The following is a 56,060-nucleotide window of genomic DNA, read 5'->3' as shown; positions in this document are numbered from 1 at the left end:
GGCTGCACGCAGCGAAACGTTCGAGCGCCTCCTCCATGGTTTTGGGCAGCGTGCTCTTGCTGCGATAGGCATTGCCCGATGCCTCGGGCGAACGCGACAGCTTTTCCTCGACGCCGAGATAGCCGCAGAGCAGCGAGCCGGCCATCGCCAGATAGGGATTGGCGTCGGCGCCGGGCAGCCGGTTTTCCACCCGCCGCGCAGCCCGCCCGCCGGCCGGCACGCGCAGGCCGCAGGAGCGATTGTCATGCGACCACTCGATGTTGGCGGGTGCGCTGTGGTTCGGCCGGATGCGGCGGAACGAATTCACGTTCGGCGCAAACAGTGGCATCACCTCGGGAATGTATTTCTGCAGGCCACCGATGAAATGCCCGAACATTTCGGTGTCGGCATCATCGCGCCCGGCGAACAGCGTATTTCCCGCCTCGTCGATGACAGACATGTGGAGATGCATGGAGCTGCCGGCCTGCGCGGCGATCGGCTTGGCCATGAAGGTCGCATGCATGCCACCTTCCTGCGCGGCCTGGCGCGTCATCCGCTTGAACAGCAGCACCTTGTCGGCCAACGGCAGCGCGTCGCCATGCAGGAAATTGATCTCGAGCTGCGCCGTGCCTGACTCGTGGATCAGCGTGTCGAGCGGCAGCCCGGCCGCCGCGGCATAGTCGTAGAGGCGCCGGATCACCGGCTCGAACTCCTCCAGCGCCGCCATGTCGTAGGGGTGCTGTACGGTTTCGGGGCGGCCATTGCGCCCGACCGGTGCGGTCAGCGGCCGATCGGGATCTGGATTGGGCGCGGTCAGGTAGAATTCGAGCTCCGGCGCGACTACCGCCCGCCAGCCACGCTGGCGATAGAGATCAAGCACGGCCCTCAAGACATGACGTGGCGAGGCCATCCACGGCCGGTCATCCATGTGAAACGCATCGGCGAAGACATAGGCTTTCCCTGCTCCGGCACCGGGTGCAAGGCAGAGCGTCGCGACATCCGGCACCATCCGCATGTCGGGGTCCTGATAGCCGAAGCCCTCGTCGTTGGAACCGGAATAGCGGCCGTCTATGCAGACCAGGAAGGCGCTGCTCGGCAGGTAGAGCGCACGGTCCTCGAGCGACTTCAGGAACCTGGCCGTCGGCAACGCCTTGCCGCGCAACACGCCATTCACATCCGGCACCAGGCACTCGACTTCCCTGATCCCCTGCTGCTCCAGCCATCCCTTCGGATCGTCCGTCGGGGTCATTTGCGGTGCATCCGTTGTCGTTGTGTTGAGCATCAGGTCACGTCCTTACGAGGGCGAGAATAGCTTCGGCGGCGGCGTCCGTTCCCGGCGCCCGTGCCATGGTGGCCGCATTCTCCTTGAGGCGAAAGCGCATTTCGCCGTCGGCCATTAGGCCAAGGATGACGTTTTTCAGTTCGTCGTCGCTCCAGCCGTCGCGGCTGATGTGGCGGCCAACGCCGGTTTCCTCGGCGCGTTGCGCGTTGTCGTGCCCGTCCCAGCAATAGGGCATGATCAGCGACGGCACGCCGAAACGCAGCGCTTCGCAAAAGCTGTTGTTGCCGCCGTGATGGATGAAGAGATCGGATTTCGCGACGACCGACGGCTGCGGAAACCAGGCGTCGAGATAGACATTGTCCGGAACCGCGCGATAGGTGTCGCGCAGACCGCCGGCATTGACGATGAAGCGGGCGGGAAGCCGGTCGAACACGGTGAGCATGCGCTCGATCAGGCCGACATCCATGGCTCCCAGGCTGCCGAAGCTGAGATAGACCAGCGGCCCGTCATTGCGCGGAAAGACCGGCACGTCGAACGGCCCTTCTGAACGGACGCAGCCTTCAAGATAGACGAAGCGGGCTGGGTCGAGCGGCTCTGCCCGCCGCCTGCGCACGATCGTCGGAGTCAGCAGCAAATTGAGGGCCGGCGAAGCTTCTAGAAAAAGACCCTTCGGCAAGGGCGCAAGACCGGCATCGGTCCGAAGCCGGTTGAAGCGGTCGTGGGCCGGGGCGACCGCTGCCATATAATGCGCCTCGAAGGCAGCACGGCTCGGGTCGTCGGCGGCGAGCCCGGACAGATAGGGCGGTACATCGGCGTCGGGCAGCTCGGTCTCGGCGCAGGAGACGACGCGCACCCACGGGCACCCGGCGGCAGCCAGCGCCGGAAACATGATGACGTTGTCGAGCACCACGGCATCCGGCTTCAGCCGCGCCAGCAATTGGCGCAGCGGCGCCTCGGCATTGACCGCCGTATCGACGATCGCTTCCCAGGTCGGCGCGACATAGGTTTCGAGCTGGTCGATCGGGCTCAGCCTGAAATGCGGCAGATGCCGGCGCACGAAAGCCTGCCAGTAGCTCTGGCGTTCGCTGTCGGTCAGCGGATCGTCGGTCGGCAACTGGTATTCCTGAAAACCATAGTCGGCAAACACGCCGGAAAAGCCGGCGTGGCAGATGAACACCGGCCGGGCGCCACGGGCGCGCAAGGCCTGTGCGATGCCGACGCAATTGAGCGCGGCGCCGAAGCTCGCCTCGGGAAACAGCGCGATGGTCGGGCTGGCTTTGCGCGTCACTGTTCTCGTGGTCCTCGTCAATCCGGCCGGCTGATCATGCCGAACAATGCGGGGGCCCCGCGACTGGCCGCCTGCGGCCGCTGACTGCGGGACAACCGCAGGTGGACGCGAAGCAGATCGGCTGCAACCTCATACTGCCGGCTTTCCAATTGGTCGAGTATGGTCAGGTGCTCGCGCAGCGATTGTTTCAGCCGGAAGACGTTGACGCCGGCATAAGTCCCCGGCAGCCGGCGCAGCCTGAGGTGATCGGACAGCGCGTCGGTGACGAACCGATTGGCGGCGCCGTCGGCGATCATGCCGTGAAAATCGATGTCCAGCCGCTGGAACTCTCTGATATCGAACGCGGCGTCGGGCAGCGCCAGCAGCGTTTCCATGCCCTGGCGCAAGGCTGCCGCGCGGGTCCCGTCCAGCCGAAAGCCAGACGCCAGAATGGCGGCGGGTTCGAGCAGCAGGCGGAACTCGTAGCTTTCCCCTTGTGCCTCTGGATCGTCAGGCGCCCGCCTGAACAGCCAGGCCTGGCCCGGTGCCCGGTCCAGAAGATTTTCATCTGTCAGTTTCTTTAGCGCTTTTAGTACCGTCTTTCGCTCGGCATCATACCGCCGCATCAGCGCGCCGATGGTCACCGTCTGATCCAGTCGGCGCGCCGACCGGTCGCGCAGGATCATTTCCGCGAGTTCGTCTTCTTCGGCGCTCGGCAGGTCGGCGGCAACGGTCGCCTGGTTGGTGAGGTCGACGGCCAGCCGATAGCCGGATTCAGCTTGCCAGCGCACCACGCCTTTTTCGGTGAGCAGGCGCAACGCGGCCCGCACCGGGGTCCGCGAGACGTTGCAGAGAGAAGCGATCTGCTGTTCCGGGAGATGAGCGCCGGCCTCGAAGCCGCGTTGCCGGGCCACATCGAGAATGCGCTGAGCGAGATCGAGATGGTTGGTACGTGGTCGTCTGGCAACGGCTTGCATGGTGATTCTCGTGAGCGGGCTTGACCGCTGCGGTTTGACCGATCGCCCTTGTAGACACAATCGGCGATTTCGCAGCGATCTGGCAAATTATGGATTGACGTACTTTTTTCTACAATAGTACTGTAACGTCAATCGGCAACAAAAAAAGACCGGGGAACAGGATCGAAGCGGCGGCATGATCGCAAGCGCTGGTCCGACGATTGATTGAATTCGACGATCAACCAGAATGGGAGTCTGTCATGACCGCCACCACCCTGCGGCACCGTTCGTTAAAAACATCCTCGATCGCGCTTGGCCTCGCCATGGCGCTGTCGGCGCCGGCGGCCGCCGCCGACCTCGTCATTTCCAACTGGGACGGCTACATGGCGCCGGATGCCATGGCCGCCTTCAAGGCGGCGACCGGCGTTTCCGGCGAGGTCGTCGTTCACGCCACCAATGAGGAGATCATGGGCAAGCTCGTCGCGTCGGGCGGCAAGGGCTATGACGTGGTTTTCGTCTCCTCGCCCTTCGCCGAAGTCCTGAACAAGCTCGGCCTGATCGAGACGATCGACCACGCCAAGGTCCCCAACCTCGCCAATCTCTATCCCGAGGCGGCGAAGCTGCCGCACGACGACGGCAACAATTTTTCCGTGCCTTACACCTGGGGCACCACCGGCCTCTGCTACCGCTCGGATCTGGTCAAGACTGAGCCGGCCAGCTGGAATGATCTTCTCGCCCCGTCCGATGCGCTCAAGGGCAAGACCACCATGCTGGCAACCGACCGCTGGCTACTTGCCGCCGGCCAGCTCGCCAAAGGCTATTCGGTCAACGAGACCGATCCGGCCAAGCTCGCCGAGGTCAAGGACCTGCTGATCTCGGCCAAGAAGACCTTGCTCGCCTATGACGACACCACCTTCTATTCGAAGCTGGTCTCGGGCGAGGCGCTAATGGTGCAGGCATGGGATGGCTGGTGCAATTACGGCATCGCCGAAAATCCTGAGATTAAATACACCATACCCAGGGAAGGCTCGGACCTGTGGGTCGACACGATGGTGGTGATGAAGGCATCGGCCAACAAGGACGCCGCCTTCCAGTTCATCAACTTCATGCTGGACGCCAAGAACCACGCCTGGGCGGCCCAGAACATCGACTACAAGGTGCCGAACAAGCCGGCTATGGAAAGCCTGCCAGCCGATTTCCTCGCCAAATTCCCCAATATGGCCATGCCGGTGGCCGAGCTGGTCAAGTTCGAGCAGTTGCGCGACGTCGGCGATGCCCAGCGCGACTATTCGAAGATCGTCAGCGAGATCAAGGCCGCGCAATAGTTTCGGCATCTGGAATCAGGCTTGCGTTCCTTCACGCCCCCCTCTGGCCTGCCGGCCATCTCCCCCTCAAGGGGGGAGATCGGCTGGATTGCGGCCTGTCGCCAATCTCCGGCGCAGCACCCCCTCATCCGGCCGCGGAGCCTGTCCTCGGGCTTGCCGGAGGCAAGACCCGTGGGCGGCCACTTTCTCTCCGCTGGGGAGAAGAGGCAGGCGCCAGCGCCGACGATCTCCTCTCCCCTCGGGGAGAGGTCGGATTGCCCCGAATTGCCCTTCGCAATCCGGGTGAGGGGGCGCCTGTCCAAACACAAATTCGATGCCTTTGAGATGGCCGGCAGGCCAGAGGGGGGTACTCCTCAATGAGATCTTTCGTCCCCTCTCGCTCCTCTTTGCTGATGGCGCCGGCGCTGGCCTGGCTCACCGCCTTGATGGTGGTGCCATGCGCGTTGGTGCTGGCGCTCGCCTTCTTCCGGCGCGGCATCTATGGTGGCATCGAATACACCTTCACGCTGGAGAATTTCGGGCTGGTCTTCGACCCGCTCTATGCCGGCATCTTCTTCAATTCGGCGCGCATCGCCGGCACGGCAACCCTGATCGCCGTGGTGATCGGCTATGCCGCCGCCTATGCGATCGCTGCGGCACCGCGCCGGCTGCAGCCGGTATTCCTGTTCTTCGCCGTATTGCCGTTCTGGTCCAACTACCTGATCCGCACCTATGCCTGGATCGTGCTGCTCAACCGTGAAGGCCTGATCACCCAACTCTTGCGCTGGTTCGGCTACACCGGCGAGCCGCCGTCGATGCTTTACACCGAAGGCGCCGTCATCGCCGGGCTGGTCTACAATTATCTGCCCTTCGTCATCCTGGCCTGCTACGCGCCGCTGTCGCGGCTCAACCCGGAGCTCGCCGAGGCATCGCGCGATCTTGGCGCTTCGGCCATGACCACATTTCGCCGGGTCATCCTGCCGCTGACAGTGCCGGGTATCGCCGCCGGGGCGGTCTTCGTCTTCGTGCTGTCGATCGGCAATTTCGTAACGCCCGCACTGCTCGGCGGCGGCCGTTTCCAGATGATCGGCAATCTCGTCTACGAGCAGTTCCTAACCGCCAATGACTGGCCGTTCGGCGCAGCACTGGCGATGGCGCTGATCGCCATCATGCTGCTGGTGCTGACGGCGCAGGCCGTGGCAGCCGATCACGCCGCCGGCCGTATCGCCGAAGCGAAAGGAGGCGCCGATGGCTGAGCGCTCCCCCGCCACACGGCGCACGCTCTGGCTCATGCTTTCGCTGGTCTTCGCCTTCCTCTACATTCCGATCGCCGTGCTGGTGGCGCTGTCTTTCAATCAAGGCGGGCTGCCGACCGTCTGGTCGGGCTTTTCGCTGAAATGGTATGCCTCGCTCGCCGGAAACGCCGCGATCCTTTCCGCCGCCCTCAACACGCTGATCGTGGCACTGGTCTCGACCGCCATCGCCACGCTGCTCGGCACGCTGCTGGCGATCGGCGTCGAAATGCGCCGGCAGTATGGGAGACGCCTCGAGGCGCTGATCTTTGCGCCGATGATCATTCCCGACATCGTGCTGGCGATCGCGCTGCTCAGCTTCTTCTCGTTGCTCGATTTCACCCTGGGCCTGCACACCATCATCCTTGCCCATGTCGTCTTCAACCTCGCCTTCGTCTGTTCGGTGGTGCGTGCGCGGCTGAAGAGCTTCGACTGGTCGATCGTCGAGGCCTCCGCCGATCTCGGCGCTTCCGCAATCACCACCTTCAGGCGGGTGACATTGCCGGTCATCCTGCCGGCGGTCGTCGCCGGTGCGCTGCTCGCCTTCACGCTTTCGGTCGACGAGTTCATCATCGCCTTCTTCACATCAGGCGCCGGCCGTGCCTCGACCACGCTGCCGATGCAGATCTATTCGATGATCCGCTTCGGCATCACCCCGGAGATAAACGCATTGGCGACCATCGTCATGGCGGTCTCAATCACCGCGCTGACCCTGTCGCAGCGGCTCAACCGCGGGGTGATCGGCCAATGAGCGCACCCCGCACGCTGCTGGCAATCGACAAGGTGTCGAAGAATTTCGGCCGGGTCACGGCCGTGGACGGCATCTCGCTCGATATCCGCGAGAACGAGTTCTTCGCCTTGCTTGGACCTTCGGGCTGCGGCAAGACCACGCTGCTGCGCATGCTGGCCGGCTTCGAGACGCCCAATCACGGGCGCATCCTGCTCGACGGCCGCGACATCGCCAAAACCCCGCCCAACAAGCGGCCGGTCAATCTGATGTTCCAGTCCTATGCGCTGTTTCCGCATATGAGCGTCAGGGCCAATGTCTCCTACGGCCTCGAAATGGAACGTTTGCCGGCAAATGAAATTCGCTCCCGCGTCGACGCCATCCTGGCGACGACCGAGCTCATTCCTTTCGCCGACCGCAAGCCGGAGCAATTGTCGGGCGGCCAGAAACAGCGCGTCGCGCTTGCCCGGGCGTTGGTCAAGCGGCCGCGGCTGCTGCTGCTCGACGAGCCGCTCGGCGCGCTCGACAAGAAGTTGCGCGGCGCCATGCAGCTGGAGCTGAAGCGCCTGCAGCACGAGGTCGGCATCACCTTCGTCATCGTCACCCATGATCAGGAGGAATCACTTGTCATGGCCGACCGCATGGCGGTGCTCAGGGACGGCAAGCTGCTGCAATGCGACACGCCGCATGCGGTCTACGAGCATCCGGCCGACCGTTTCGTCGCCGACTTCATCGGCGTCATGAATTTCGTGCCGGGCAAGGCCACCGCCGACGGGGTGATGGCAGCGGACGGCACACGGATCGCCGGCACGGTTCCCGCAATACTTTCACCCGGCGCTGCGGCGGTCTCTTCGGTGCGGCCCGAACGCATCCGGCTTTTCCCGTCGCCAGAGACAGCCAACCGGATCGCCGGCACCGTCGAGGCGCTCGCCTATCACGGGCTCGACCTGCAGCTGCATGTCCGCACCGCTCTGTCGCCAAAGCTATTCCTGGTGCGCGTCACCGCCGACGCCGCCGACCGGCGCCCGGTCTCGTCAGGCGATGCGGTCGAACTCGGCTGGGATGCCGCCGACGTCAGAATTTTCGCAGATTGATCGAAGGAGAACTTTCATGGCGCAGAAGACGATCGCGTTTTTTCCGGAAGCGGCCTATGGCCCGGCGCTCAATTCCGTCGGCATCGCCCAGGCGGTCGAGGCGCGCGGCCACAGAGCGGTATTCCTGTCGGACCCCGGCTTCGTCGACGTCTACAAGGGCTACGGCTTCGAGGCTCATCCGGTGAACCTGTCCGAGCCGATGCCGCCCGAGCAGATGGCCAAGTTCTGGGAAGACTTCATCAACGGCCATATCCCGAACTTCCGCAAGTCGCCCTACGACCAGATCGACAACTACGTGAAGGACTGCTGGACTGCGATCGTCGACAGCGCCAAATGGGCTGAGAAGGATCTGCCTGGCGTGCTTGCGACGATCAAGCCCGATGTCATCTGCGTCGACAACGTCATCCTGTTTCCGGCGATCAAGCAGTATGGCAAGCCGTGGGTGCGCGTCATCTCCTGCTCGGAAAACGAGATCGAGGACGAGGATATCCCGCCGCATCTGTCCGGCTGCGGCGAGAACGACCACGCCTGTCATGAGCGCTACCGCAACCATTTCAACGCCGTCATCAAGCCGATCCATGACGACTTCAATGCATTTTTGAAAGCGAACAACGAAGCGCCTTATCCGATCGGCCAGTTCTTCGAGGCCTCGCCCTACCTCAACCTGCTGCTCTATCCCGAGGCGGCAAAGTTCAAGCGCCGCCGTCCGCTCGACCCGGCAAAGTTCCAGTATCTGGAAGGCTGCGTGCGGCAGGAGAAGCCCTACACCGTGCCGACCTTCGCGAAAAACAATGACGGGCCGCTGCTCTATGTTTCCTTCGGCAGTCTTGGCGCCGGCGATGTCGACCTGCTGAAGCGCATCATCGCGACGCTGGGCAAGACGCGCTACCGGGCGCTGGTCAATGTAGGCGGCTACAAGGACCAGTACGCGCAAGTGCCCGAAAACGTCATCGTCGAGAGCTGGTTCCCGCAACCCTCGGTCATCCCGCAGGTCGACGCTGTAATCCACCATGGCGGCAACAATTCGTTCACCGAGTGTCTCTACTTCGGCAAGCCGGCGATCATCATGCCCTATGTCTGGGATGGCCACGACAACGCGACGCGGGTCGAGGAGACCGGCCACGGCTTCGGCATGCCGCGCTACGACTGGACCGACGCCGAGCTGATCGCCAGGATCGAAATCTGCCTGACCGACCCGGCAATCAAGGCCAAGCTGGCGAAGACGTCGGCGCAGATGCGGGCGCAGAACGGCCCGGAGAAGGCAGCGGGGCTGCTGGAACAACTTCTATGAGCGCGATGCTTGACGTGCCGAGCCAAGGCACCCACCTCTGGCCTGCCGGCCATCTCCCCCTCAAGGGGGGAGATTGGCAGTTTCGCCGACGGCTTCTCACAGTACCCGTTGGCAATTGGCGAAGGCCTAGCGGCAGTCCGATCTCCCCCCTGGAGGGGGAGATGTCCGGCAGGACAGAGGGGGGCGCCGTAGAGCGAGATCATCGCGAAGTCATGCGCCGCACCAGCGGAGCACCCGCATGACCTCCTCTGTGCCACATCTCCACCAAGCCTCGACCCGCACCGACCTCGTCGACTGGGGCGCACAGCCGGATGCGCTGGAAGGCGCTTCGCACTCCACCGGCAGGCTCGTCCACAAGGGGCCGAACAACCAGCCGGAATCCGGCATCTGGGTCTGCACGCCCGGCCGCTGGCGGCTGGCGATCCCGCGCGACGAATTGTGCCATTTCGTTGCCGGCCGCGCGACCTACCGATCGGACGACGGCGAGGTGATAGACGTCTCCGCCGCCACGGTGGTCATGTTCCCGGCCGGCTGGGCGGGCGAATGCACCGTCCACGAGACCATCCGCAACATTTACATGCTGGCCTGAAGCCAGCCACTGGAGCTCTACGACATGCCGACACAGATCATGAAATCGCCGCTCGCCCTCACCGACCTCGTCGACTGGGGCGTCATCCCTACCATGATCGAGGGAGAATCCCGCACCTCCGGCAAATTGCTGCACAAGGGACCTGAGGGCCGCTCCGAATGTGGGCTGTGGGTCTGCACGCCGGGCAAATGGCACTGCCACGTCACCCGCGACGAGTTCTGCCATTTCCTCGAGGGCCGCTGCACCTATGTCCACGAATCCGGCGAGGTGATCGACATCGAACCGGACACCGCAGCGTTCTTTCCGCAGGACTGGAAGGGCGTCTGCACCGTCCACGAGACCGTCAAGAAGGTCTACATGATCCGCTGAGCCTTCTCGATAATTCTACCTCTGCCGGACACCTGACGTGGTTTTCTCCGCTTCCGATGCTCACGGACTCCAACGTCCGCTCCGCTTCGGTTCTCGAAAACCACGTCATCTGTCTCGGCAGGGCGAATTCTCAAAAAGGCTCCGTGCACACGGGAGGACAGAATGGATTTTTCACCTGACCGGCCGACCTTCTTCGTCAATCCCGATTATCGACCGATGACCGGTGCGGCAAAGCCGGTGATCGATCCGGCGACGCTGGAAACCGTCGGCGCGGTTACCGCAGCCAGCGATGCCGAGGTCGACGCCGTGCTGACCGCGGCGACCAAGGCGCAGGCGGCGTGGAAAAAACTCGACGCCAAGAGCCATGCCAGGCATCTGCACGCAGTCGCCAACGCCATCGAGGCGGCCGACTTCACGCGCTGCGCCGAGCTGATGGTGCGCGAGATGGGCAAGCCCTATCCGGAAGCGATCGGCGAGATCGCCAACTGCGCGCCGATCTTCCGCTACTACGCCGAAATCGCGCGTGACGACGCCGGCAAGATTGCCGGCACCACGCAGGCCGGTTCGTTTCAATATGCGCGCTACGAGCCTTACGGCACGTCCGTGCACATCATGCCCTACAATTTCCCGATCCTGTTGATGTGCTGGACCGTTGCCGCCTCGCTTGCCGCCGGCAATGCCTGCGTGATCAAGCCGGCCGAAGCGACGACACTGTCGACGCTGGAGTACATGACGGTGTTCCGCTCACTGCCGGAGGGCCTGGTTTCCTGCCTGCCGGGTGGTGCGGCTACCGCGCAGGCGCTGATCGCTTCGGACCGCACGCATGCGGTCGCCTTCACCGGCTCGGTCGCCGCCGGCAAGGCTGTAGCCGTCGCTTGCGCCGAACGCATGAAGCCTTGCGTTATCGAGGCCGGCGGCAGCGATCCGCTGATCATCAGCCAACACGCCCCGCTCGAGGTGGCGGCGGCCGGCAGCGTCACCGCCGCGTTCCATCTCACCGGCCAGGTCTGCACCTCGGCCGAACGCTTTTTCGTCGTCGATGCCGTTCACGACCGTTTTGTCGAGCTGTTTGCGCAGAAGACACGGGCGCTGCGCATCGGCAACGGGCTGGACAAGACCGAGATCGGACCGCTGGTCAGCGAGGCGGCGCGGGCGAAAGTCATGCGGCTGGTCGATGATGCGATCCGCAGCGGCGCCAAGGCCGTCACCGGCGGGCGCATTCCGCCGGCGCATAATGTCGGCTGGTTCTACGAGCCGACGATCCTGACCGGCGTGACCCCCGACATGGCGATCGTGCGCGAAGAGTGTTTCGGACCGGTCGCCGCGATCTGCCGGGTCAAGGATTTCGACGAGGCAATAGCGCTTGCCAATGACAGCCCGTTCGGACTCGGCGCCTCGGTCTTCACCACCGATCTCGCTGAAGCGCATGAGGCTGCGGAGCGGCTCGAAGCCGGCATAGTCTGGGTCAACAATCCGCTGATCGACAATGACGCGCTGCCGTTCGGTGGCTGGAAGGCGTCGGGCCTTGGCCGCGAACTGGGACGCCAGGGGCTCGATGCCTTCCGCCGCTCGAAGATGGTGATCATCGACCACAAGCCAGCGATCCAGGGCTGGTGGTATCCCTATCCCGACAGCTGGTTCCGCGAAGCCGGCGGCCGCAAGCATGTATGAGATATGAACGGCTACGTCAGCCGATGCTCTCGCCGCCGTCGATCACCAGCGCTTGGCCGGTCATGAAGGACGAGCGATCGGAGACGAGGAACAGGATCGCCTCGGCTATTTCTTCCGCGCTGGCCCAGCGCTGCATGGGAATCTTGGTGCGAACGTAGCGTTCGATCGCGTCCCGCCCGCCCATCTGGGCGATGAACGGCTCGTTGAAGGGCGTGTCGACCCAGCCCGGGCAGAGCGCGTTGACGCGGACATTGTGCTTGGCATAGTCGAGCGACATCTGCCGGGTCATCGCCACCACGGCATGTTTTGAGGTTGCGTAGGCGATCATCTCGCGGTCGTAGAACACACCCGAATTCGAGGCGGTGTTCAAGATGACACCGCCGCCCTGTTCGATCATCGATGGCATGACGAGCCTGGCCGCGAGGAACTGCGCCCGTACGTTGATCCGCCAGGAGGCATCCATGCCGTCGATGCCGACTTCGGTCAGCGTGCCGCCGACCTGGACCCCGGCATGGTTGTGCAGGATATCGATCCGGCCATGTTTGCCCAGTGTGTCCGCAATGAGTTGCTCGACCGCCGCGTCCTGGCCAACATCGGTCGCGACCGCTTCGGCCCGGCCGCCGGCTGCTCGGATGCCGGAAGCCGTGGCTTCGCCCGCAGGCTGATCCCTGTCGGCGACCACCACCACCGCGCCTTCCCTGGCCATGACCATGGCACCGGCGCGCCCGATGCCCGAGCCGGCGCCCGTCACCACGGCAATGCGATCTTTCAGAATCATGATGCGACTTTCAGTTTGATGGGTTGCGTCGGCGCAATTGCCATTGGGCAAGCACCACAAGCAGAACGGAGGCGACGAGGACGATCGTCGCGATGGCATTGATTTCCGGCGTGACCCCGCGCCGGATCGAGGCAAAGACATAGATCGGCAACGTCGTCTGTGCGCCGGCGACGAAGAAGGCGACGATGAAATCGTCGAAGGAGAAGGTGAAGGCGAGCAGGAAGCCGGCGATCACCGCCGGCATGATCTGCGGCAACACGATGCTGCGGAAGGTCGTCAGCGGGGTGGCGTAAAGATCACTCGAGGCCTCGACCAGATTGCGGTCGAGGCTGCCGAGGCGTGTGCCGACGATCATCGCCACCAGCGCCATCGAAAACAGGCCGTGCGCGGCGATGATCGAGCCGTAGCCGAGCGCCAGGCGTGGCGGCTGGTCGTTCGGCCACAGCGACGCGAGAAACGGATTGACGACCCCAAATAGCTGGACGAGCGCGACCAGCGTCGAGATGCCGATGACGACGCCCGGGACGACGATCGCAGCACCCAAAAGCGCATCGAATACGGCCCGTGTCCGCGCGCCGACACGCGCCAGGCCAAGCGCCGCCGCCGTGCCGCACAGCGCCGCGAGCAAGGCGCTGGTGGTGGCGATGAACAGGCTATTCTTCAGCGCTTCGACCAGGAACGGGTTCGACAGCGCCTTGCCGTACCACTGCACCGAAAAGCCGGTGAATTCGCTGGCGTGGCGACCGGCATTGAAGGAGAACAGCACCACAAGCGCGATCGGCAGGTACAGGAAGGCAAAGACCGCAACGACGAAGGCGCGCATCAGATCAGGTCCACCCGGCGCGCGCCGGAAAGCCGGGTCGAAATGCGGTTGGCGACAATCAGCACCACCACCGAGACCAGAACCAGCGTGATCGCGATTGCCGATCCGAACGGCCAGTTGCGTGATTGCAGGAACAGATCGACCAGCGCGTTGCCGATGAAGAACACCTTGCCGCCGCCGAGCAGTGTCGGGATCAGATATTCGCCGAGCAGTAGGATCATCACCAGTGAGAAGCCGGTCATCACACCCGGCAGCGACAGCCGCAGCGTCACGCCAAGGAATGTCGAGATCGGCATTGCGCCGAGATCGGCGGAGGCTTCCAGCAGTCGGCGATCGAGCCGCTCGAGGCTGACATAGATCGGCAGGATCATCAGCGGCAGATAGCCATAGACGATGCCGAGCAGGACCGCGCCCGGCGTGTTGATCAGCCGCACATCTTCGAACCCGACATAGGTCAGCAACGCCGGGATGCCGCGCCCACCCAGAACGTACATCCAGGCGTAGGTACGCATCAGCAGGCTAGTCCAGAACGGGATGACGACGAGCGCAAGCAGGATCAACCGCCACCGCTCCGGCGCGCGCAAAGCGAGGTAATAGGCGACCGGATAGGCGACGAAAAGACAGGCCAATGCGCCCGCCGGCGCCAACACCATCGTGTTCCAGAAGGCGGTCGCCCGCGCCGGAAGATTGGCATATTGCGCCAAGGTGAAAGCGGCCTGATAGCCGCCTTCCGGCGCCCGCTCGCCGACGCTGAAGACAGCGATCGCGACGAACGGCAAGACCAGAAACACCACCAGCCACGCCGCTGCTGGACCGAGCAACAGCGCAGTCAGGAGATTGTGATGAAGGACATTGCTGCGCATTGAAACCCGCCCGGGTGCCGGCGGACATCTGCCCGCCGGGTGAGTTGCCTGCATCGGACCTATGGCCCGCCCGGTTCAAGCCGACTTGAAGCGTGCCATCAGTTCGGCCCGGCCCGGATCGGTCAGCGTCGCAGCCGCACCGAATTCCAGCGGCTTCAGCAGATCGGCCGCCGGGTAGAGGATCGGATTGTCCAGCACTTCCTTGGGCAGCAGCGCATTGACCCGCGCATCGGTGGAGGGTGCACCGTTGGCCAGATGCTCCTTGACCGCGACTTTCGGGTCCATCAGGTAGTTGAGAAGGGCATAGCCGGCGGGCTTGTTGGGCGCATCCTTCGGAATGGCGTAGAAGTCGGTCCAGATCTCGCCGCCCTCCTTGCCAAGCACATAGGCGATCTCGGGAATGTCGCGGTGAAGCTGAGCCCCGTCATTGGTCCAGCACATCGTCATCCAGGCGTCGCCGGCACGCATCGACGGCTGATAGTCGCTGGAAACCGCAAGCAGATGCGGCTTGACCTTCAGCAGCAATTCCTCCGCCTTGGCGAGCTCGTCCTGCTTCAGCGAGTTGAACGAGAAGCCGAAATATTTCAGCGCATTGCCGATCGTAGTGAGCTGGTAGTCGTGAACCATGGTCCGGCCGTCGCCCTCCGCCATGGCCGTGTCCCAGAATTCCTTCCAGCTCGTCATCGGCTTGGTGAGCTTCTCGGTATTGACGGCAAATCCGGTGGTGCCCCAATTCTTCGGCACCGCGTAGGTTACGCCGTCGATCGTGCCTTCCGAGGTGAAGCGCAGGTCCTGTTGCGAGCCGTCGAAATTGGCAAGCTTGGCCATGTCGAGCGCTTCGATGATGTCGAGCTTCTTGTAGGTGGAGATGGTGTAGTTCGTCGGAACGAAGAGGCTCCAGCCCGAGGCGCCAGCCTGCAGCTTGGCCAGCATCTCCTCGTTTGACCCGAACACATTGACCTCGACGGCGACGCCCGTCTCGGCCTTGAAATTCTCGAATGTTGCCGGGTCGTGATAATTGGGCCAGGTGGCGATCGACATGCGGTCGCCAAGACCCTCCTGGGCGAAGGCCGGCGACGGTATGATGCCTAGCTCGCGGGCCATCACCGCCGTTGCGATGCCAAGACCGGTGAGGCCGAGAAACTCGCGGCGGCCGATGGAACCGCGCTTGAGGCGCATCAATTGATCGACGAATTTTTCGGGGCTTATCGGCAGTCCGTCACGATATGATTTCGACATGTCTGTTTTCCCTCTGGTTGGTCCCGTTGTTCTTGGGTTCCGGAAACGCGAGCGGCGTTCCGGCTGTAAAGCCGATGGCGACGGGTTCACCCGGCTTGAAGAGATTTCCACTGCCGATCAGGTGATCGGCCTTGGCGAGCAGCGTTCCGATACCCCCAACCTCGATCGCGTATTCCGCGGTCGAGCCCAGAAAGATCCGGTTGCGGACAATGCCGTTGAGCCGGCCGCTTCCCGGCGCGCCGAGGCTTAAAGATTCAGGACGCAGGCTGACCGAAACGGCTTCGTCCTGCCGCAGCGAAGTCCGCTTGCGCGCGGCAATGACGGTACCGTCGGCGAGCGCCACCTCGACGAGGTTGCCCGAATGCCCGGCGACCTTGCCGCTCAACAGGTTGGTCTTGCCGACGAAGTCGGCGACGAACAGGTCGGCGGGCTCGTCATAGATCTCGTTCGGCTGTCCGAGCTGGACGATGCGCCCGCCATTCATGACGCAGACGAAATCGCTCATCGACAGGGCTTCTTCCTGGTCGTGCGTAACAAGGACGAAGGTGATGCCGATCTCGCGCTGCAGGTTCTGCAATTCTATCTGCATGTCTGTGCGCAGCTTCTTGTCGAGCGCCGCCAGGGGCTCGTCGAGCAGCAGCACCGCCGGCTTGTTGACCAGCGCGCGCGCCAGGGCGACACGCTGCTGCTGGCCGCCGGAAAGCTCGTGGATCTTGCGGCGGCCGTAGCTGGCAAGCCGCACCATGGCGAGCGCCTCGCCTGCTCTCAGGCTGATCTCCCGCGACGCCAGCCGCGGCCGCGCCTGGCGCAGCCCGTAGGCGATGTTGTCCTCGACATCCAGATGCGGAAACAGCGCATATTGCTGGAACACCATGTTGACCGGCCGCCGATAGGGCGGCGTGCCGGCCATATCGCGGCCGCGGATGAAGACTCCGCCTTCGCTCGGCCGTTCGAAGCCCCCGATCATGCGCAGGCAGGTTGTCTTGCCGCAGCCGGATGGCCCGAGCAAGGCGACAAAGGCAGACGGCGGGATGGCAAGATCGATGCCGCTGACCGCGGTCACGCTGCCGTAGCGTTTGGTGACCCCGCGAAACTCGATATCGGGTACTGCGGTCAAAGCTGCGGCTCCAGCAACAAGACAATCTCGAAACGCTATCAGAGCCAATGCCGGCTAGTATATACCTCGCGGGTGGTATATTTGGTCTATTTTATCGTTTAAAGGGGTATGGATTGAGCGTATCGCGCAGCGACGAATACAACCAGCTCGCTACGCTCATCGCTGCGACACGGGAGACGAGCGGCGAGCTTTTCGGCAAGGCGATGGTCGCCTGGCTCCGGCAGCATGTCAGCTTCGATCACTGTGTGATCTTCGGCTATCGCGGTGCGTCGCGCCCGCCGCTGCTGTTCGAGACGTTCTCCCCAACCGAAAGCCACGTCTTCGTCGCGCTCTATCAGGAAGGGCCTTATCTGCTCGACCCGTTCCACCACGCGGCGGTCGAGCGCAAGGAAGGTTTTTGGCGCATGCGCGAACTGGCGCCGGATCGCTTCTATGCCAGCGAATATTACCGCTCCTACTATAGCCAGACCAAGCTGGCCGAGGAGGTCGGTTTCTTCGTGCCGCTGTCGGGAAAGGACGCGCTGGTGGTCTCGCTGATGCGACTGCACGCTTCGGGACCCTTCGGAACCGCCGATACCAGGCTACTGCGCGACATGGCGCCGGCGGTGATCAGCTTCGTCAGGCTGCGCTGGCCTGGTCTTCCGGCCGACAAACCGGCAGAGACGAAGCATGACGAGGCGATGGCTACAGTCAACGAATTCGAACGTGCTCATATCTGGAAGAGCCTTTCGCTCACGCCGCGCGAAAAGCATGTTGTCGATCTGGTGCTTCAGGGGCATTCCACGGAATCGATAGCCAGGGCGATGCGCATCGTACCGGGAACCGTAAAGGTTCATCGCCGCAACATCTATCGCAAGCTCAAGATCAAGTCGCAGGCGGGTCTCTTCGCGCGTTTCGTCGAGATCATGGACGCTCGGATTCGGTAATCCACGATTTCGAAAATGGCCTCGCTCAGGCAATTTAGCTGACAACGCCTTCCCAGGAGCCGGATGCTGCCATTTGCCGGAGCAGGGGCGCCGGCTTGAAAACATCCTTGCCGGTCCGTTTGTGCCAGCAGCGCGTTGAGCGGCGGGTTGTCGATGTTCACGACCGCGACGTCGGCCATCCCTGGTAACGCTGACGAAATTGCTACACGCAATTCTCTCGCAATGATATCGGCCGAACGATTTACAGGGCCGATGCCGGATGGGAACCGGATGTTTTCGCGGAAGACCTCGCCGCCGCAGCGATCGTCATCCTGGGCGGAGCAAGGAGCGACGCGACGCGGCGCAGACCCGAGGATGACGAAGGTGTGATCAGCGCAACGCCTTCTGGCCGCCCGCGGCGGTGATGACGCCGACGATGATCAGTCCGGTCAGCAGCAGCCGGACGCCGGCGCTGACGCCGAACGTGTTGAGCATGGTCAAGAGCAGCACCAGGAACAGCGCCGCGCCCCAGACGCCCGGCACATTGGCCTTGCCGCCGGCCACCGACGTGCCGCCGATGACGACCACGGCGATAGAGGCCAGTAGGTACTCATTGCCGATATCGACATTGGCGCCGCGGAAATAGCCGGCGAGCAGCGCCCCGTCGAGGCCGCCGAGCGCGCCCGACAGCGTGTAGGTGAGGAAGCGGATGCGGCTGACATTGATGCCGGCAAGCCACGCGGCGCGAATGTTCTGGCCGATCGCCAGCACCGAACGGCCATAGATCATGCGCTGCAGCGCGATTGCAGCGCCGATAGTGAACAGCACGGTGAGGATCGCCAGCACCGGAACGCCAAGAATCTGCCAGTTGGTGAAATTGGCAAAGCCCGGAGGCGGCTTGATCTGCAAACCGCGGCCATAGCTGATGTCGATCGACTGGATGATGAAGCTCGCCGACAGCGTGGCGATGATCGGCGGAATGCGCAGCGCCCAGATCAAGAGATAGTTGGCGGCGCCGATCGCCATGCCGCAGGCCAGCGCCGCCAGCAGCCCGACGGCGATCATCTGGTCATTGCCGTCCATCACCTTCATGGCGACGGCACTGGCGAGGCCGATATTGGCGGGCAGCGACAGGTCGACATTGCCCGGCCCGAGCGTGATGACGAACATCTGGCCGACACCGACGATGACGGTAAAGACGGCAAGCGAAAGTGCCGCCGTGATCATGCCGCCGCCGCCATATCCGCCGGTGAAGGTGATCGTCGCCAGCCAAACCAGCAGCGCGCCGATGAAGGACCAGATCCAGGGTTTGGCGAGCAGCAACCGCAACGAGGCCATCGCTCACCTCTCCCTGCGGCTGATCAGTACCCGGGCCGCCAGCACGATGATGAGGATGGCGCCATTGGCGGCCACCTGCCAATCGGGCGGAATGTGCATGAAGGTCAGCAGCGGCGAGGCGGCGAGCGCCAGCGTCAGCGCGCCGATCACCGCGCCGATTGGCGATACCCGGCCGCCGACAAATTCGCCGCCGCCGAGGATGACGCCGGCTATCGAAAGCAGCGTATAGCCGTTGCCGATATTGGCATCAGCCGAGGTGGTGATGCCGATCAGGGCCATGCCGGACAAAACGCCGAACAGGCCGGTCAATGCGAACAGCACGATCTTGGTCTTGAGCAACGACCAGCCGGCGCGGCTGAGAGCCGCGGCATTGCCGCCGGAGCCGCGCAGGATCACGCCGTAGGAGGTGCGCATCAGCCCGAAATGGACGATCGCGGCGATCAGCAGCGCCGCTATGATCGGAAAGGGAATGAAAGGCGGCTTGAAGGCCATGAGCGATAGCAGCCAGTCCGGCGCCTTGCCGCCGGGCTTCGGCAGGATGAGGATGGCCAGACCCTGCCAGACAAAACTCATGCCGAGCGTCACGACGATTGAAGGCAGATTGCGCAGATGGATCAGCGCGCCGAGCAGCGCATAGACGCCGATCGACCCGAGCAGGATCAAGACGCCGACCAGCGGCGCGTCCTTCAGCCACGTCGCCGTGACGCAGCCGACGAAACCGACGAAAGTGCCGATCGACAGGTCCAGCTCGTTGCCGGCGATGACGAACATCTGCGCGATCGTCGCCAGGGCAATCGGGATCGCCAGGTTGAGCATTAGGCTGAAGCCGAAATAGCTGATGGCGCGCGGGTTGAGCCAGGCGATCGCCAGCAGCACCAGCACCAGTGACAATGCCGGCAGCAGGCCGCGCAACAGACGCGCCCGCGCCAGCGCGCTGCGCTCGGAAGCACTCTTGAGACCGGTCTCGACGGGCGCTGCCGTCATCTCAGGCCGCGTCGCCGAACGAGGACTGGATGATCTTTTCCTCGGTCAGCTCGTCGCGACCAAGGTTGGCGACGATCCGGCCATTCTTGAAGACATAGATGTTGTGGCAATTGTCGAGCTCTTCGGTTTCCGTGGTGTACCAGAGGAAGGTGCGGCCGCGGCCAGCCTCTTCGCGCACGAGGTCGTAGACTTCGAGCTTGGTGCCGATATCGACGCCGCGCATCGGGTCGTCCATCAGCACGATCTTCGCGTCGGAACCGAGCGCCCGGGCAAACAAGGCCTTCTGCTGGTTGCCGCCGGACAGCGAGAAGATGTTGTTGTTGATGTCGGGCGTGCGGATGCCGATTTTCCTTTGCCAAAAGGTTGCGAGTTCGGCTTCGCGTTGCGGCGAGATCAAGAGGCCGTTGCGCAATCGCGCCAGCGAGCGGATGCCGATGTTTTGCGCAATCGACCATTGTGGAAAAATCCCGTCAGACTGGCGGTCGCCGGCCACCAGCGCCACCGGCGCGGTGACCTCGATGCCGGTTTTAGAGCGCGCCGCGGCGGCGAAGATCGCCAGCAGCAGATCGGTCTGTCCATGGCCGGCAAGCCCGGCAAGGCCGATGATCTCGCCCGCATGCGCCACAAGTTCGTTGCCGTCCTCTTGCCGCGCCGGGCGGGCTCGGACCCGCAACGGGCCGGTCTCCGGCTTTTGGGTCGCGATTTCGGCGGCGATCTTCTCACGCGCTTCCGCTCCACCCATGGTCGTCACCAGCCTGTTGCGATCGAAAGCCTTCGCCGCATCCGACGCAACGACCTTGCCGTCGCGCATTACCACGATGCGGTCGGCATTTCCGAGCACCTCGCCCAGAAGATGCGAGATCAGGATGCAGCTCTTACCCCCGGCGACAAAGCGCCTGACGAAGGCCAGCAACTGGCCGGCCGTGTGCGCGTCGAGCGAGGATGTCGGCTCGTCGAGGATGACCAGTTCGAGCGGATCCTGCGTCACCGTGAAGGCACGCGCCACCTCGACCATCTGCCGTCTGCCAATGGAAAGGTCGCTGGCGATATCGGAGGCGGAGATGCTGTGGCCCGGGAATATCTCGTTGAGTTTGGCCGTGATGAGATCGGCCGCCTTGCCGCGCCAGCTGAGGCCGCGCAGCGTCGGGTGGTTGATACGCGTGTTCTCGGCAACGCTGAGGTTCGGGCAGAGCGAGAGTTCCTGGAACACGCAGCGTATGCCGAGCTGCTGCGCGCGTGGCACCGAATAATTGTCCTCGATGGCGCCGCGCACCGCGATCCGCCCGCTGTCGGGTACGAGCGTGCCCGCCACCATATGCATGAGCGTCGACTTGCCGGCGCCATTATGGCCGACGAGGCCGACGCACTCGCCGGCCCCAACGTGGAAATCGACGCCGGCAAGCGCCCTGACGGCGCCGAAACGTTTTTCGGTGCCGTCCAGTCTGATGATGTCGACATTGGCGGCGCCGAAATGTTTTTCGGCGCCGTCCAGCCTGACGATGTCTGCGTTACCCCTAGGCATCCCTAGCGATATCCGGTTGGCGATGCAGCTGGCAACGTGCCACGCTCACTTGATGTTGGCTTTGATCGCCGCGATGGCGTCTTCCTGCGTGTATTCGTGGCTGGCGACACCACCCTTAGGGATTTTCGGCAGCGCAGCCTCGAAATCATCCTGGGTGAAGGCGAGGTAGGGCACCAAGAGATCATGCGGGACGTCAGTGCGGCCGTCGAGCACCTGCTGCGCCACCCAGAAGGCCAGCGACGATACGCCCGGCGCGATGGACGCCGACCAGGTCTGGTAGCCGTCCTTGTCCTTCTGTTCCTTCCACCATTGCAGCTCGTCCTGACGGTTGCCCATGATGATGGTCGGACGTGGTTTGCCGGCTGCGGCGAAGGCTTGCGCCGCGCCATAGCCGTCGCCGCCCTGATCGACGACGCCGACGATTTCCGGCAGCGATGGCAGGATCGTCGCGACCGCCTTCTGTGCTGTGGTCTGATCCCAGTCGCCAGTTACCGAACCGACGATCTTGAATTCGGGATGAGCGGCGACGCCTTCCAGAATTCCGGCATGGATGGCGTCATCGATCGAGGTGCCGGCAAGGCCGCGGATTTCCAGCAGATTGCCGCCCTTGGGCTGGAATTTGGCCATCTGCTCGACTTCCTGCCTGCCCATGTCCTTGAAGTCGACGACCACGCGGTAGGCGCAGGGCTCGGTGACGATGCCGTCGAAGGAGACGACGACGATGCCGGCGTCGCAGGCCTGCTTGATGGCGCCGTTGAGCGCGTCCGGCGAGGCGGCGTTGATGACGATGGCGTCATAGCCTTGCAGGATCAGGTTCTGCACCTGGGCTGCCTGGGTCGGCACCTCCTTGTCGGCCGTCGTGAAGATGTCCGCGGCTGCGACCACCCCGTCGGCGACCGCCTTCTTGGTGACGATGGCATAGCTGTCGAGCATCGCCTGTCGCCACGAATTGCCGGCATAATTATTGGAAAAGGCGATCTTCTTGTCGCTGGTGTCGGCAAGCGCGGCGCCTGACGCAAGCATCGCCGCCAGGGCACTCAAGACGAGTATCTTCTTCATGTGTTATCCTCCCATGGATTGCTGGTTGTTGTTGGCTGCTGGTGGCTGTTATGACGACCCTCGTTTCAATATTGTCAGACAAATTTAGATGGGCGCACTTGTCAACAGCGATCGGTAGCGGTTTGACGATCAACTTGCGGTGCCATGATTGAAAAGGCTTCGGCTCCTGGTCTAGGGGTGGGGCAGGGAGACCTAAATCGAGATGGCAGCGACGCCGACTGATGCGCTGGGCGCACCCGGAATTCCGGCGCGCTGGACGTCAAGCGCCAAGAGCGGGGTCGGAACCGCGCTGTCTCCGGCCTGCCCTATCTGGTTCACGATCAGCCACGGCATTCTCAACGAGGTCTATTATCCCGGCCTCGACAGCGCCTGCACCCGAGACATGGGGCTGGTCGTCACCGGCCCCGGCGGTTATTTCTCGGAAGAGAAGCGCGATGCCGTGCACAGCGTTGAGCCGTTCGAGGATGGAGTGCCCGCCTACGGACTGGTCAACACCGCCGCCGATGGCACCTACCGGGTCGAAAAGTGCATCGTTACGGATCCGGAACGTCCCGCTTTGCTGCAGGAAATCAGCTTCACGCTGCTGAGAGGTGCGGTGGCCGACCACCGTGTCTACGCACTGCTGGCGCCGCATCTGGTCAACGCCGGCATGGCCAACACCGCCTGGGTCGCCGACTACGAGGGAAAGCCTGTCCTGTTTGCATCGGGACGTGGCGTCTGCCTGGCGCTCGCCTCGTCGCTGCCCTGGGGAGCATGCTCTGCCGGCTATGTCGGTGTCTCCGACGGCTGGCAGCAGCTCCGTCGCGGCGGCCGGCTCGACCCGGCCTGCCGCAGGGCCGAGGACGGCAATGTCGCGCTGACCGGCGAGATCGGCTTTTCGGCTGCGAACCAGAAGGCGTTGCTGGCGCTGGGTTTCGGAACGACGCCGCAGGAGGCGGCGGAAAATGCCTCGGCCAGCCTGAAGTGGAGTTTTGAGCCCGCGGCCAAATCGTATGTCGAGAAATGGCGGGATTGGCAGGCTAGCTTGCTGCCGTTGGACCGGCATATAGCAGGGATAAACACCTATCGCGTCAGCACGGCGGTTCTGGCGACACACCGCTCATCCACCGGAGCGGCCGTCGCCAGCCTGTCGATTCCCTGGGGCTTCAGCATGGGCGACGACGATCTCGGCGGCTATCATCTGGTCTGGCCGCGCGACCTGGTCGAAACCGCGGGCGGCTTCCTCGCCGCCGGCGATCCGGCGCAAGCGCTTGAGATCCTCGCCTATCTCCGCTCGATCCAGCAGCCGGATGGGCATTGGCCGCAGAACGCCTGGCTCGACGGATCAGCCTATTGGCCGGGCATCCAGATGGACGAATGCGCGTTTCCACTGCTGCTCGCAGACGCGCTGCGCCGGGCTGGGCATCTGGCAGACGCCGCGTTGCGCTCCTTCATGCCGATGGTCGAGCGCGCCGCTTCCTACGTCGTGCGCAACGGTCCGGTCACCGGCGAAGACCGCTGGGAAGAGGATGCCGGCTACAGCCCGTTCACGCTGGCCGTCGAGGTCGCCGCTCTGCTGGCCGCGGCGGACATGTTCGACGTTTGCGGCAAGGGAGAGCCGGCAAATTATCTGCGTGAAACCGCCGATGTCTGGAACGACCAGATCGAGCGCTGGACCTATGTCACCGGCACACCACTCTGCCAGGAGGTCCGCGTCGAAGGCTATTACGTCCGCATCGCTCCGCCCGACACCGCCGGTGCGGCCTCGCCGAAGGATGGTTATGTGCCGATCAAGAACCGGCCGCCCGGCGACGCGGACCGGCCGGCCGAGGCGATCGTCAGCCCGGATGCGCTGGCGCTCGTCCGCTTCGGCCTCAGGGCCGCCGACGATCCGCGCATCGTCGACACGGTCAAGGTCATCGACGCGCGGCTGCGCTGCGACCTGCCGCAGGGGCCTGTCTGGTATCGCTATACCGGCGACGGCTATGGCGAGCACGCCGACGGCGCGCCCTTCGATGGAACCGGCCAGGGCCGGCCCTGGCCGTTGCTGGTCGGCGAGCGCGCCCACTACGAACTGGCGGCTGGGCGCAAGGACAAAGCGGCGAGCCTGCTCGAGACGTTCGAAGCCTCAGCCGGGCCTGGCGGCCTGCTGCCCGAGCAGGTCTGGGATGGTCCCGACATGCCGGAACGCGAACTGCGGCACGGTGGACCGACGGGCAGCGCCATGCCGCTGGTCTGGGCGCATTCGGAGCATATCAAGCTGCTGCGTTCGCTCAGCGACGGCGCGGTCTTCGACATGCCGCCGCAAGGCGTGAAGCGCTACATCGAGGACAGGACCGTGGCGCCGCGCCGGACATGGCGCTTCAACCACAAGCTCCGCACCATGCCCGCTGGCAAGATGCTGCGCCTCGAGCTGCCGGCCCGGGCGGTGGTGCATTGGAGCAGCGACGGTTGGGCAACCGTCCATGATGCCGAGACGACCGAGAATGCCTTCGGCATCCATCTCACGGACCTGCCCGTTGCCGATATTCCACCGGGCAATACGATCGTCTTTACTTTTTTCTGGCCCGATGCCGGCTGTTGGGAGAAGGTCGACTTTTCCATCGGTATCGACAAGCTGGATAACCAATAGATCTTCTATCCCTCAACAACCAGGACGAGAAACATGCAGATCGGAATGATGGGACTGGGCAGGATGGGCGCCAACATGGTGCGGCGCCTGCTGCGCGATGGCCACGAATGCGTGGTCTACGACATCAACCCGGCCAGCGTCGCCGCCCTTGTGACGGCTGGCGCGATCGGAGCGGCTTCGATGGAGGAGTTCGTCGGCAAGCTGACCAAGCCGCGCAGCGCCTGGCTAATGCTGCCGGCGGCGATCACCAGCCGGATCGTCGACCAGGTGGCCGACCTGATGGAGCCGGGCGACATCATCATCGACGGCGGCAATTCCTATTATCACGAGGCTGTCGACCATGCAGCGCGCCTGGCATTGAAAGGCCTGAACTACGTCGATGTCGGCACCAGCGGCGGAGTCTGGGGCCTCGAGCGCGGCTATTGCCTGATGATCGGCGGCCCCGACAGCGCGGTCCAGCATCTCGATCCGGTCTTCGCCACCCTGGCGCCGGGCGCCGACGCCGGGGTGCCCGCCCCTGGGAAGGATGCAGGAACTGCCCCCTTCGGCTATCTCCACTGCGGACCGAGCGGCGCCGGCCATTTCGTCAAGATGGTCCACAACGGCATCGAGTACGGTGTCATGGCCGCCTATGCCGAGGGCATGAACATCCTGAGGTCGGCGAATGCAGGCAAGGGACAGCGGACGGCCGACGCTGAAACCAGTCCATTGGAAAACCCTCAATACTACCAGTTCGACATCGATATCGCCCAGGTTGCCGAGGTCTGGCGGCATGGCAGCGTCATCGGCTCATGGCTGCTCGATCTGACGGCCGGCGCGTTGAAGGCCGACTCGGCCCTGACGCAGTTTGGCGGACGGGTTTCGGATTCCGGCGAAGGCCGCTGGACGCTGAAGGCGGCGATCGACACCGGCGTGCCGGCGCCAGTTCTGTCCTCGGCCCTGTTCGACCGGTTCTCCTCGCAAGGCGAATCCGAATTCGCCGACAAGCTCCTGTCCGCCATGCGCTATGCCTTCGGCGGCCATGTGGAAAAGCCGAAGACCGGCTCGTGACAAGGAAGGCGCGCTCATGAACCAGGAACGGTCCGACACGCTGGTGCTTTTCGGGGCGACCGGCGACCTCGCCCACAAGAAGATCTTCCCGGCACTTTACGCCATGGTCGCCAAGGGAACGCTGATCGAGCCGGTGATCGGCGTCGCTTTCGAGGCCTGGGACCTGAAACAGCTGCAGGCGCGCGCCCGCGACGGCATCGTCAAGGCTATCGGCAAGGTCGACGAAAAGATCTTCGCGAAACTAACCTCGCTGCTTCGCTATGTCAGCGGCGACTACCGTAGCGCCGCGACATTCGAGAAGCTGAAAAGCGCGCTCGGAACCGCGCAGCACCCGCTGCACTATCTCGCGGTGCCGCCGACCATGTTCGAGACGGTCATCCAGGGGCTGGAACAGTCGGGCGCGGCCCAGGGCGCGCGCCTGATGGTGGAAAAGCCTTTCGGCCACAATCTGCAATCGGCGCGCTGGCTGAACCGGGTCCTGCACCTGGTGTTCGACGAACAGTCGATCTTTCGCATCGACCATTATCTCGGCAAGGAGGCGATTCAGAACCTGCTCTATTTCCGCTTCGCCAATTCCTTCCTCGAGCCGATCTGGAATCGCAATTTCGTCGAGAGCGTCCAGATCACCATGGCCGAGAATTTCGGTGTCGAGGGCCGTGGCCGCTTCTACGACGAGGTCGGCTGCATCCGCGACGTCATCGAGAACCACCTGCTCAACATCCTGCTGCTGCTTGCCATGGAGCCGCCCGTTGGTCGCTCGGCCGACGATCTGATCGACGAGAAGGTACAGGTGCTGCGGGCGATCCGGACGCTGACCAAAGACGATGTCGTGCGCGGCCAATTCAAAGGCTATCTCAGCGAGCCGGGCGTCGCGCCAAACTCGCCGGTCGAGACGTTCGCGGCGGTGCGGTTTTTCGTCGACACCTGGCGCTGGCAGGACGTGCCCTTCTTCATCCGCGCCGGCAAATCAATGCCGGTGCACGCCACCGAGGTCATTGTCCGGCTGAAGCGGCCGCCGCTCGACGTCTTCGACCCGATCAAACCGGGCGACGCAAACTATGTGCGCTTCCGCATTGACCCACAGGTAGCGATCTCGATTGGCGCCCAACGCAAAGCCGCCGGTGACGATATGATCGGCGAGCAGGTCGAACTCACCGCGCTCGACGACAGCAAGGGCGACATGCCGCCCTATGAGCGGCTGATCGGCGACGCCATGAACGGCAACGGCCAGTTGTTCACCCGCCAGGACGCCAGCGAACTCGCCTGGCGGATCGTCGGCCCGGTGCTTGGCGACACCACGCCGCCGCAGCTTTATGAGCCGGGGACATGGGGTCCTGCCGATGCGATGGCCGGATTCGGACCACCAAACGGCTGGATCAATCCGGCGAAATGATCTCGAGAGGCGACGCAATGGCCAAAACGGCGAAGAAGTCGGCACCGGATAGCGAAAACATCGTGCTTGCGATCGATATTGGCGGCTCCCACGTCAAGATCCTCACCAGCGCCGGCGGCGAGGAGCGCAGGGCCGATTCCGGACCCGGCCTGACGCCGCAGCAGATGATCGCGGCCGTGCAGACGCTCGCCGATGGCTTGCCCTACGACGTCGTCTCGATGGGTTATCCCGGCCCGGTGCACCACAACAGGCCGCTGACCGACCCCGCCAATCTCGGCAAGGGCTGGGTCGGATGCAACTTTGCAACGCAGTTCGGTAAACCGGTGAAAATCGTCAATGACGCGCTGATGCAGGCAGTCGGCAGCTATGAAAGCGGGCGCATGCTGTTCCTGGGTCTGGGAACAGGCCTGGGTGCTGCGATGATCGTTGACAACGTCGCCCAGCCGATGGAACTCGCGCATCTTCCCTACAAGAAGGGCGGCAGCTTCGAGGACTATGTCGGCGAACGCGGTCTTGAAAAGCGCGGCAAGAAGAAGTGGCGCAAACACGTCTTCGACGTCGTCGAGCGGCTGCGCGCCGCCATGCAGCCTGACTATGTGGTCATCGGCGGCGGCAATGTCGACGAGTTAGACGAATTGCCTGCCGGTTGCAGGCGCGGCGACAACACACGCGCCTTCGAAGGGGGATTTCGACTGTGGCGCGACAAATCCCTGATTATCTGATATTATAATGGTTTGGGATCAGACCTGTTGATCTGGCCCGGGCGTTAGTATTGTTATTCAAAATAATGTGTGGCGTGGTGCGGCGTCATTGCGTTACGCAGATTTGCCGACTAGGAATTCTGCGACCCCACTAACGGAGAAAATAGATTGACCGACGACAGCAACAAGGCCCGCAAGGACATCGACCTTCTCGAGCTGACCGCTCACATCGTGTCCGCTTACGTCGAGAAGAACCGCTTGCCCGCTTCCGGCCTCGGCGATCTCATCGCCAGCGTCAGCGCGTCGATAAGTGGACTCGGACAACCCGCCGCTCCGGTGGCAGCGCCGCTGATCCCCGCCGTCAATCCTAAGAAATCGGTGACGCCGGACTACATCATCTGCCTCGAAGACGGCAAGAAGTTCAAATCCCTGAAGCGCCATATCGGCGTTCATTTCGGGCTGACGCCGGATGCCTACCGCGCCAAATGGGGCTTGCCTGCCGACTATCCGATGGTTGCCCCCAATTATGCGGCCTCGCGCTCGCAACTGGCGAAGGCGATCGGCCTTGGCCGCAAGGCCGCCCCGCCGGCGCCGGTCAAGAAGGCCAGGAAGCCCAAAGCCACGGTCTGACACGTCGTTCGAAGCCCGGCAAACGCAAGCTTCAAAGATTGGCGAGTCAGAGAGCGCGCGAAGGAACTCGACCTGCGCGCCCAATAGCCTCTCCACCTCCGCCGAGCGCGTTTGCCCCCATGCAATTAGCATGGTAGCCCGGAAATCCTCGATCCAGAGCCGATTTTTGCGCGCGCCCCGCACCGAACTGCGCTAAAAGCGCTGTGGTTGGACCAGCGCCCTTCGTGGAAGAGCCCCGCCGGCCGATACACAATCTCGTCGGGGCCATTCACAATGACAGCCGAACAGACATCGCCCGACCGGCGCTATGCCGCCTTCCGCCACAAACCCTTCCTGAGTTATTGGGCGGCACGCTTCCTCTCCACATTCGCCGCCCAGATCGTATCCGTCGCCGTCGGCTGGCAGGTGTACGACCTGACCCGCGATCCATTCGATCTCGGCCTTGTCGGCATTGTCCAGTTCTTGCCTTCACTGCTGCTGGTGTTGGTCACCGGGGTGGTCGCCGACCGTTTCGGCCGCCGCCTGATCATGGCGCTGACCGCACTGCTGGAGGCGATCTGCGCGTTGGTGTTGCTGCTGCTGACGCTGCGCGGCCTTAGCGGGCCGGGGTTGATCTTCGGCGTGCTCGCCATGTTCGGCATCGCGCGCGCCTTCTTCGGACCGGCGGCAGCGTCACTGTTCGCCAACCTCGTGCCACCTGAGGATTTCGGCAACGCGATCGCCTGGAATTCGTCAGCCTGGCAGACGGCGACCGTCGTCGGACCGGTCGCCGGTGGCTTGCTCTACGGGCTTTCGGCGGAAGCGGCATACGGCACCGCAGCCGTTCTGATGTTTGTCGCCGCGGTGCTGGTCTTTACTATCCCGAAGCCTGCCCAGCGCAGCGAAACCGACAGGCCGACGATGCAGACCCTGTTTGCCGGCTTCGGCTATATCTGGAGCGAAAAGATCGTGCTCGGCGCCATTTCGCTCGATTTGTTCGCCGTGCTTTTGTCCGGCGCCACGGCACTGCTACCGGTCTACGCGCGCGACATCCTCGAACTCGGCCCATGGGGTCTGGGACTGTTGCGCTCGGCACCGGGCATCGGCGCCATCTGCGTTGCCATCTGGCTGGCCGGACATCCGATCCGCAACCATGCCGGCGTGGTCATGCTCGGCTTCGTCGCGCTGTTCGGCGCCTCTACCGTGCTGTTCGGCCTCTCCACCATCACCTGGCTGTCGATCGCAGCGCTCGCCTTGCTCGGCGCCACTGATATGTTCAGCGTCTACATCAGAGAGACGCTGATCCAGCTGTGGACGCCGGACCAGGTGCGCGGCCGCGTCAACGCCGTCAATCAGGTTTTCGTCGGCGCCTCCAACGAGCTCGGCGAATTTCGCGCCGGCACCATGGCGGCATTGATCGGCACCGTGCCCGCGGTGGTGATCGGCGGCGTCGGGGCAGTCGTTGTCGCCGGGCTGTGGGCGGTGCTGTTCCCGCAACTGCGCAAGGTGCGCCACCTCAACGGGCGAAACTGATCCAGGGCATACTGATCCAGGCGCGGCCCGCGAACTCCGAATGACCCCGCCACGTCTCAGCACTCATCGATCGGGAAGGATGCTATTCGGGTGTAGCAACGCGAATCGCGCGGGTGCCGATCTTTGCCCCTGTGACGGCATCCACGGCCACCGGCTCGATTTCTGCTCCTGTCTCAGCGTCGATATATCGCGCCAACCTGCCTTCGCCACGGTACTGGCGTCCCCACGCACCCAGTAAGATCAGCACCGGCAAGAAATCGCGTCCGGCGGCGGTCAGCACGTACTCATCGCGCGGAGGCCGCTCCGAGTAGCGTCGCTTTTCCAGAAGTCCCTCCTCCGTCAGCGTCGCCAGCCGCCGGGTCAGGATGGTTGGGGCGATGCCCAGACTTTTCCGGAATTCATCGAAGCGGGTGAGGCCCAGGCTCGCGTCGCGAAGGATCAACATGCGCCACGCATCGCCGACGCAGGTCAGGCCGCGGGCGATCGGGCAAGAGGCATCGCAAAGATTTTTCATGTTCATATCATTTTGATAGTGACTTCATATCGAAATGATAGTAACATCCTTTTGAAATGCAATCCAGCACAAAGAAAGGAGTGAATTCCATGAACAGGACCAACCTTGGCGTCCCCCATCCGGAACGCAACCGTCAGCGCGTGCAATCGGCACATCATGTCGCCGCGGGCCAGCCGAAATCGGCATCATCCAAACGGAGCGTCGCAATGATCAACCTCATCGGTGGCGTGGCGGCATTCTTCCTGGCCGCGTCTCCGTTGCATGCCGGCGAGCTGTCGGTCATGGCCGGGGAGAGTATCGATCTCGGCGGTTTTCGCGGCGTGTTGCACTACACCGACGAAAATGACGGCTATCGGGTGATCGCAACGATAGCCGATGGTGAGGCCGGGCTCCCGGTGCGCTTCTCGGCCACGCTCGCCGAAGGACAGTCGGCTACGATATCCGTGCCGCGGAAATTGGGCGAACCTGAGCAAAGCCTCGAGATTTCGCGCGCCGGCGACAAACTTACCGTCACCGAGTTGGGGTCGGTGTCCAACCAGCGAACTGGGGCCCTTGCCGAGTAATGCCGCTCATCGGATCGCCGGGGCGTGCGCCACATCTCCATTTGGCGCGCATGCCTGCAGCCGCCAATCCAACACAAAGAAAGAAGTGATTTCCATGAACAAGACCAATCCTGGCGTCGCCCTGGTGACAGGGGCATCCACCGGCATCGGGCGCGCAACGGCCATTGCTTTGCAAACCGCCGGCTTTCGCGTGTTCGGCACCAGCCGTCGCGCGATCGCCGAACGATCCGACGGCGTTACCATGCTGACCTGCGACGTCACCGATGACGCGTCGGTGGCGAAACTGGTCGATGACGTGTTGGCCGAGGCCGGGCGTATCGACCTGCTCGTCAACAATGCCGGCATCGGCCTGCTCGGCGGCGCAGAGGAGTCCTCGACCACTCAGGCTCGGGCGCTGTTCGACGTGAACGTCTTCGGCGTGCTCCGCGTGACCAACGCGGTCCTGCCGACAATGCGCCGTCAAGGAACCGGCAGGATCGTCAATTTGAGTTCAGTATTGGGGTTAATCCCAGCACCCTATTCCGCGCTCTATGCGTCGACCAAACATGCCATCGAAGGTTATTCCGAATCGCTCGACCACGAACTGCGCCCTTTCGGAATTCGCGTCGTGCTGGTCGAGCCCGCCTATACCCGGACGTCGTTTGAGGAAAATCTCGCCAGGCCGGACCAGTTGCTTGATATCTATGACGCTGCGCGCGCTGGCATGGATGTGATCCTGCGCAAAGCGATCGAAACAGGCGATGCTCCCGAAATCGTAGCCGAGACGGTCTTGAAGGCTGCGACCGATCCCGCTCCGAAGAGGCGCTATGCGGCGGGAAAAATGGCGCGCCAGGTCAGTTTCCTGCGCCGTTTCGTCCCGGCATCCGCATTCGACAAGAGCCTGCGAAAGCAGAACGGGCTGCCGGTCTGACGTCGACATCGACGTCCTGCTTCGGTCGAACCGGCAGGCCACAGCAGACTGCTGTCGCACGACATCAGGACAGTGCGGGCTTGCCGAAAATCGTCTGCAGGAATTCGCCGAGCCAGCGTTTGAGATGCATGTCCCAGATCAGCCGGCCGCCGAGATGGTCGCGGCCGGGCTGCGCGCCGGGCAACTCGAAGCGATGCGCGCCGCGAACGACCCAGCGCTGCATCATCGCCCTGGTCAGTTCGCCATGGAACTGGATGCCCCAGGCATTGTCGCCATAACGAAAGGCCTGGTTGGGATAGGTTTCGGCCGTCGCCAGCAGCGTCGCGTCCTTCGGCAGCGAGAAGCCCTCGCGGTGAAACTGGTAGACCATCTCAGGCCAGTGCATCAGCTTCTTGCCGTCCTCCGTCGCCTTCAGCGGATACCAGCCGATCTCAACCAGCCCCTCGCCATGACCCTCGACCTTGCCGCCAAGGTGGTTGACCAGCATCTGCGCGCCGAGGCAGATGCCGAGCAACGGCCGGTTCTCCCTGAGCGGAACTTTCAGCCAGTCGGTCTCGCGGCGGACAAAATCGTCCTCGTCATTGGCGCTCATCGGTCCGCCGAACACCACGGTTCCGGCGTGACCGTCCAGTGTTTCCGGCAAGGTGTCGCCGAGCGGCGGGCAGCGGAGATCGAGGTCGAAGCCTTCTTCGATAAGCATGTGGCCGACGCGCCCGGGGCTCGAACTCTCCTGATGCAGCACGATCAGGATTTTTGGTCTCGGCCTCGGCATGGATGGCATCGGGATCCCGTCTATTCGTCGCTCGACGTTCCAGTGGCGCCCGGCGCTTCGGCGGCCGCCTTGCGGCGTGCCTCGACGCGGTCATGGCGTTCGACATCCATCAGCTCGGCGACCCGCCAGACGATATTGTCCTCGAGTTCGTGCAATTCGCCATCGGCATAGACGATCTCCCACATCAGGCCGATGAAGGCTTTTCGCGCGTCTGGATCGAGCTGGCGCTTCAACACGCTGGTGAAGGCGTAGAGGTCGATTGCCTCATTGTCGGCCCGCTCGCCGGCAGCGGCAAGCGCGTCGAGTTCGTCGCCGCTGATCGAATAGCTTTCCGCCAGAACTGCCTTGAACCGCTCCCATTCGGCATCCTGACGCACGCCGTCGGCACTCATCACATGGTAGAGAAGGGCGGAAGCGGCAACGCGCGGATCATCGGCGTCGTTGCGGGCGCTGCCAGCTGCCGGCAGGTCCTTCAGAAACGACAGAACGCGTTCGAACATGTGATTCTTACTTCCCATCGGCCAAAACTAGCAAGCTCAGCCAAATCAGAACAATCGAAATTTGCGTGGTGATTTTTGGTCTTCGTCGTCCGGATCGACGCCGGGGTCGTCGGGCAGCCGGGCCAGTTCCTCCGCCGGTTCGACGGCTTCCGCATCCGTCGCGGTGACCGGCGTAACATCGTCTTCGCCGCTTTCCGATGCCGTCGCGGTGGCCGGTCTTTCGGCCGAACCAGCGGGGTTCAGCTCGATCACATTTTCCTTTGCCGGCTTGATGGGCGCCGCAATGGTCGGCACCGCGGCGTCCGGCGCGTCCTCGTCACTGTCGATGAGCTGGCCGAGCCGCTCCATCGGCGCCCGCCACTCGAAGGCGTCGAGCTTGCCGGTGATCGGCGACACCGGCGCCCAGCGTTCGGAGACGACGCCGTCGGCAACCCAGGCCGGATCGCGCGGAGCACGCACTGCCTTGGACAAAAGCTGCCGCACCTTGCCCTGATCGCCGGTCTCGGCCTCCTCGATGTCGGCCAGAAGCAGATAGGCGCCTTCGCGGCGATCCATGCGAATGGCCGCCTCGGCCTCTTTACGGGCGGTTGAAAAGTCCTGCGCGTCGAGCGCGGCGCGCGCCACCGCCAGCGAGGATTCGGCGTGGTTCTTCTTCATCTCCTGCAGGTTCTTCGCCCGGTTCAGGCGGTCGAGCACGGCATCGCCCGGCCGAGCGTGTGTGTAAAGCTCGGCGATCTCCGGATGCGGCTCGGCTTTCCACGCCGCTTCGAGTATCTTCGCGCCCTTGCGCACGTCGTTCTGCCTGAACAGCAGTTTGGCTGCGACGACCGCCGCCGGGGCGAAATCCGGCCGCAGCCGGTTGGCCTCGAGAGCAGTGGTTTTGGCGGCATTGGGATCGCTGTCGATCAGCGACTGCGCCTTTGCGGTGAGCAGCACGGCGCGACGCCGGTTGGCGGCGTCGCGCTCGATCTGGCGCGTCGATTTCTGCGCGTCGACCAGTTTCAGCGCGCCATCCCAGTCGCCGCGTCCGGTCAGGTCTTCCAGCGTCGATTCGGCGGCCCAGGCCAGCTGCGGCGCCATCACCGCGGCGCGGCCGGCATAGTGCCGCGCTGCGTTGCGATCGCCGAGGCGCTCGGCCTCGAGATAAAGACCACGCAGGCCGAGCAGCCGCATTTCCGGATCGTCGAGCATGGTCTCGAACTTTTCGCGCGCACCCTCGTGGTCGCCTTCGAGCAGCGAGGCTTGCGCCTCCAGCAATTGGATCAGCGGCTCCTGGTCGGAGCGGATCAGCTTTGCCGCTTCCTTGGTCTTCTTGCGGGCAAGCGCCCCGTCACCGGCGCCGGCGGCGATCATGCCGGTCGACAGTGCCTGATAGCCACGATCGCGACGGCGCACGCGGAAATAACGCGAGATGGTGTAGGGACTGTTCCACAGCGCCTTGAGCAGCCACCAGACGATCATCACCGCGGCAACCACGGCGACAACCGCCACCGCCGCCACCATCAGGCTGACCTGGTACTGATAGCCGCTGAAGGTGACGACCATCTCGCCCGGCCGGTCGGCCAACCAGGCGAAACCCAGGCCGAGCGCGAAAACGACGGCGAGGAAAAGCAGAATGCGAATCATCGGGTTTTCCTCACGCCTTCATCGCACCTGATATCAGCGCGTCGACCTGCTTCTCGACCTCGGTCCGCGCCTTCAATTTGCCGGCAAAATCGGCGCCGGCAGCCTTCACCGCCTCGGGCAGCGTATCGTATTCGCTGAGCGCCTTGGCGTAGTCGCCCTGGTTGACCGCCACCTCCACGCGGGCGACGGTTTCCGGAGCACCAGCGCCTTCGACGGCACCGATCGGCCTGACCTTGACCAGCGATTCGGCGCTCGACAGCAGGCTTTGCAGGAAGCCGGCATTCTGGTCGACGGGCTCGGAGGCAGCGACCATGGCATTGGCGGCGGCAGGCATTTCGGCGGCGATCTCCGCACGGGTCGGAACGCCCTTTTCGGCGTAGGCACGTAAGCCTGCGATCTCTGGCGCATCCGGTGAAATCGCCGCAAAGGTTTCGAGTTCGGCGGCGAATGGCGCACCGCGGTCGAGGGCTGCCTTCAGCGCCGATGCGGCGATGGCGAGCGCAACCTTCGGCTGCCCGGCCTGTGCTTCGACCTTGCCGGAAAGCTGCGCCACCGACTGTTCCAGCGCCGCAAGCCGGCGGTCCTGTGCCGTCGCCGTCTCACCCGCGGATTTTATCGCCGCGTCGAGCCCGGCCAGCCTTTCGTTGACCGGCCCGAGATCGACCGGCGCCGTATTGCCGGCCTGGCCAAGCGCAGCGACCGCCGTCTCGATCTGCCTGACCTTGTCGCCAAGCGCTGCAAGCCCGGCAGTGTCGCCTGCTCCGCCCTGCTCGACCGCCGATTTCAGCGCCGCGACATCCGTCTTGACCTGATCCAGCGCCGACGCCAGCCCGTCCACCTTGGCCGACGCATCACTGTTGCCGGCTGTGTCCTTGAGCCCGGCGATCTCGCTCTTCAGCGAAGCGATTTCGCCATTGACGCCATCGAGCGACACGCCGCCCGAGGAGACATCGCCAGCTCCTGGCGCGCCGAGCAGGCCCGCAAACTGCAGCCCTCCAGCGGCAGCGAGCGCGATGACGCCGCCGATAATGCCGGCAGCGATGCCGTTGATGCCGCCACGCTTCGGCCGCGCTGCCATGTCTTCATTTCCTGTCTGGGTTTCTTTCGGCGCTTCATCGGTCCCGCTGCCGGTCTTGGCGGATGCGTCGTCGAAACTGTAGTCGAAGGCCCGGTTCGCCGATGCCTCCGAGCCGGCCGGATAAGTCGGTTTGGGTCCTCCGGGACCTTTGGCGCCGCCCTCTGCCGGCTCTTCCGAGCCGGCCGGCGGGGCCGCGTCGGCATGTTCCCACGGCTCGATGTCGGTCTGATCGGCATGCACGGGTTCTTCAGGCGCTTCCGGCTGCGACGCGTTTGCCGCTTCCTCCGCCTTCGCCTCGTCGGTCCGCCCGTTGGCGGCATCCTCGTCGGCAACGCGCGAGACAGCGCCCGGTTCGAGCTCGATGGTCACCGGCTCGCGACGGCTTTTTGAATGCCGCATCTTCGGCGTCTTGACCATGCTTGGGCTCCGCAAAATTCGCTTCGGGATGGTTCAGGAAGGGTCTAGCACATCACCAAGCGGTGAAAAGGGGCGGCGTGATGACACGGGGTCAACGCCACGTCCGCAAAAGCTCCAGCAGTGCCTCCTCGCTGGGATCCGGCGCAACGCGGAGCTTTCCTGAGGCGACAGTTTCCAAGGCTGCGGCAATACGTCCGGATAGCGCGAAAAACCATGTCTCTTCAAAAAGATCGCGCAGCGCCGGCCGTTCGGTCAGGGCCTGCATCGCTGCCGCCGCCTTGGCCGAATAGAGCAGCACCGCTTCAACCGGCTGGCCGGACAGGCGCGCAAGGATTGCAGCGTCCAAATAGCTTGGCGCAACGGTGTCGTAGGTCTCGATGGCGCGGACGTGGACATCCGCGGCCTTCAGCCGCGCCTCGAACGCCGGAAACCGCACCCGTCCGCACAGATAGATGATCGTCTTTGCCATGAAGCCGCCGGCAAGCGCATCGGCCAGCGCCTCGGCATCGCCGGGGCCTTCGCTGACGGACAGGAATCCCGCCGTGCGGGCCGATTCCGCTGTCCGTCTGCCGACTGCATGGCAGGGCAAGGCGGCCAGCGCCGCGATGATTTCCTTCGGCGCATGGCGCACAGCATTGGCGCTGGTGACCGCAACGGCGGCGGCACTGATTGCGATCCCGTCCGCATCGACCGGCAGAGCCACCGTTTCGGTCAATGGCAGCAGGATCGGCTGATAGCCCTGGTCTCGCAGCCGCTGTGCCGTGCGCGAGGCGCCCGGTTCCGGCCTCGTCACCAGGACGCGAACCATGTCAGGCCCAGCCGTCGAAGAATTTTTCGCCGGCCTTTGCCCGCACGGTCCTGGCCGCGTGTTCGCCGATGCGCGCGGCATCCTGCGCCGGGCCTTCCGCCCTGACCTCATGGGATTGCCTGCCGTCCGGCGAGATGATCAGCCCGGCGAAGAAAACCGTTCCGCCCGTTATCGTCGCATGGCCGGCGATTGGCGTGCGGCACGACCCGTCGAGCGCCGCAAGGAAGGCGCGTTCGCAGGCCAGCGCCTGCCCGGTCGGCACGTCGTGGATTGCCGTCAGCATCTTTTCCACATCGCGATCGCCGATGCGGCTTTCGATGCAGATCGCGCCTTGCCCAGGCGCCGGCGGAAAGGTGTCGAGCGGCATCAGGTCGGTGACGACATTTTCGAGCCCGAGCCGCTTCAGCCCGGCATAGGCGAGGATGGTACCGTCGGCGACGCCCTCGTCGAGCTTGCGCAGCCGTGTCTGCACATTGCCGCGGAACATCACCACGTCGAGGTCCGGCCGCATCCGCCGGATCAGTGCCTGGCGCCTGAGCGACGACGAGCCGACCTTCGCGCCGTGCGGCAATCCGGCGATCGTTTTCGCCGCCTTGCCGACGAAAGCATCGCGGGCATCCTCGCGCGGCAGGAAGGCGGCCAGTTCCAGCCCGTCGGGCAACACCGTCGGCATGTCCTTCGACGAATGCACTGCGATATCGATGCGGCGCGCCAGCAGCGCGTCCTCGATCTCCTTGGTGAACAGCCCCTTGCCGCCGGCTTCCGCCAGCGGCCGGTCCTGGATGCGGTCGCCGCTGGTCGAGATGACGACCACCTCGAACGCCTCAACCGGCATGCCGTGCGCCGCCATCAGCCGCGCCTGCGTTTCATGCGCCTGCGCCAGCGCCAGCGGGCTGCCGCGTGTTCCGATTTTCAACGTTGTTTGCATGGCGCGCCGTCCGTGATAACCCCCGGCAGATTGAGGCCGTTTTCCCGGCTTTCTCCTAACGGGGAAAGGCTGGTTGCACAATCTCTAGGGATGGCGACGAATTGATCCGCGTTCTGGGCATTGAGACGAGTTGCGACGAGACCGCCGCCAGCGTGGTAGCGCTGGACGCCGGCGGCGCACCCAAAATCCTGTCAGATATCGTGCTCAGCCAGATCGAGGAGCATGCCGCCTTTGGCGGCGTCGTGCCGGAAATCGCCGCGCGCGCCCATGTCGAGGCGCTGGACGGCATCATCGAGGCAGCGCTCGCCGATTCGGGCGTCGAACTCGCCGACATCGACGCAATCGCCGCGACTGCCGGCCCCGGCCTGGTCGGCGGGCTGATCGTCGGGCTGATGACGGCGAAAGCCATTGCCGCGGCCGCAAACAAGCCGCTGATCGCAATCAACCACCTCGAAGGCCATGCGCTGACCGCGCGGCTGACCGACGGGCTCGACTTTCCCTACTTGTTGCTGCTGGTTTCCGGCGGTCACACGCAGATCGTCGCGGTGCGCGGCGTCGGCGACTACCAGCGCTGGGCGACGACCATCGACGATGCGCTCGGCGAAGCCTTCGACAAGACGGCCAAGATGCTCGGCCTGCCCTATCCCGGTGGACCGAACGTCGAGAAGGCGGCGGCGACCGGCGACGCCGCGCGCTTCGCCTTCCCGCGGCCAATGAAAGGCTCGGCGCAGCCCGATTTCTCCTTTTCCGGGCTGAAGACCGCCGTGCGCCAGGCGGCGACGGCCATCGCCCCATTGAGCGACCAGGACGTCGCCGACATCTGCGCCTCGTTCCAGGCGGCGGTGGCGGATGCGCTGGACGATCGTGTTGCGAGGGCGCTGAACCGATTCCGTCAGGAATTTCCAGGCGAACTGAAGCCTGCGCTCGTTGTTGCCGGCGGCGTCGCCGCCAACCGGACGATCAAGACGACGCTCGAAGCCCTGTGCGAGAAAGCCGGCTTTGCTTTTGTCGCGCCGCCGCTCAAACTCTGCACCGACAATGCCGCGATGATCGCCTGGGCCGGCATCGAACGGCTGCGCGCCGGCATCGCGGGTGAAAACGCCGCCGATTTCGTGCCGCGCTCGCGCTGGCCGCTGGACAGCATCTCTGCCCCGATGGTCGGTTCGGGCCGGCGTGGGGCCAAGGCATGACCGGCAGCGAGCACAAGGCGCCAAGCGGCTGGCGCATTGCCGTGCTCGGCGGCGGTGCCTGGGGCACGGCGCTGGCGCTGGCCATGTTGCGAGCCGGTCATTTCGTCCGCCTCTATGCGCGCGACCCGGAGACCGTCGCCGCGATCGACCGTGGCGAAAATCCGCGCTATCTGCCGGGCATCGCGCTCCAGGCCGGCATCGTGGCGACAAACGACATCGAGGCCGCGCTCGACGGCGCCGACTGCGTGCTGGCGGTGGCGCCGGCGCAGTCACTGCGCGCCATGCTGACCACCGCGAAAACCCATATGCCCAAAGATGTCCCGCTGGTCCTCTGCGCCAAGGGCATCGAGCGTGACACCGGCGCTTTGCTGTCGGCGATCGTCGACGAGATCCTGCCTAAAAATCCGGTCGCCGCCCTGTCCGGCCCGAGCTTCGCCACCGACGTCGCTAGGGGTCTGCCGACGGCCGTGGTGGTCGCCGCCCGCAACGAGGGTCTGGCGGCCGATCTTGCCGCCCGCTTCTCGGCGCAGAACCTGCGCTGCTATTCGAGCGACGATCTCATCGGCGTCGAGATCGGCGGTGCGCTGAAGAACGTCTTCGCCATTGCCGCCGGCGCGGTCACCGGCGCTGGGCTCGGCGCCAGCGCCCAGGCCGCCATGGTGACGCGAGGCTTTGTCGAATTGCGCCGCATCGGTGCTGCCTTCGGCGCCAGGCCCGAAACGCTGATGGGGCTTTCCGGGCTCGGCGATCTGCTGCTGACCTGCTCGTCCGCCCAGTCGCGCAATTTCGCCTACGGGCTGGCGCTGGGGCAAGGCAAGCCGCTTGCCGGGCTGCGCTTGGCCGAAGGCGTGCCGACGGCGGCGATCGCCGCCCGCATCGCCACCGAACGCAAGATCGACGCGCCGATCATCGCCGCCGTCGCCGCCATACTGGACGGCACGATCACCATCCGGCAGGCTGTGTCGGCGCTGATGACAAGGCCGCTGAAGACCGAAAGCGACGTGTAACCTCGAACGATCCGGAGATGGAAAGATGCTGTTTGCTTTGATTTGCAAGGACAGGGCCGGACGCCTGCAGGTGCGGCTGGATACGCGGCCCGAGCATGTTGCCTTCCTGGAAGGATTGAACGGCGAGAAGAAGCTGGCCTTCGCCGGTCCGTTCCTCGACACCGACGGCAAGCCGAACGGCAGCCTCGTCGTGGTCGAGGCGCCCGATCTGGCCGCGGCAGAGGCGCTATCGGCAGCAGACCCCTACGCCAAGGCCGGGCTGTTCGAAAGCGTCGAAATCCGGCAATGGAATTGGACCTTCAACAAGCCGGCGAGCGCATGACCCCGAAAATCGGAATCGATTTTCGGAAAGGATCATGCGCAAAATCAAATTGCCACAGCGTCCTTTGCGCGTCTGAAAGACGCGCGGCGCTGTGGCTGATTTCCAGCCGCCGGGAGGAGCAAAAACGATGAACTACTGGCTGTTCAAATCCGAACCCTCGGTCTTCTCCTTCGAGGACCTCAAGGCGAAGGGCAAGGCCGGCACGCAGTGGGACGGCGTGCGCAACTATGCGGCGCGCAACAACATGAAGGCGATGCAGATCGGCGATCTCGGCTTCTTCTATCACTCCAACGACGGGCTCGATGTGGTCGGCATCGTCGAGGTCTGCGCGCTGGCCCATCAGGACACCACTACTGACGATCCGCGCTGGGAATGCGTCGATATCCGCGCCGTCAAGGATGTGCCGAAGCCGGTGACGCTGGAGCAGGTCAAGGCCAATCCCAAGCTTGCCGAGATGGCACTGGTCCGGCTCGGACGGCTTTCCGTACAGCCGGTGACGCCGGCCGAATGGAAAGAGGTCTGCCGCATGGGCGGCCTGACGCCGGCTCCGTGACGGCGCTGACGCCAAACAGCGCGAAAAGCTTCATCCTCGACAACACGGCGCTGATGGCGCCGCCGCATGTGCCGGAGATCCTGCTGCATCTGGCCGACGAGGCGCATGAATTGTGGCAGCGGACCGAGGACGAACTGGCCGAAATCGGCCTGCCGCCGCCTTTCTGGGCCTTCGCCTGGGCCGGCGGCCAAGGCCTTGCCCGCTACATCCTCGACAATCCGGCTGATGTGCAGGGCAAGCGCGTGCTCGACTTTGCCTCCGGTTCCGGCCTTGTCGCCATTGCGGCGGCGAGGGCCGGCGCGGCAGAGGTGATCGCCGCCGACATCGACCCGTTCTGCGCAACCGCGATCCGCCTCAACGCCGAGGCCAATGATGTCGGGATAAAGTTCCTCGGCTCGGACTGCATCGGAACCGATGCGGGTTGGGATGTGGTTCTGGCCGGCGACGTCTTCTACGATAAATCCTTCGCCGACCGGCTTATGCCATGGTTCGCGACGCTGAAGGCGCGCGGCGCCGACATCCTCGTTGGCGATCCCGGCCGCTCCTATCTGCCGAAGACGGGGCTGGAACCGCTTGCCGTCTATGAAGTGGCGGTAACCCGGGCGCTGGAAGATGCCCTGGTCAAGCGCACGACCGTCTGGCGGTTTGCTTGACGGCGCCGCCGAACGGGCGTTCCATCACGCATCGATTTTGAGAATACGCATGTCGTCGTCCCAAAACCGCTGGGCACCCCCGGTTCGGGCCCGGGGGCGTGCTTTTGGGCGACATGCTTCCTAGGAGGGAGATCATGGATTTTTCAGCAGTGAACTGGCTGGCCGTGATCATCGCCGCCGTGGTGGCGTGGTTGTTCGGCGCTGCCTGATACATGGGCCTGAGCAAGCCGTGGCTCAAGGCCGCCAAGCTTGATCCGGCGACCATGAGTAAATCGCCGCTGCCCTTCGTCATCAGCTTCATCGCGGAACTTGTCATGGCGCTCGTCATGTCTCTGGTCATTGGAGCGATGACCGGTGGCGAACCGAGCCTCGTTGCCGGGCTCGTCTTCGGCTTCGTTCTCTGGCTCGGATTCGTCGCCACCACGCTATCCGTCAATCATCGCTACCAAGGTTTCGGCTGGGATCTGACCATCATCGACTGCGGCCACTGGCTTGGCGTGCTGCTGATCATCGGCGCGGTGATCGGCTGGTTCGGCGCGGCGGAAGTCGCCGGCTGACCCTGCCGCCATGAAATAATGCATGTCGCGCAAAAGTGTGCAGCGGTTTTGCGATAACGACATGCATAAAAACAACGACTAAAGCGCGTCGCTTTAGTCGACGACCGCCGACTGGCCACTCAGAGCGACCTAAAGCTCATCCAAGCGTCGGGTCCGGCTGCGGGTTGTGAACTTCGTTCAGGAGCCAATCCCTGAACGCCACGATCCTGGGGTCGTTGGCCGAGGCGATGGGATAGACCAGATGATAGGCGAAGTCGGGCGGAACCTTGATGCCAAGTTCGAAGGGCCGGATCAGCCGGCCCTCGGAAAGGTCGTTTGCCACCATGGCAAAATCGGCGAGTGCGACGGCATTGCCGTCGAGCGCGGCCTGTACGGCGTCGGTCGAGGTGTTGAACACGATTGTCCGGCTGTCGTCGAAATCGTCGACGCCGGCCGCCGCCATCCACATCCGCCAATTCGGCCAGGTCACGCCTTGTCGCGCCCACTCGATATGGGCGAGCGTGTGATGGAAGAGATCGCGTGGCTCGCGCAGCGGGGGGCCGGAGGCCAGCAGGCTGGGGCTGCACACAGGTATGATGACATTTTCGAACAGCCGGTGGGTGCAAAGGCCCGGATATTTTCCCGCGCCGAATCGGATGCCGACATCGACGTCGTCCAGGTCGAAATCGCGCAATTCGGAGGCAATGTCGAAGCGGAGCTCGATGCCCGACCGCTGCTTGCGAAAATCATCGACGCGCCGCATAAGCCATTTTGTCGCGAACTGGGCGTCGAGGGTCACTTTCAGCAGCGCCGTTCCGCGCGCCATCTTGTGCGCCCGTGAGACGGCCCGGCCAAGCAGGTCGAGCGCGTCGGTCGAAGCCTCGAACAGCACCGCGCCCGCCTCCGTCAGCCGAATCGTGCGGCTGGTGCGCGTGAACAGCACGATGCCGAGCTGATCCTCGATTTCCTTGATCTGGTGGCTGACCGCGGCCGGCGTCAGGCCGAGCTCGTCTGCGGCGCGGGTGAAATTGAGGTGCCGGGCCGCCGCCTCCAGCGTCCTCAGTGCACGGGTTCCGGGCAGCAGGCGAGCTATCAGAGTAGGACGAGAAGAGGCCGGTCGAGCATTTCCAATCCTCAAACAAAACTTGAAGATGTAGAGAAAACTACTCGTTTCTCGTTTTAATTTCAATCCGTCATGATGTGACCATCGAACAAACATCAAGCCGGATTTGAAATCCGGAGAAGCGGATTGCACCATGTCTCACATTGCTCTGAGCTCTGAAACCATCCGCCCGGCCTGGCTGCGCACGACGCTTGACTGGTTTCGCCATGCGAAAGTTGCGGTCAACCTCCCGCATGAAAAAGTCGAGGATCTTCCGGACCGCCAATTGCGCGACATCGGCGCCGAACGCAAGGATGTCGCGCACGTGATGGACCGGGAACTCGGCCGGTTGGGTCTGCTCGACATCGGCTGGCAGAGGCCGCGGACGTAGGGGAGTAGGGGAAGCTAAGCGGCGCGTCTGCGCAATCCTGCTGACACTTTCTTATTCCCCTACTGCCCTACTGCCCTACTGCCCTACCTCACCACCCTCATCACCGTGCGGTCCGACAGCAGCGGCAGCAGCCGGGCCATGGTGCGTGCCGTCACCGCGACGCAGCCTTGCGTCGGCGTGAAGCCGGGGCGCGCCAGGTGAAAGAAGATCGCGCTGCCGCGCCCGCGGCGACGCGGCGAAATGTTCCAGTCGAGCACCAGGCAGGCATCATAGAGCCGGTCGGCGCGCAGCATCCGCTCGTGGCTGGCGCCATACGGAATCTTGACCGGACGGTTGTAGTTGCGGTCCTCAGGCACTTCGCACCAGCCGAGATCGGGACCGATCGGCGTCATCGCCAGCCGGGTATTGCGGCCGCCGGAGAAATGATCGTTACGGAAATATCCCGACAGGATCCGCATCGAACCAAGCGGCGTGGCGCCATCGCCTTCGCGTTTGCCGGCCGATATGCCGCCGCGTCCCAGCGCACAGGAAAACACCAGTTTGCCAGCCTGCAGGAGCCCCTGGCTGGCGTGGCCGGGCCGGGCACGCACCGTGAGAACACGAAGCCCTTTTCGCAAAAATGCGCTCGCCTCATTGCACGCGCGTTTTTTCTTGTATGATCGTGCCACGGAACAAATCATTGTGATCGGCTGTTGTGCCGGTCAGCTTCCGCATAAACAGGCAGCGGTCAACTGAATTTTCTTTTCAAAACAACGGATTGATCCATGACTTCACGCACCATTCTGATCGTCGATGACGATGACGACCTGCGCGGCACGCTCGTTGAGCAATTGTCTCTCTATGAGGAATTCGATGTCCTGCAGGAATCAACCGCCGCCAAAGGCGTCGCCACGGCCCGCGGCGGCCTCATCGATCTGCTCATCATGGATGTCGGCCTGCCCGACATGGATGGCCGGGAGGCGGTGAAGATACTACGCAAGGGCGGCTACAAGTCGCCCATCATTATGCTGACGGGACACGACACCGATTCCGACACGATTCTCGGCCTCGAAGCCGGCGCCAACGACTATGTGACCAAGCCGTTCCGCTTCGCGGTTCTCTTGGCCCGCATCCGTGCCCAGCTTCGCCAGCATGAGCAGAGCGAAGACGCCACCTTTTCGGTCGGCCCCTACACTTTCAAGCCCAGCCAGAAGCTTCTGATCGACCAGCGCGGCGCCAAGGTGCGGTTGACCGAAAAGGAAGCCTCGATCATCAAGTATCTCTATCGCGCCGACCAGAAGGTGGTGACGCGCGACGTGCTGCTCGAGGAGGTCTGGGGCTACAATTCCGGCGTCACCACGCACACGCTGGAAACCCATGTCTATCGGCTGCGCCAGAAGATCGAGCGCGATCCTTCCAATGCAGAAATTCTTGTGACAGAAAGCGGCGGCTACAAGCTGGTTCCTTAAACATTTAATCATTCAATCAGCGGTCGGGGCAGGGGCCGCTTTCGGGGTACGATCCTGAGACTGGAGGTGGTTCTGGATCGAACTCGCTGACGCATCGGCCCAAAAATCGGGTTCGATTTTTGGAAAGCACGGTGGGTCAAGTTCAAAGCGTTCGAGCGTCCTTTGCGCGTCGAAAGGAGACTCGGCGCTCTAAGGGAGGGATTGGACTGGCCGTTCGGGGACATAGCTAGATGGCGTTGGATGACGACATCCGCATCCTGTCCGCCGTGAGGCTCTTCGAGGGCTTCACGCAGGAACAGTTGCGTCTGCTCGCCTTTGGCGCGGAAACCACCAGCCTGCAGGCCGACCACAAGCTTTACCGCGAGGACGACGAGGCCGATTGTGCCTATATCGTGGTCAGTGGGCGCATCGTCCTCTATCGCGAGCAGGATGGCGCCCGCGTGCCGATAGGAACGGCCGGCCCCGGTACCATGCTGAGCGAACTGGCGCTGATCGCCGACACCAACCGGCTGACCAGCGCATCCGCCGAAATCGATTCGGAAGTGCTGCGGCTCAGCCGCAAGATGTTTCGCCGCATTCTGGAGGAGTATCCCGAGGTCGCGGTCCATCTGCACCAGCGTATCTCGGAGGATTTTCAGGCATTGATCCGCCGCATCGAGAAACTGGCGCCGCGTTTCGACAACTGAACCGGATGCTTTTCAACTCGCACTCGCAACCAACAGACCGTGAAAGCCAATCGGATCAGGGCGGCAAGGGTTGAGGTGTGTCGAGATTCAGATCAGGCCGAGCCGGAGTCGAAGACGGGCGCGAAGCGACCAGAATGGTGGGGTCCGAGAACCGGAGCGGAGCGTACTTTTGGGTACGTGAGCACCGGAAGCGCAGGAGACCACCATTCGCAGGCCGGCCTCATCTGAATATCGATACACCTAATCCAGGTCGAACCGCGCGATCACCGGCACATGGTCCGAAGGCCGTTCCCAGCCGCGCGCCGGCCGCAGGATTTCGTAGCCGGCAAAGCTCGGCACCAGGTTTGGCGACGACCAGACATGGTCGAGCCGCCGGCCGCGATCCGACGCTTCCCAATCCTGCGCGCGATAGCTCCACCAGGTGTAGAGCTTCTGCTCATAAGGCACGTTGAGCCGCATCAGGTCGACCCAGTTGCCGGCGAGCCGCATCGCCTCGAAACTTTCCGTCTCGACCGGCGTATGGCTGACCACTTTCAGGAGCTGCTTGTGCGACCAGACATCGTGCTCGAGCGGCGCGATGTTGAGGTCGCCGACCAGGATCGAGCCGGACATTTCGTCGTGCTCGGCACGGATGGCGTTCATTTCGGCGACGAAATCCAGCTTGTGCCTGAACTTGCGGTTGATCTCCGGATCGGGCTCGTCGCCGCCGGCCGGCACATAGAAATTGTGCAGCAGGATCGCCTTGCCGCCGGCCCGCACGGTGACCGACAGATGCCGGCAGTCCTCGATCTCGCAGAAGCGGCGCTTTTCGACCACTTCGAGCGGCCGGCGCGCCACCGTCGCCACGCCGTGATAGCCCTTCTGGCCGTGGAACACGATGTGCTCGTAGCCGAGCTTGCGAAAGGCCGCCTCGGGAAACAGCTCGTCGGGAACTTTGGTTTCCTGCAGGCAGAGCACGTCCGGTGCCTGTTCGACAAGCAGGCGTTCGACGAGCGGCATGCGCAGGCGGACGGAATTGATGTTCCAGGTAGCGATGGAAAAGGGCATGTTTGGGATTCCGGGACAGCGCAAGGTCCGCCAGATGGCTCCGACGGAAAGTCAATCCCGGAAACTACTGCCAGCCGCGCACCGCAAAAACAAGCCGGCCGCGCGCGGAGCGCGGCCCGGGCTGGCACCAGGGTTCGCTGAGATTCAGGTCAGGCCGAGTCGAGAATGGTGGGTTCCGAGAACCGGAGCGGAGCGTACTTAAAGTACGTGAGCACCGGAAGCGCAGGAACCCGCCATTCGCAGGCCGGCCTCACCTGAATAACAGCGGATCCTACCGCGACTTGGTGTTCAGCTCGCGGTTCGCCGTATAGTCGATGGCAAAGGTGTCGGGGGCGAAGCTTACGCCTTCCCTGACGTTGAAGATCATCACCGTCGTGTCCTTGCCTTGCGCATCGGTGATCGTCCATTGGCGCAATTCGTAGGTTTTCGGATCGAACATCATGGTGATCTTCGAACTGCCGAACACCGATTTGTCGGCGAGTTGGATGGTGGTGACGTCGTTCTCTTCCTTGACGCTTTTGACGCGGCCGCCGGAGAGATCGATCTTGTTGTCGAGGAGCAGCTTGAGCGGCGTTTTCGACAACGGGTAGAGATCGGACGTTTTCAGCCGCTTGTTGAGGATGACCACCGACTTGCCGTCGGAAATCACCCTGAAATTCGACGTCCCGTCATAGTTGAAGCGGATCTTGCCCGGCCGTTCCAGAAAGAACTTGCCGCCGGTCTGCTCGCCCTTGGGTCCGAACTGCACGAATTCGCCGGCCATCGATTTGACCGAGGAAAAATGGTCGGCGATCTTCTGCGCGGTGGGTGGCACCGCCGCTTGCGCCGACGCCAGCAACTGGACCCCGGGCACGACGTTGATCGCCGCAGCACCTGCCAGGACCAGGCCGAGGCCAAGCAGCTGGCGGCGGGTCGGGGCAAAGTCGCTGATCGTGGCAAAAGAAGAGTTTTTCATGCCGGTCACTTTCGTCTGGTTTATCTGTTGTCGCAGTGTTTGGCCCCCCAGTTGGGCTTAAGTTTGGCGGCCGAACAGCGCTTGGTCGTTGCAAACGCGCCAGAAGGTTCAAAGTTGCCGCCGTCAGGTTGCAGCCGCGAAAATCCTATCGGTTGGTGCCGGGGCGGATCAGAAATTGTCGTCCTCCGTCGGCACCAGAATCTCGCGTTTTCCGGCATGGTTGGCCGGGCCGACAATGCCTTCCTTCTCCATCTTCTCGATGATCGAGGCGGCGCGGTTGTAGCCGATGCCGAGCCGGCGCTGGATGTAGCTGGTCGAGGCCTTGCCGTCGCGCAGCACCACGGCAACGGCCTGATCGTAGGGATCGTCGGAATCCTCGAAATTGCCGCCGCCACCGCCCGAACCCCCCTTGCCCGACGGCTCGTCGTCGTCCTCATCGTCATCCTCGGTGATGGCGTCGAGATATTCCGGCACGCCCTGCAGCTTCAGATGAGCGACGATCTTCTCGACCTCGTCATCGGAAACAAAGGGGCCGTGTACGCGCTGGATGCGGCCGCCACCGGCCATGTAGAGCATGTCGCCCATGCCAAGCAGCTGTTCGGCGCCCTGCTCGCCCAGAATGGTGCGGCTGTCGATCTTCGACGTCACCTGGAAGGAGATGCGGGTCGGGAAGTTGGCCTTGATCGTGCCGGTGATGACGTCGACCGACGGCCGCTGCGTCGCCATGATGACGTGGATGCCGGCGGCGCGCGCCATCTGCGCCAGACGCTGCACCGCGCCTTCGATGTCCTTGCCGGCGACCATCATCAAATCGGCCATCTCGTCGATAATGACGACGATGTAGGGCATCGGCTCGAGATCGAGGTTTTCGGTCTCGTAGACCGCTTCGCCGGTCTGGCGGTCAAAGCCGGTCTGCACGGTGCGCGAGATTTTCTCGCCTTTCTTCTCCGCCTGCTGCACCCGCGCGTTGAAACCGTCGATGTTGCGGACGCCGACCTTGGACATCTTGCGGTAGCGGTCCTCCATCTCGCGCACGGTCCATTTCAGCGCCACTACCGCCTTCTTCGGGTCGGTGACGACAGGCGTCAGAAGATGCGGGATGCCGTCATAGACCGAGAGCTCCAGCATTTTCGGGTCGATCATGATCAGTCGGCAGTCCTGCGGCGTCAGCCGGTAGAGCAGCGACAGGATCATGGTGTTGATGGCGACAGACTTGCCCGAACCGGTGGTGCCGGCGACCAGCACGTGCGGCATCTTGGCGATGTCGACGATGACCGCCTCGCCATTGATGGTTTTGCCGAGCGCCAGCGCCAGCTTGGCCTTGGTGGTCTCGAAATCGCGGCTGGCCATGATTTCCCTGAGATAGACGGTCTCGCGCTTGGCGTTCGGCAGCTCGATGCCGATGGCGTTGCGGCCGGGCACCACCGCGACGCGGCAGGCGATCGCGCTCATCGAGCGGGCGATGTCGTCGGACAGGCCGATGACCCGCGACGATTTGATGCCGGGCGCCGGCTCCAGCTCGTAAAGCGTGACGACCGGGCCGGGGCGGACATGGATGATCTCGCCCTTGACGCCGAAATCCTCCAGCACGCCCTCGAGCAGACGGGCATTCTGCTCGAGCGCGTCCTTGGACAGGCTGGCGTCGCGCACGACGTTCTTCGGTTCGGACAGGAAATGCAGCGACGGCATTTCGAATTGTTCGGAGCCGATCAGCGAGGTCTGGGCTTCGCGCTGGACACGAGCGCCCGGAACGGGTCGGGGCGCCGGCGCCGCGACGCGTGTGGCCGCATCGGAGCGGAACGGCTGCACCTTCGCATTGGGCGCAGTGCTGCGCTGGCCCACGGGCTCCGGCGCAAAATCCATGTCGTCGTCATCGTCAAAAACATCGGCGTCGTCGGGATCGAGCGAGGCGCTGCGGTCGTTGACCATGGCGGCGAAGAATTCCGGCTCGACGCGGGCGCGGCCATCGGGGCTCATCCGCGCTTCGGCGAACTCGGCCGATTCGACCCTCTCGGCAGCGCGGCGCCAGGCGCTGGCGCGCGGTTCCATCTCCGGTTCGAAATCGTCGCGTTCCCGGCGGCGCGCGGCGCGGCGGCGGAGATAGGCACGCAACGACAGCCACCAATGCGTGATCGCGCCAAGCGCCAGAATGCCCTCGTCGCCTTCGTCCTCGTCATTGTCGAAAAGCAGGTCGTCCTGGTCCCTCGGATCGGGTGCAGCCGGTTGCTCCAGGACGGCGAAACCGTTCTGGCGCGCAATCAGCGCCGAGCCATAGGCAAACAGCCACAGTGCCGGGGCGGCGAGAAGCACGGCGAGCACGCTGGCGATGAGACCTGTCGGGTAGCCGCCGACGACGAGACCGGGAATCTGGAGCACCATGTCGCCGAACACGCCGCCGAGACCGGTCGGCAGCGGCCAGGTCTTCGGCGGCACCACGCAGCCGGCGATGGCCGCGGCAAGCACCGCGTAGCCGAACCAGGCGAGCCCGCGCTTCGGCAGCCTGTCGACGCCGCGCGCCGAAAACAGCAGAAATCCCCAGACCACCGCCGGCACCAGCGCCGCGACGGCTGCAAGGCCGAAGAACTGCATGGCAAGGTCGGAGAAGACAGCGCCCACATAGCCCATGGCGTTGGTGACGATATTATCGGTGGCGTGGGAGAAGCTTGGGTCGGCGACGTTCCAGGTGGCGAGGCTGGCGATACCGAAGGCGACCAGCGCAAACAGGCCGGCGCCGACCAGCCGACCGACCTGACGCCGCGCGAACGCCCGGATGCCGTACCCCGTATCGGCCAGCGCGAGCGGTGCTGAAGCCCCTGAACGCATTCGTCGTTCCCCGTCTGTCATGGACTGGCCGGACGCATGACGCACTCCGGCAGATTCGGATGCCAGACTAGCGGCGGGAAGGTTAAGGCCGCATTAACCATGGGCGTGCCGGCAACTCCCGGGTGGAAAAGCGGTCACAGAAATGGCGGGCACGCCGGCCCGCCATCATTTTGGATCGGCAGGTCGATCAGGCTCAGCCTGATCGCCAGACCTTAGGGCGCCGCGCGTCCCATTAGACGGCCGCGCTAACACTAATTTGATTGGAGCATGATCCTTTCCGAACCCAAGTTCGGGTCATGCGTTCGGGGTCATGCGCTAGTTGGCGCCGCCGAGCGCCTGCACGTTCGCGCAGAACTCGGCATACGGCTTGCTCATCGCCGCGTCATTGCATTCTTTCTTCATGGCTTCCTGCTTTTCCTTCGGCATCGACATGAAGGTGGTCTTGAATTCCGCCATCGGCTTCATGGTCTTCATGCTGGAGTCTGTGTAGAACGGCGCCATGTTGTCGGGTGAGTCGAGAGCGCCGGCAAATGCCGCTCCGCTGATCATGGAAAGAGCAAGCGCTCCGAGGTAGATGTTCTTGATGTTCATGACTGGTTTCCTTCCCTGTTGTTTTCACGAGCGCCCGAACGACGACCGCCACCACAGTTCGGAACCAGCACGGCCGATGTTTCATCGACTAAGGACATCAAGCGCCCGATCAAACGATTGTGATCGAGCCTGAACCGCCACCGGCACGGCGTCCCACAACAAAAGGAGGCCCGGAACGGATCCGGGCCTCAATGCGTGAGCCCTTGCAGGAGCGTCACGACGGGATGGGAGAATGCGGGGCGGCCAAGGCCGCCCCAGACATGACTTACGGGTGATAGGCCGCTTCGCCATGCGCGGTGAGGTCGAGCCCTTCACGCTCTGCATCGGCTGTCGGGCGCAAGCCTACGATCATATCGACGATCTTGTAGAGGATGGCGCTGCCGATACCCGACCACAGCACGGTTACCAGGACACCCTTGAACTGCGACCACAGCTGGGTCGCCGTGCCGGCATAGCCGGCGGCGAAGTCGGCTGTCGAATAATCGACGATGCCAGCGCCGCCGAGGGCGGGATTGACCAGGATGCCGGTGCCGAGTGCGCCGATGATGCCGCCGATGCAGTGAATGCCGAAGACATCGAGGCTGTCGTCGTAGCCGAACTTGTTCTTCACTACCGAGACGAAGAAGTAGCAGACACAGGTGGCGACGATGCCGAGCACGATGGCGCCCATCGGTCCGGCAAAACCGGCGGCGGGCGTGACGGCGACAAGGCCGGTAACAGCGCCCGAAACCGCACCAAGCATGGACGCCTTGCCGCGCAGCAGCGTTTCAAGCACGATCCAGGTCACCGCCGCCGCCGCCGTGGCGACGAAGGTGTTGACCATGGCCAGCACCGCATAGGCGTTGGCTTCGAGGTTCGAACCGGCGTTGAAGCCGAACCAGCCGACCCACAGCAGCGAAGCGCCGACCATGGTCAGCGTCATGGAGTGCGGCGCCATGACGTCCTTGTTGTAGCCAATGCGCTTGCCGATCATGAGCGCCCCGACAAGGCCGGCGATGCCCGCATTGATGTGAACGACGGTGCCGCCGGCGAAGTCGATGGCGCCGAAGCCGAAGATGAGCCCCGACGGGTCGCTATAAGCGCTCGGGCCACCCCAGAACCAGACCATATGCGCGATCGGGAAGTAGACGAATGTGACCCACAGGATGGTGAAAAGGATCACGGCAGAAAACTTGACGCGTTCGGCGAAGGCGCCGACGATCAGGGCGGGCGTGATGCAGGCGAAAGTCATCTGGAAGAGGACGAACACCAGTTCAGGAATGGCGACGCCCTTGGTGAAGGTTTCCGACACCGTCGTCACGTCGACCCCGGCAAGAAACATCTTGGAAAGGCCGCCGACGAAGGCGTTGCCTGGGGTGAAGGCAAGGCTGTAGCCGTAGAAAACCCAGACGATCATGACCACGCTGGTGATGGTGAAGACCTGCATCAGCACCGACAGCATATTTTTGGCGCGAACCAGGCCGCCGTAGAAAAGGGCAAGGCCGGGAATGGTCATCAACAGCACCAGGATGGTGGAAATCATCATCCACGTCGTGTCGCCCTTGTCGACGGTAAAGGCCGGCGCGGCTGGCGCTGCCGGTGCCGCTTCCTGCGCGAATGCGGCGACCGTGCCCAGTGCTGCGATAGCGAGCGAGCCCAGCAGCGCGGTGCGCGCCGCCGACTTCAAAGTAGAAGGAATATTCATTGAACTCTCCATTGGAATACGTGTCCGCAGCTCAAAGCGCGTCGGTGTCTGTTTCGCCGGTGCGAATGCGCACCGCCTGGTCGATGCCGAAGACGAAGATCTTGCCGTCGCCGATCTGACCGGTCTTGGCCGCCGCGGTGATGGCTTCGACGGCCTTGTCGACCATGTCCAGGCCGACCGCGACTTCGATCTTGATCTTCGGCAGGAAGCTGACCGCGTATTCCGCCCCGCGATAGATTTCCGTGTGTCCCTTCTGCCGCCCGTAGCCTTTGACTTCGGTGACGGTCAGGCCCTGGATGCCGACTGCGGTGAGCGCTTCGCGCACCTCGTCGAGCTTGAACGGCTTGATGATTGCCATCACGATTTTCATAAGGTTTCACCCTTTGCTGTTGCGGGTCCCCGCGTTTGTACGACTTCGCCGATCCCCATGAGAGCCGGAGAGTGCCCGCTAGGATTCAAGCTCCGTGCCAATTGCCGAAGCAGGGTGTTAACCTGTTGTTAAATAAGGAATTGGGGAAGGTTTGTCGGCTGACTGTTCATAGTCGCAGCAGCACAGCTGATTAAAAAATAGGCAATTTTTCAAAATTGCCTATTCGGCAGGCGGCCGCTTCAGCCTGATCAGGCCTTCCTGGGCAACCGAGGCGATCAACGTGCCGTCGCGGGCAAACAGCGACCCGCGAGTGAACCCCCGCGACCCTTGCGTCGACGGGCTGTCCTGCGTGTACAGCATCCAGTCGTCGAGCGGATGGCTGCGGTGGAACCACATGGCATGATCGAGGCTCGCCGCCTGGATGTCGCTATCGAAAATGGCGCGGCCATGCGCAAAGGTCGAGGTATCGAGCAGCGTCATGTCGGAAAGATAGGCAAGCACTGCCGCCTGCGTGGCGCGATCGGCCGGAACCGGGCCGGTCGTGCGGATCCAGATGTTCTGCTTCGGCTCCAGCTTTTCCCGGCTGGTGTAATGCTCCAGCATCACCGGCTTCATCTCGATCGGCCGGTCACGCTCCCAGTAGCGCCTGATGCCGTCGGGCACGGCCTCGCCGAACTTGCCAATCAGTTCGCGCTGCGACAGCAATGTGTCGGGCGCCGGCACGTCCTGCGGCATCGGCACCTGATGCTCGAGCCCGACCTCTTCCTGCTGGAACGAGGCTTCCAGCGAAAAGATCGCCTGGCCGTGCTGGACAGCCACGACACGGCGCGTGGTGAAGGAGCCGCCGTCGCGGATGCGGTCGACCTGGTAGATGATCGGCACCTTGGTGTCGCCGGGCCGCATGAAATAGCCGTGCAGCGAATGCACGTGGCGTTCGGGCTCCACCGTTCGCTGGGCGGCGACCAGCGCCTGGGCGATGGTCTGGCCACCGAAGACACGCTGCCAGTCGAGTTTGGGGCTGCGACCTCGGTACAGGTTGTGTTCCAGCTGCTCGAGGTCGAGAATGCCGAGAAGCTCGTCCATGGCCGCCGTCATGTTTCGCGCCCTCGCCGTAGAAGTGTTATTGCTTTCCGACAGGAATGACGGGCAGTCAAGGCCGGAAGGGAATTTTGGCCGGAAAGGAATTGCCATGGTGGACCGCAAGGCGGATGCAAAAAACCGAACCTCGCTCGATATCTTGGTCGCCGGCGCCGGCTATGTCGGCCTTGCCGCCGCGGTATCGCTGAAACAGGCACGACCAAGCCTGGCGGTCGCTGTCGTCGACGCCGCGCCCGCCGGTGTCTGGCAAAAGGACGGCCGCGCCTCGGCCATCGCCGCTGCCGCTTGCCGCATGCTCGACCAGCTCGGCGTCTGGGCCGAAATCGCGCCCGAGGCGCAGGCGATCACCGAGATGATCGTCACCGATTCGCGCACTTCCGATCCGGTGCGCCCGGTGTTTCTCACTTTCGATGGCGAGGTCGCGCCCGGCGAAGCTTTTGCGCATATGGTCGCCAACAGGGATTTGAATGGCGCCTTGCGCCGGCGCGCTGAAAAACTCGGCATCGACATCATCGAAGGCGTCGCAGTCAGTGCCTTCGACGTGAACGGCGCCGGCATCACCGTGCATCTTGCCGACGGCGCGACGCTGAAGGCGCGGCTGCTGGTCGCCGCCGACGGCGTCAACTCGAAGCTGCGCGACATGGCCGGCATCAAGACGGTGAAATGGGAGTACGGCCAGTCCGGCATCGTCTGCACTGTCGCCCATGAACGGCCGCACAACGGCCGCGCCGAAGAGCATTTTCTGCCAGCCGGCCCCTTCGCCACGCTGCCGCTCAAGCCGGACAAGGACGGGACCAACCGCTCGTCGATCGTCTGGGTCGAGCGGTCGGAAGATGCCGAAAAACTGGTCGACAGCGACGACCTCGTCTTCGAGCACGAGCTGGAACAGCGGTTTGGCCTGAAGCTCGGCGAAATTCACGTCGCCGACAGGCCACGCGCCTGGCCGCTCGGCCTGACGCTTGCCCGCGCCTTCGTCGCGCCGCGCATTGCCCTCGCCGGCGACGCCGCCCACGGCATCCACCCGATCGCCGGCCAGGGCCTGAATCTCGGCTTCAAGGATGTGGCGGCTCTCGCCGAGGTGGTGGTCGAGGCCGACCGGCTCGGCCAGGATATCGGCGCGCTCGACGTGCTCGAGCGCTACC

54 protein-coding genes and 1 pseudogene (2 of these 55 only partly in view) are annotated in these 56,060 nt (G+C 63.7%); 27 read left to right on the top strand and 28 right to left on the bottom strand.

Going from position 1 to position 56,060, the window contains the following annotated elements:
* The 3 genes in view from AC0NIE_RS05840 to AC0NIE_RS05830 are tightly spaced (at most 37 nt apart) and all read right to left on the bottom strand, a layout consistent with a single transcriptional unit that may run on beyond the window.
* On the bottom strand, window positions 1-1,228 hold the 5' portion of the coding sequence (locus tag AC0NIE_RS05840) for a glutamine synthetase family protein (RefSeq protein WP_473485875.1). 125 nt of this gene lie to the left of the window's left edge; 1,228 of the gene's 1,353 nt are visible here — the first part of the coding sequence; its start codon is at window positions 1,226-1,228; its stop codon lies off the left edge, out of view.
* A 37-nt stretch (window positions 1,229-1,265) separates the two neighbouring features.
* Complete coding sequence (locus AC0NIE_RS05835) at window positions 1,266-2,549, bottom strand: glycosyltransferase (protein ID WP_473485876.1); 1,284 nt, start codon at window positions 2,547-2,549, stop codon at window positions 1,266-1,268.
* 17 nt (window positions 2,550-2,566) lie between these two features.
* The gene (locus tag AC0NIE_RS05830; protein WP_473485877.1) at window positions 2,567-3,505 is read right to left on the bottom strand and encodes a GntR family transcriptional regulator; all 939 of its coding nucleotides are present in this window, start codon (window positions 3,503-3,505) and stop codon (window positions 2,567-2,569) included.
* Between the two features lie 239 nt (window positions 3,506-3,744).
* Here AC0NIE_RS05830 and AC0NIE_RS05825 point away from each other — a divergent pair, with 239 nt between their 5' ends.
* The 8 genes from AC0NIE_RS05825 to AC0NIE_RS05790 all read left to right on the top strand — a co-directional run bounded on the left by AC0NIE_RS05825 (window position 3,745) and on the right by AC0NIE_RS05790 (window position 11,821).
* Window positions 3,745-4,809, top strand: a complete 1,065-nt coding sequence (locus AC0NIE_RS05825) for a polyamine ABC transporter substrate-binding protein (RefSeq protein ID WP_473485878.1) — start codon at window positions 3,745-3,747, stop codon at window positions 4,807-4,809.
* Between the two features lie 392 nt (window positions 4,810-5,201).
* Window positions 5,202-6,044, top strand: coding sequence for an ABC transporter permease (locus AC0NIE_RS05820; protein ID WP_473486006.1), 843 nt, complete (start codon window positions 5,202-5,204; stop codon window positions 6,042-6,044).
* Window positions 6,037-6,831 (top strand): ABC transporter permease, encoded by a 795-nt coding sequence (locus tag AC0NIE_RS05815; protein ID WP_473485879.1) that lies wholly within the window; start codon window positions 6,037-6,039, stop codon window positions 6,829-6,831. The genes AC0NIE_RS05820 and AC0NIE_RS05815 overlap by 8 nt, the downstream gene beginning before the upstream one ends.
* Window positions 6,828-7,901 (top strand): ABC transporter ATP-binding protein, encoded by a 1,074-nt coding sequence (locus AC0NIE_RS05810; protein WP_473485880.1) that lies wholly within the window; start codon window positions 6,828-6,830, stop codon window positions 7,899-7,901. Before AC0NIE_RS05815 ends, AC0NIE_RS05810 begins: the two co-directional genes overlap by 4 nt.
* A gap of 16 nt (window positions 7,902-7,917) precedes the next feature.
* Window positions 7,918-9,192 (top strand): glycosyltransferase, encoded by a 1,275-nt coding sequence (locus AC0NIE_RS05805; RefSeq protein WP_473485881.1) that lies wholly within the window; start codon window positions 7,918-7,920, stop codon window positions 9,190-9,192.
* 238 nt (window positions 9,193-9,430) lie between these two features.
* Window positions 9,431-9,781: a cupin domain-containing protein gene (locus AC0NIE_RS05800; protein WP_473485882.1), complete on the top strand. Its 351-nt coding sequence runs from the start codon at window positions 9,431-9,433 to the stop codon at window positions 9,779-9,781.
* 24 nt (window positions 9,782-9,805) lie between these two features.
* Window positions 9,806-10,150 (top strand): cupin domain-containing protein, encoded by a 345-nt coding sequence (locus tag AC0NIE_RS05795; RefSeq protein ID WP_473485883.1) that lies wholly within the window; start codon window positions 9,806-9,808, stop codon window positions 10,148-10,150.
* A 162-nt stretch (window positions 10,151-10,312) separates the two neighbouring features.
* Entirely contained in the window at window positions 10,313-11,821 is a 1,509-nt protein-coding gene (locus AC0NIE_RS05790) for an aldehyde dehydrogenase family protein (RefSeq protein WP_473485884.1), read from the top strand.
* A gap of 16 nt (window positions 11,822-11,837) precedes the next feature.
* On the opposite strand, the gene AC0NIE_RS05785 is transcribed toward AC0NIE_RS05790, so the two are convergent.
* From AC0NIE_RS05785 to AC0NIE_RS05765, 5 genes are all read right to left on the bottom strand, one after another.
* Window positions 11,838-12,599 (bottom strand): SDR family NAD(P)-dependent oxidoreductase, encoded by a 762-nt coding sequence (locus tag AC0NIE_RS05785; protein ID WP_473485885.1) that lies wholly within the window; start codon window positions 12,597-12,599, stop codon window positions 11,838-11,840.
* 10 nt (window positions 12,600-12,609) lie between these two features.
* Window positions 12,610-13,422 (bottom strand): ABC transporter permease, encoded by an 813-nt coding sequence (locus AC0NIE_RS05780; RefSeq protein WP_473485886.1) that lies wholly within the window; start codon window positions 13,420-13,422, stop codon window positions 12,610-12,612.
* Entirely contained in the window at window positions 13,422-14,285 is an 864-nt protein-coding gene (locus AC0NIE_RS05775) for an ABC transporter permease (RefSeq protein WP_473485887.1), read from the bottom strand. Before AC0NIE_RS05775 ends, AC0NIE_RS05780 begins: the two co-directional genes overlap by 1 nt.
* Before the next feature lie 75 nt (window positions 14,286-14,360).
* A complete protein-coding gene (locus tag AC0NIE_RS05770) occupies window positions 14,361-15,524 on the bottom strand; it encodes an ABC transporter substrate-binding protein (RefSeq protein WP_473485888.1) in 1,164 nt (387 codons plus the stop codon).
* Window positions 15,505-16,641, bottom strand: coding sequence for an ABC transporter ATP-binding protein (locus AC0NIE_RS05765; protein ID WP_473485889.1), 1,137 nt, complete (start codon window positions 16,639-16,641; stop codon window positions 15,505-15,507). The genes AC0NIE_RS05770 and AC0NIE_RS05765 overlap by 20 nt, the downstream gene beginning before the upstream one ends.
* A gap of 113 nt (window positions 16,642-16,754) precedes the next feature.
* Between AC0NIE_RS05765 and AC0NIE_RS05760 the strand changes: the two genes are divergently transcribed.
* Window positions 16,755-17,567: a helix-turn-helix domain-containing protein gene (locus AC0NIE_RS05760; RefSeq protein ID WP_473485890.1), complete on the top strand. Its 813-nt coding sequence runs from the start codon at window positions 16,755-16,757 to the stop codon at window positions 17,565-17,567.
* Between the two features lie 369 nt (window positions 17,568-17,936).
* On the opposite strand, the gene AC0NIE_RS05755 is transcribed toward AC0NIE_RS05760, so the two are convergent.
* From AC0NIE_RS05755 to AC0NIE_RS05740, 4 genes are read right to left on the bottom strand one after another with little or no spacing between them, the layout of a single operon-like run.
* Window positions 17,937-18,884: an ABC transporter permease gene (locus tag AC0NIE_RS05755; protein WP_473485891.1), complete on the bottom strand. Its 948-nt coding sequence runs from the start codon at window positions 18,882-18,884 to the stop codon at window positions 17,937-17,939.
* Between the two features lie 3 nt (window positions 18,885-18,887).
* Entirely contained in the window at window positions 18,888-19,868 is a 981-nt protein-coding gene (locus AC0NIE_RS05750; RefSeq protein WP_473485892.1) for an ABC transporter permease, read from the bottom strand.
* A 1-nt stretch (window position 19,869) separates the two neighbouring features.
* Window positions 19,870-21,390: an ATP-binding cassette domain-containing protein gene (locus AC0NIE_RS05745; RefSeq protein WP_473485893.1), complete on the bottom strand. Its 1,521-nt coding sequence runs from the start codon at window positions 21,388-21,390 to the stop codon at window positions 19,870-19,872.
* Window positions 21,391-21,435: 45 nt separating this feature from the next.
* Window positions 21,436-22,449: a substrate-binding domain-containing protein gene (locus AC0NIE_RS05740; protein ID WP_473485894.1), complete on the bottom strand. Its 1,014-nt coding sequence runs from the start codon at window positions 22,447-22,449 to the stop codon at window positions 21,436-21,438.
* 202 nt (window positions 22,450-22,651) lie between these two features.
* On the opposite strand from AC0NIE_RS05740, the gene AC0NIE_RS05735 reads away from it, so the two are divergent.
* From AC0NIE_RS05735 to AC0NIE_RS05710, 6 genes are all read left to right on the top strand, one after another.
* Window positions 22,652-25,060 (top strand): glucan 1,4-alpha-glucosidase, encoded by a 2,409-nt coding sequence (locus AC0NIE_RS05735; RefSeq protein WP_473485895.1) that lies wholly within the window; start codon window positions 22,652-22,654, stop codon window positions 25,058-25,060.
* Window positions 25,061-25,093: 33 nt separating this feature from the next.
* Window positions 25,094-26,110 (top strand): phosphogluconate dehydrogenase (NAD(+)-dependent, decarboxylating), encoded by a 1,017-nt coding sequence (gene gnd, locus AC0NIE_RS05730; protein ID WP_473485896.1) that lies wholly within the window; start codon window positions 25,094-25,096, stop codon window positions 26,108-26,110.
* 16 nt (window positions 26,111-26,126) lie between these two features.
* Window positions 26,127-27,503: a glucose-6-phosphate dehydrogenase gene (gene zwf, locus AC0NIE_RS05725; protein ID WP_473485897.1), complete on the top strand. Its 1,377-nt coding sequence runs from the start codon at window positions 26,127-26,129 to the stop codon at window positions 27,501-27,503.
* A 17-nt stretch (window positions 27,504-27,520) separates the two neighbouring features.
* Window positions 27,521-28,225, top strand: a complete 705-nt coding sequence (locus tag AC0NIE_RS05720; protein ID WP_473485898.1) for an ROK family protein — start codon at window positions 27,521-27,523, stop codon at window positions 28,223-28,225.
* A 147-nt stretch (window positions 28,226-28,372) separates the two neighbouring features.
* Window positions 28,373-28,834, top strand: a complete 462-nt coding sequence (locus AC0NIE_RS05715) for a Ros/MucR family transcriptional regulator (protein ID WP_123148847.1) — start codon at window positions 28,373-28,375, stop codon at window positions 28,832-28,834.
* Window positions 28,835-29,107: 273 nt separating this feature from the next.
* The gene (locus AC0NIE_RS05710) at window positions 29,108-30,346 is read left to right on the top strand and encodes an MFS transporter (RefSeq protein ID WP_473485899.1); all 1,239 of its coding nucleotides are present in this window, start codon (window positions 29,108-29,110) and stop codon (window positions 30,344-30,346) included.
* A gap of 82 nt (window positions 30,347-30,428) precedes the next feature.
* Here the strand turns inward: AC0NIE_RS05710 and AC0NIE_RS05705 are convergent, their stop codons facing one another.
* Window positions 30,429-30,860, bottom strand: coding sequence for a winged helix-turn-helix transcriptional regulator (locus tag AC0NIE_RS05705; RefSeq protein ID WP_473486007.1), 432 nt, complete (start codon window positions 30,858-30,860; stop codon window positions 30,429-30,431).
* 206 nt (window positions 30,861-31,066) lie between these two features.
* Between AC0NIE_RS05705 and AC0NIE_RS05700 the strand changes: the two genes are divergently transcribed.
* Both AC0NIE_RS05700 and AC0NIE_RS05695 read left to right on the top strand, forming a co-directional pair.
* Window positions 31,067-31,423, top strand: a complete 357-nt coding sequence (locus tag AC0NIE_RS05700; RefSeq protein ID WP_473485900.1) for a hypothetical protein — start codon at window positions 31,067-31,069, stop codon at window positions 31,421-31,423.
* A 94-nt stretch (window positions 31,424-31,517) separates the two neighbouring features.
* The gene (locus AC0NIE_RS05695) at window positions 31,518-32,333 is read left to right on the top strand and encodes an oxidoreductase (protein ID WP_473485901.1); all 816 of its coding nucleotides are present in this window, start codon (window positions 31,518-31,520) and stop codon (window positions 32,331-32,333) included.
* A 64-nt stretch (window positions 32,334-32,397) separates the two neighbouring features.
* Here the strand turns inward: AC0NIE_RS05695 and AC0NIE_RS05690 are convergent, their stop codons facing one another.
* The 6 genes from AC0NIE_RS05690 to hemC form a co-directional block, all read right to left on the bottom strand.
* Window positions 32,398-33,114 carry a glutamine amidotransferase gene (locus tag AC0NIE_RS05690; protein WP_473485902.1) on the bottom strand — a complete coding sequence of 239 codons (717 nt, stop codon included), beginning with the start codon at window positions 33,112-33,114 and terminating at the stop codon, window positions 32,398-32,400.
* 11 nt (window positions 33,115-33,125) lie between these two features.
* On the bottom strand, window positions 33,126-33,605 hold the full coding sequence (locus AC0NIE_RS05685) for a tellurite resistance TerB family protein (protein ID WP_123148843.1): 480 nt from the start codon (window positions 33,603-33,605) through the stop codon (window positions 33,126-33,128).
* A 45-nt stretch (window positions 33,606-33,650) separates the two neighbouring features.
* Window positions 33,651-35,231: a heme biosynthesis HemY N-terminal domain-containing protein gene (locus tag AC0NIE_RS05680; RefSeq protein ID WP_473485903.1), complete on the bottom strand. Its 1,581-nt coding sequence runs from the start codon at window positions 35,229-35,231 to the stop codon at window positions 33,651-33,653.
* A gap of 10 nt (window positions 35,232-35,241) precedes the next feature.
* Complete coding sequence (locus AC0NIE_RS05675; RefSeq protein ID WP_473485904.1) at window positions 35,242-36,726, bottom strand: COG4223 family protein; 1,485 nt, start codon at window positions 36,724-36,726, stop codon at window positions 35,242-35,244.
* Window positions 36,727-36,817: 91 nt separating this feature from the next.
* Entirely contained in the window at window positions 36,818-37,534 is a 717-nt protein-coding gene (locus AC0NIE_RS05670) for a uroporphyrinogen-III synthase (RefSeq protein WP_473485905.1), read from the bottom strand.
* Between the two features lies 1 nt (window position 37,535).
* Complete coding sequence (gene hemC, locus AC0NIE_RS05665) at window positions 37,536-38,462, bottom strand: hydroxymethylbilane synthase (RefSeq protein ID WP_473485906.1); 927 nt, start codon at window positions 38,460-38,462, stop codon at window positions 37,536-37,538.
* A 104-nt stretch (window positions 38,463-38,566) separates the two neighbouring features.
* Here hemC and tsaD point away from each other — a divergent pair, with 104 nt between their 5' ends.
* The 6 genes and pseudogenes from tsaD to AC0NIE_RS05635 all read left to right on the top strand — a co-directional run bounded on the left by tsaD (window position 38,567) and on the right by AC0NIE_RS05635 (window position 42,744).
* Entirely contained in the window at window positions 38,567-39,652 is a 1,086-nt protein-coding gene (tsaD, locus tag AC0NIE_RS05660) for a tRNA (adenosine(37)-N6)-threonylcarbamoyltransferase complex transferase subunit TsaD (protein ID WP_473486008.1), read from the top strand.
* A complete protein-coding gene (locus AC0NIE_RS05655) occupies window positions 39,649-40,659 on the top strand; it encodes an NAD(P)H-dependent glycerol-3-phosphate dehydrogenase (protein ID WP_473485907.1) in 1,011 nt (336 codons plus the stop codon). The genes tsaD and AC0NIE_RS05655 overlap by 4 nt, the downstream gene beginning before the upstream one ends.
* 25 nt (window positions 40,660-40,684) lie before the next feature.
* Window positions 40,685-40,981: a YciI-like protein gene (locus tag AC0NIE_RS05650; RefSeq protein WP_123148836.1), complete on the top strand. Its 297-nt coding sequence runs from the start codon at window positions 40,685-40,687 to the stop codon at window positions 40,979-40,981.
* Window positions 40,982-41,108: 127 nt separating this feature from the next.
* Window positions 41,109-41,534, top strand: a complete 426-nt coding sequence (locus AC0NIE_RS05645; RefSeq protein ID WP_095495571.1) for an EVE domain-containing protein — start codon at window positions 41,109-41,111, stop codon at window positions 41,532-41,534.
* Window positions 41,535-41,587: 53 nt separating this feature from the next.
* A complete protein-coding gene (locus AC0NIE_RS05640; RefSeq protein WP_473486009.1) occupies window positions 41,588-42,187 on the top strand; it encodes a class I SAM-dependent methyltransferase in 600 nt (199 codons plus the stop codon).
* Window positions 42,188-42,321: 134 nt separating this feature from the next.
* Window positions 42,322-42,744, top strand: a pseudogene (locus AC0NIE_RS05635) (DUF1761 domain-containing protein).
* A 136-nt stretch (window positions 42,745-42,880) separates the two neighbouring features.
* Here AC0NIE_RS05635 and gcvA read toward each other — a convergent pair.
* The gene (gcvA, locus tag AC0NIE_RS05630; protein WP_473486010.1) at window positions 42,881-43,816 is read right to left on the bottom strand and encodes a transcriptional regulator GcvA; all 936 of its coding nucleotides are present in this window, start codon (window positions 43,814-43,816) and stop codon (window positions 42,881-42,883) included.
* A 163-nt stretch (window positions 43,817-43,979) separates the two neighbouring features.
* On the opposite strand from gcvA, the gene AC0NIE_RS05625 reads away from it, so the two are divergent.
* The gene (locus tag AC0NIE_RS05625; protein ID WP_473485908.1) at window positions 43,980-44,216 is read left to right on the top strand and encodes a hypothetical protein; all 237 of its coding nucleotides are present in this window, start codon (window positions 43,980-43,982) and stop codon (window positions 44,214-44,216) included.
* Window positions 44,217-44,299: 83 nt separating this feature from the next.
* On the opposite strand, the gene AC0NIE_RS05620 is transcribed toward AC0NIE_RS05625, so the two are convergent.
* A complete protein-coding gene (locus AC0NIE_RS05620; RefSeq protein WP_473485909.1) occupies window positions 44,300-44,896 on the bottom strand; it encodes a L,D-transpeptidase family protein in 597 nt (198 codons plus the stop codon).
* Between the two features lie 84 nt (window positions 44,897-44,980).
* On the opposite strand from AC0NIE_RS05620, the gene AC0NIE_RS05615 reads away from it, so the two are divergent.
* Both AC0NIE_RS05615 and AC0NIE_RS05610 read left to right on the top strand, forming a co-directional pair.
* Complete coding sequence (locus AC0NIE_RS05615) at window positions 44,981-45,664, top strand: response regulator transcription factor (RefSeq protein ID WP_029349304.1); 684 nt, start codon at window positions 44,981-44,983, stop codon at window positions 45,662-45,664.
* Between the two features lie 230 nt (window positions 45,665-45,894).
* Window positions 45,895-46,350: a cyclic nucleotide-binding domain-containing protein gene (locus AC0NIE_RS05610; RefSeq protein WP_473485910.1), complete on the top strand. Its 456-nt coding sequence runs from the start codon at window positions 45,895-45,897 to the stop codon at window positions 46,348-46,350.
* 240 nt (window positions 46,351-46,590) lie between these two features.
* On the opposite strand, the gene AC0NIE_RS05605 is transcribed toward AC0NIE_RS05610, so the two are convergent.
* From AC0NIE_RS05605 to tesB, 7 genes are all read right to left on the bottom strand, one after another.
* Entirely contained in the window at window positions 46,591-47,397 is an 807-nt protein-coding gene (locus tag AC0NIE_RS05605) for an exodeoxyribonuclease III (protein WP_473485911.1), read from the bottom strand.
* A 271-nt stretch (window positions 47,398-47,668) separates the two neighbouring features.
* Window positions 47,669-48,352: an outer membrane lipoprotein carrier protein LolA gene (locus tag AC0NIE_RS05600; RefSeq protein WP_473485912.1), complete on the bottom strand. Its 684-nt coding sequence runs from the start codon at window positions 48,350-48,352 to the stop codon at window positions 47,669-47,671.
* A 168-nt stretch (window positions 48,353-48,520) separates the two neighbouring features.
* Entirely contained in the window at window positions 48,521-51,175 is a 2,655-nt protein-coding gene (locus AC0NIE_RS05595; RefSeq protein ID WP_473485913.1) for an FtsK/SpoIIIE family DNA translocase, read from the bottom strand.
* Between the two features lie 315 nt (window positions 51,176-51,490).
* Complete coding sequence (locus AC0NIE_RS05590; protein WP_473485914.1) at window positions 51,491-51,766, bottom strand: hypothetical protein; 276 nt, start codon at window positions 51,764-51,766, stop codon at window positions 51,491-51,493.
* Window positions 51,767-52,031: 265 nt separating this feature from the next.
* Window positions 52,032-53,450: an ammonium transporter gene (locus AC0NIE_RS05585; RefSeq protein ID WP_473485915.1), complete on the bottom strand. Its 1,419-nt coding sequence runs from the start codon at window positions 53,448-53,450 to the stop codon at window positions 52,032-52,034.
* 31 nt (window positions 53,451-53,481) lie between these two features.
* A complete protein-coding gene (locus tag AC0NIE_RS05580; protein WP_023800571.1) occupies window positions 53,482-53,820 on the bottom strand; it encodes a P-II family nitrogen regulator in 339 nt (112 codons plus the stop codon).
* Between the two features lie 219 nt (window positions 53,821-54,039).
* Complete coding sequence (gene tesB, locus AC0NIE_RS05575; RefSeq protein WP_123148825.1) at window positions 54,040-54,915, bottom strand: acyl-CoA thioesterase II; 876 nt, start codon at window positions 54,913-54,915, stop codon at window positions 54,040-54,042.
* A gap of 94 nt (window positions 54,916-55,009) precedes the next feature.
* Here tesB and AC0NIE_RS05570 point away from each other — a divergent pair, with 94 nt between their 5' ends.
* A protein-coding gene (locus AC0NIE_RS05570) for a ubiquinone biosynthesis hydroxylase (RefSeq protein WP_473486011.1) crosses the window boundary here: on the top strand, window positions 55,010-56,060 show its 5' portion. 212 nt of this gene lie beyond the right edge of the window; 1,051 of the gene's 1,263 nt are visible here — the first part of the coding sequence; it begins with the start codon at window positions 55,010-55,012; its stop codon lies beyond the right edge, outside the window.

The sequence above is a fragment of the Mesorhizobium sp. WSM4842 genome, from assembly GCF_055901575.1.
This window is presented reverse-complemented; position numbering and strand designations above follow the sequence as displayed.

Coding starts and splice junctions, on each gene's coding strand:
- AC0NIE_RS05750 (WP_473485892.1), bottom strand. CDS start 19,868: ATGACGGCAGCGCCCGTCGAGACCGGTCTCAAGAGTGCTTCCGAGCGC.
- AC0NIE_RS05830 (WP_473485877.1), bottom strand. CDS start 3,505: ATGCAAGCCGTTGCCAGACGACCACGTACCAACCATCTCGATCTCGCT.
- AC0NIE_RS05685 (WP_123148843.1), bottom strand. CDS start 33,605: ATGTTCGAACGCGTTCTGTCGTTTCTGAAGGACCTGCCGGCAGCTGGC.
- AC0NIE_RS05580 (WP_023800571.1), bottom strand. CDS start 53,820: ATGAAAATCGTGATGGCAATCATCAAGCCGTTCAAGCTCGACGAGGTG.
- AC0NIE_RS05710 (WP_473485899.1), top strand. CDS start 29,108: ATGACAGCCGAACAGACATCGCCCGACCGGCGCTATGCCGCCTTCCGC.
- AC0NIE_RS05695 (WP_473485901.1), top strand. CDS start 31,518: ATGAACAAGACCAATCCTGGCGTCGCCCTGGTGACAGGGGCATCCACC.
- AC0NIE_RS05700 (WP_473485900.1), top strand. CDS start 31,067: ATGATCAACCTCATCGGTGGCGTGGCGGCATTCTTCCTGGCCGCGTCT.
- AC0NIE_RS05825 (WP_473485878.1), top strand. CDS start 3,745: ATGACCGCCACCACCCTGCGGCACCGTTCGTTAAAAACATCCTCGATC.
- AC0NIE_RS05770 (WP_473485888.1), bottom strand. CDS start 15,524: ATGTCGAAATCATATCGTGACGGACTGCCGATAAGCCCCGAAAAATTC.
- AC0NIE_RS05805 (WP_473485881.1), top strand. CDS start 7,918: ATGGCGCAGAAGACGATCGCGTTTTTTCCGGAAGCGGCCTATGGCCCG.
- AC0NIE_RS05655 (WP_473485907.1), top strand. CDS start 39,649: ATGACCGGCAGCGAGCACAAGGCGCCAAGCGGCTGGCGCATTGCCGTG.
- AC0NIE_RS05735 (WP_473485895.1), top strand. CDS start 22,652: ATGGCAGCGACGCCGACTGATGCGCTGGGCGCACCCGGAATTCCGGCG.
- AC0NIE_RS05675 (WP_473485904.1), bottom strand. CDS start 36,726: ATGGTCAAGACGCCGAAGATGCGGCATTCAAAAAGCCGTCGCGAGCCG.
- AC0NIE_RS05775 (WP_473485887.1), bottom strand. CDS start 14,285: ATGCGCAGCAATGTCCTTCATCACAATCTCCTGACTGCGCTGTTGCTC.
- AC0NIE_RS05780 (WP_473485886.1), bottom strand. CDS start 13,422: ATGCGCGCCTTCGTCGTTGCGGTCTTTGCCTTCCTGTACCTGCCGATC.
- AC0NIE_RS05600 (WP_473485912.1), bottom strand. CDS start 48,352: ATGAAAAACTCTTCTTTTGCCACGATCAGCGACTTTGCCCCGACCCGC.
- AC0NIE_RS05605 (WP_473485911.1), bottom strand. CDS start 47,397: ATGCCCTTTTCCATCGCTACCTGGAACATCAATTCCGTCCGCCTGCGC.
- AC0NIE_RS05670 (WP_473485905.1), bottom strand. CDS start 37,534: ATGGTTCGCGTCCTGGTGACGAGGCCGGAACCGGGCGCCTCGCGCACG.
- AC0NIE_RS05800 (WP_473485882.1), top strand. CDS start 9,431: ATGACCTCCTCTGTGCCACATCTCCACCAAGCCTCGACCCGCACCGAC.
- AC0NIE_RS05705 (WP_473486007.1), bottom strand. CDS start 30,860: ATGAAAAATCTTTGCGATGCCTCTTGCCCGATCGCCCGCGGCCTGACC.
- AC0NIE_RS05785 (WP_473485885.1), bottom strand. CDS start 12,599: ATGATTCTGAAAGATCGCATTGCCGTGGTGACGGGCGCCGGCTCGGGC.
- AC0NIE_RS05745 (WP_473485893.1), bottom strand. CDS start 21,390: ATGCCTAGGGGTAACGCAGACATCGTCAGGCTGGACGGCGCCGAAAAA.
- AC0NIE_RS05815 (WP_473485879.1), top strand. CDS start 6,037: ATGGCTGAGCGCTCCCCCGCCACACGGCGCACGCTCTGGCTCATGCTT.
- AC0NIE_RS05615 (WP_029349304.1), top strand. CDS start 44,981: ATGACTTCACGCACCATTCTGATCGTCGATGACGATGACGACCTGCGC.
- AC0NIE_RS05810 (WP_473485880.1), top strand. CDS start 6,828: ATGAGCGCACCCCGCACGCTGCTGGCAATCGACAAGGTGTCGAAGAAT.
- AC0NIE_RS05680 (WP_473485903.1), bottom strand. CDS start 35,231: ATGATTCGCATTCTGCTTTTCCTCGCCGTCGTTTTCGCGCTCGGCCTG.
- AC0NIE_RS05620 (WP_473485909.1), bottom strand. CDS start 44,896: ATGATTTGTTCCGTGGCACGATCATACAAGAAAAAACGCGCGTGCAAT.
- AC0NIE_RS05755 (WP_473485891.1), bottom strand. CDS start 18,884: ATGGCCTCGTTGCGGTTGCTGCTCGCCAAACCCTGGATCTGGTCCTTC.
- gnd (WP_473485896.1), top strand. CDS start 25,094: ATGCAGATCGGAATGATGGGACTGGGCAGGATGGGCGCCAACATGGTG.
- AC0NIE_RS05650 (WP_123148836.1), top strand. CDS start 40,685: ATGCTGTTTGCTTTGATTTGCAAGGACAGGGCCGGACGCCTGCAGGTG.
- AC0NIE_RS05645 (WP_095495571.1), top strand. CDS start 41,109: ATGAACTACTGGCTGTTCAAATCCGAACCCTCGGTCTTCTCCTTCGAG.
- AC0NIE_RS05820 (WP_473486006.1), top strand. CDS start 5,202: ATGGCGCCGGCGCTGGCCTGGCTCACCGCCTTGATGGTGGTGCCATGC.
- AC0NIE_RS05590 (WP_473485914.1), bottom strand. CDS start 51,766: ATGAACATCAAGAACATCTACCTCGGAGCGCTTGCTCTTTCCATGATC.
- zwf (WP_473485897.1), top strand. CDS start 26,127: ATGAACCAGGAACGGTCCGACACGCTGGTGCTTTTCGGGGCGACCGGC.
- hemC (WP_473485906.1), bottom strand. CDS start 38,462: ATGCAAACAACGTTGAAAATCGGAACACGCGGCAGCCCGCTGGCGCTG.
- AC0NIE_RS05795 (WP_473485883.1), top strand. CDS start 9,806: ATGCCGACACAGATCATGAAATCGCCGCTCGCCCTCACCGACCTCGTC.
- AC0NIE_RS05625 (WP_473485908.1), top strand. CDS start 43,980: ATGTCTCACATTGCTCTGAGCTCTGAAACCATCCGCCCGGCCTGGCTG.
- AC0NIE_RS05610 (WP_473485910.1), top strand. CDS start 45,895: ATGGCGTTGGATGACGACATCCGCATCCTGTCCGCCGTGAGGCTCTTC.
- AC0NIE_RS05640 (WP_473486009.1), top strand. CDS start 41,588: ATGGCGCCGCCGCATGTGCCGGAGATCCTGCTGCATCTGGCCGACGAG.
- AC0NIE_RS05595 (WP_473485913.1), bottom strand. CDS start 51,175: ATGCGTTCAGGGGCTTCAGCACCGCTCGCGCTGGCCGATACGGGGTAC.
- AC0NIE_RS05740 (WP_473485894.1), bottom strand. CDS start 22,449: ATGAAGAAGATACTCGTCTTGAGTGCCCTGGCGGCGATGCTTGCGTCA.
- AC0NIE_RS05720 (WP_473485898.1), top strand. CDS start 27,521: ATGGCCAAAACGGCGAAGAAGTCGGCACCGGATAGCGAAAACATCGTG.
- tesB (WP_123148825.1), bottom strand. CDS start 54,915: ATGACGGCGGCCATGGACGAGCTTCTCGGCATTCTCGACCTCGAGCAG.
- AC0NIE_RS05585 (WP_473485915.1), bottom strand. CDS start 53,450: ATGAATATTCCTTCTACTTTGAAGTCGGCGGCGCGCACCGCGCTGCTG.
- AC0NIE_RS05690 (WP_473485902.1), bottom strand. CDS start 33,114: ATGCCATCCATGCCGAGGCCGAGACCAAAAATCCTGATCGTGCTGCAT.
- AC0NIE_RS05790 (WP_473485884.1), top strand. CDS start 10,313: ATGGATTTTTCACCTGACCGGCCGACCTTCTTCGTCAATCCCGATTAT.